The 57,671-nt window shown below is 71.5% G+C and carries 43 protein-coding genes (2 of these 43 running past the window's edge); 21 read left to right on the forward strand and 22 right to left on the reverse strand.

The genetic code is table 11. The features are described from left to right. The 4 genes from AC0T5L_RS13900 to ddaH form a co-directional block, all read left to right on the forward strand. Window positions 1-47, forward strand: partial view of a YciI family protein gene (locus tag AC0T5L_RS13900; RefSeq protein WP_476166013.1) — the final stretch only. 361 nt of this gene lie to the left of the window's left edge; 47 of the gene's 408 nt are visible here — the last part of the coding sequence; its start codon lies off the left edge, out of view; the stop codon is at window positions 45-47. Between the two features lie 6 nt (window positions 48-53). After that, on the forward strand, window positions 54-1,199 hold the full coding sequence (locus tag AC0T5L_RS13905) for an RNA polymerase sigma factor (RefSeq protein ID WP_476165874.1): 1,146 nt from the start codon (window positions 54-56) through the stop codon (window positions 1,197-1,199). 367 nt (window positions 1,200-1,566) lie between these two features. Continuing rightward, window positions 1,567-2,523 carry an extracellular catalytic domain type 1 short-chain-length polyhydroxyalkanoate depolymerase gene (locus tag AC0T5L_RS13910; RefSeq protein WP_476165875.1) on the forward strand — a complete coding sequence of 319 codons (957 nt, stop codon included), beginning with the start codon at window positions 1,567-1,569 and terminating at the stop codon, window positions 2,521-2,523. Between the two features lie 554 nt (window positions 2,524-3,077). Next, on the forward strand, window positions 3,078-3,908 hold the full coding sequence (gene ddaH, locus AC0T5L_RS13915) for a dimethylargininase (protein ID WP_476165876.1): 831 nt from the start codon (window positions 3,078-3,080) through the stop codon (window positions 3,906-3,908). 92 nt (window positions 3,909-4,000) lie between these two features. Here ddaH and AC0T5L_RS13920 read toward each other — a convergent pair whose 3' ends face one another. The 5 genes from AC0T5L_RS13920 to AC0T5L_RS13940 form a co-directional block, all read right to left on the reverse strand. Further along, window positions 4,001-5,443 carry an aminobutyraldehyde dehydrogenase gene (locus AC0T5L_RS13920; RefSeq protein WP_476165877.1) on the reverse strand — a complete coding sequence of 481 codons (1,443 nt, stop codon included), beginning with the start codon at window positions 5,441-5,443 and terminating at the stop codon, window positions 4,001-4,003. Between the two features lie 40 nt (window positions 5,444-5,483). Further along, a complete protein-coding gene (locus tag AC0T5L_RS13925) occupies window positions 5,484-6,986 on the reverse strand; it encodes a purine-cytosine permease family protein (protein WP_476165878.1) in 1,503 nt (500 codons plus the stop codon). A gap of 188 nt (window positions 6,987-7,174) precedes the next feature. Continuing rightward, a complete protein-coding gene (locus AC0T5L_RS13930) occupies window positions 7,175-8,800 on the reverse strand; it encodes a thiamine pyrophosphate-binding protein (RefSeq protein ID WP_476165879.1) in 1,626 nt (541 codons plus the stop codon). A 4-nt stretch (window positions 8,801-8,804) separates the two neighbouring features. Beyond that, window positions 8,805-9,758, reverse strand: a complete 954-nt coding sequence (speB, locus tag AC0T5L_RS13935) for an agmatinase (protein WP_476165880.1) — start codon at window positions 9,756-9,758, stop codon at window positions 8,805-8,807. Window positions 9,759-9,838: 80 nt separating this feature from the next. After that, a complete protein-coding gene (locus AC0T5L_RS13940; RefSeq protein WP_476165881.1) occupies window positions 9,839-11,317 on the reverse strand; it encodes a sodium:solute symporter family protein in 1,479 nt (492 codons plus the stop codon). Window positions 11,318-11,580: 263 nt separating this feature from the next. Between AC0T5L_RS13940 and AC0T5L_RS13945 the strand changes: the two genes are divergently transcribed. The 4 genes from AC0T5L_RS13945 to AC0T5L_RS13960 all read left to right on the forward strand — a co-directional run bounded on the left by AC0T5L_RS13945 (window position 11,581) and on the right by AC0T5L_RS13960 (window position 18,008). Continuing rightward, window positions 11,581-13,128 (forward strand): PucR family transcriptional regulator, encoded by a 1,548-nt coding sequence (locus tag AC0T5L_RS13945; protein WP_476165882.1) that lies wholly within the window; start codon window positions 11,581-11,583, stop codon window positions 13,126-13,128. 434 nt (window positions 13,129-13,562) lie between these two features. Next, window positions 13,563-14,861 carry a GAF domain-containing protein gene (locus tag AC0T5L_RS13950; protein WP_476165883.1) on the forward strand — a complete coding sequence of 433 codons (1,299 nt, stop codon included), beginning with the start codon at window positions 13,563-13,565 and terminating at the stop codon, window positions 14,859-14,861. A gap of 907 nt (window positions 14,862-15,768) precedes the next feature. Further along, window positions 15,769-17,001 carry an aminotransferase-like domain-containing protein gene (locus AC0T5L_RS13955; RefSeq protein WP_476166014.1) on the forward strand — a complete coding sequence of 411 codons (1,233 nt, stop codon included), beginning with the start codon at window positions 15,769-15,771 and terminating at the stop codon, window positions 16,999-17,001. Between the two features lie 56 nt (window positions 17,002-17,057). After that, window positions 17,058-18,008: a D-alanine--D-alanine ligase family protein gene (locus AC0T5L_RS13960; protein ID WP_476165884.1), complete on the forward strand. Its 951-nt coding sequence runs from the start codon at window positions 17,058-17,060 to the stop codon at window positions 18,006-18,008. 514 nt (window positions 18,009-18,522) lie between these two features. Here the strand turns inward: AC0T5L_RS13960 and AC0T5L_RS13965 are convergent. The 9 genes from AC0T5L_RS13965 to AC0T5L_RS14005 all read right to left on the reverse strand — a co-directional run bounded on the left by AC0T5L_RS13965 (window position 18,523) and on the right by AC0T5L_RS14005 (window position 32,039). Beyond that, complete coding sequence (locus AC0T5L_RS13965) at window positions 18,523-19,749, reverse strand: MFS transporter (RefSeq protein WP_476165885.1); 1,227 nt, start codon at window positions 19,747-19,749, stop codon at window positions 18,523-18,525. Between the two features lie 702 nt (window positions 19,750-20,451). Beyond that, window positions 20,452-20,790 carry a hypothetical protein gene (locus AC0T5L_RS13970; RefSeq protein WP_476165886.1) on the reverse strand — a complete coding sequence of 113 codons (339 nt, stop codon included), beginning with the start codon at window positions 20,788-20,790 and terminating at the stop codon, window positions 20,452-20,454. Between the two features lie 533 nt (window positions 20,791-21,323). After that, window positions 21,324-22,310: an FAD binding domain-containing protein gene (locus AC0T5L_RS13975; protein WP_476165887.1), complete on the reverse strand. Its 987-nt coding sequence runs from the start codon at window positions 22,308-22,310 to the stop codon at window positions 21,324-21,326. Continuing rightward, window positions 22,307-24,955: a molybdopterin-dependent oxidoreductase gene (locus AC0T5L_RS13980; protein ID WP_476165888.1), complete on the reverse strand. Its 2,649-nt coding sequence runs from the start codon at window positions 24,953-24,955 to the stop codon at window positions 22,307-22,309. Before AC0T5L_RS13980 ends, AC0T5L_RS13975 begins: the two co-directional genes overlap by 4 nt. 268 nt (window positions 24,956-25,223) lie before the next feature. Next, window positions 25,224-26,666 (reverse strand): NCS2 family permease, encoded by a 1,443-nt coding sequence (locus AC0T5L_RS13985; protein WP_476165889.1) that lies wholly within the window; start codon window positions 26,664-26,666, stop codon window positions 25,224-25,226. Window positions 26,667-26,852: 186 nt separating this feature from the next. Further along, window positions 26,853-29,285 carry a xanthine dehydrogenase subunit D gene (gene pucD, locus AC0T5L_RS13990; RefSeq protein ID WP_476165890.1) on the reverse strand — a complete coding sequence of 811 codons (2,433 nt, stop codon included), beginning with the start codon at window positions 29,283-29,285 and terminating at the stop codon, window positions 26,853-26,855. Continuing rightward, window positions 29,285-30,667, reverse strand: coding sequence for an 8-oxoguanine deaminase (locus AC0T5L_RS13995; protein WP_476165891.1), 1,383 nt, complete (start codon window positions 30,665-30,667; stop codon window positions 29,285-29,287). The genes pucD and AC0T5L_RS13995 overlap by 1 nt, the downstream gene beginning before the upstream one ends. Beyond that, complete coding sequence (locus AC0T5L_RS14000; RefSeq protein ID WP_476165892.1) at window positions 30,664-31,179, reverse strand: (2Fe-2S)-binding protein; 516 nt, start codon at window positions 31,177-31,179, stop codon at window positions 30,664-30,666. Before AC0T5L_RS14000 ends, AC0T5L_RS13995 begins: the two co-directional genes overlap by 4 nt. Then, on the reverse strand, window positions 31,170-32,039 hold the full coding sequence (locus AC0T5L_RS14005; RefSeq protein ID WP_476165893.1) for an FAD binding domain-containing protein: 870 nt from the start codon (window positions 32,037-32,039) through the stop codon (window positions 31,170-31,172). Before AC0T5L_RS14005 ends, AC0T5L_RS14000 begins: the two co-directional genes overlap by 10 nt. Before the next feature lie 259 nt (window positions 32,040-32,298). Here AC0T5L_RS14005 and AC0T5L_RS14010 point away from each other — a divergent pair, with 259 nt between their 5' ends. After that, a complete protein-coding gene (locus AC0T5L_RS14010; protein WP_476165894.1) occupies window positions 32,299-33,870 on the forward strand; it encodes a PucR family transcriptional regulator in 1,572 nt (523 codons plus the stop codon). A gap of 84 nt (window positions 33,871-33,954) precedes the next feature. Then, window positions 33,955-34,656: a pentapeptide repeat-containing protein gene (locus AC0T5L_RS14015; RefSeq protein WP_476165895.1), complete on the forward strand. Its 702-nt coding sequence runs from the start codon at window positions 33,955-33,957 to the stop codon at window positions 34,654-34,656. 155 nt (window positions 34,657-34,811) lie between these two features. Here AC0T5L_RS14015 and AC0T5L_RS14020 read toward each other — a convergent pair whose 3' ends face one another. Continuing rightward, complete coding sequence (locus tag AC0T5L_RS14020) at window positions 34,812-35,666, reverse strand: NAD(P)H-binding protein (RefSeq protein WP_476165896.1); 855 nt, start codon at window positions 35,664-35,666, stop codon at window positions 34,812-34,814. Between the two features lie 82 nt (window positions 35,667-35,748). On the opposite strand from AC0T5L_RS14020, the gene AC0T5L_RS14025 reads away from it, so the two are divergent. After that, the gene (locus tag AC0T5L_RS14025; protein ID WP_476165897.1) at window positions 35,749-36,750 is read left to right on the forward strand and encodes an AraC family transcriptional regulator; all 1,002 of its coding nucleotides are present in this window, start codon (window positions 35,749-35,751) and stop codon (window positions 36,748-36,750) included. Here the strand turns inward: AC0T5L_RS14025 and AC0T5L_RS14030 are convergent. The 5 genes from AC0T5L_RS14030 to AC0T5L_RS14050 all read right to left on the reverse strand — a co-directional run bounded on the left by AC0T5L_RS14030 (window position 36,692) and on the right by AC0T5L_RS14050 (window position 44,524). Next, a complete protein-coding gene (locus AC0T5L_RS14030) occupies window positions 36,692-37,660 on the reverse strand; it encodes an alpha/beta hydrolase (RefSeq protein ID WP_476165898.1) in 969 nt (322 codons plus the stop codon). The genes AC0T5L_RS14025 and AC0T5L_RS14030 overlap by 59 nt on opposite strands. Before the next feature lie 171 nt (window positions 37,661-37,831). Next, window positions 37,832-38,761: an aminoglycoside phosphotransferase family protein gene (locus AC0T5L_RS14035; RefSeq protein WP_476165899.1), complete on the reverse strand. Its 930-nt coding sequence runs from the start codon at window positions 38,759-38,761 to the stop codon at window positions 37,832-37,834. A 108-nt stretch (window positions 38,762-38,869) separates the two neighbouring features. Beyond that, window positions 38,870-40,078 carry an endo-1,4-beta-xylanase gene (locus AC0T5L_RS14040; RefSeq protein WP_476165900.1) on the reverse strand — a complete coding sequence of 403 codons (1,209 nt, stop codon included), beginning with the start codon at window positions 40,076-40,078 and terminating at the stop codon, window positions 38,870-38,872. Between the two features lie 17 nt (window positions 40,079-40,095). Next, entirely contained in the window at window positions 40,096-41,349 is a 1,254-nt protein-coding gene (locus AC0T5L_RS14045) for a cytochrome P450 (protein ID WP_476165901.1), read from the reverse strand. A gap of 145 nt (window positions 41,350-41,494) precedes the next feature. Further along, window positions 41,495-44,524: a glycosyl hydrolase gene (locus AC0T5L_RS14050; RefSeq protein WP_476165902.1), complete on the reverse strand. Its 3,030-nt coding sequence runs from the start codon at window positions 44,522-44,524 to the stop codon at window positions 41,495-41,497. 470 nt (window positions 44,525-44,994) lie between these two features. Between AC0T5L_RS14050 and AC0T5L_RS14055 the strand changes: the two genes are divergently transcribed. Both AC0T5L_RS14055 and AC0T5L_RS14060 read left to right on the forward strand, forming a co-directional pair. After that, window positions 44,995-46,770: a serine/threonine protein kinase gene (locus AC0T5L_RS14055; RefSeq protein ID WP_476165903.1), complete on the forward strand. Its 1,776-nt coding sequence runs from the start codon at window positions 44,995-44,997 to the stop codon at window positions 46,768-46,770. Window positions 46,771-46,870: 100 nt separating this feature from the next. Next, window positions 46,871-47,263 carry a VOC family protein gene (locus AC0T5L_RS14060; RefSeq protein ID WP_476165904.1) on the forward strand — a complete coding sequence of 131 codons (393 nt, stop codon included), beginning with the start codon at window positions 46,871-46,873 and terminating at the stop codon, window positions 47,261-47,263. 9 nt (window positions 47,264-47,272) lie between these two features. On the opposite strand, the gene AC0T5L_RS14065 is transcribed toward AC0T5L_RS14060, so the two are convergent. Next, window positions 47,273-48,220, reverse strand: coding sequence for a sucrase ferredoxin (locus AC0T5L_RS14065; RefSeq protein ID WP_476165905.1), 948 nt, complete (start codon window positions 48,218-48,220; stop codon window positions 47,273-47,275). A 537-nt stretch (window positions 48,221-48,757) separates the two neighbouring features. Between AC0T5L_RS14065 and AC0T5L_RS14070 the strand changes: the two genes are divergently transcribed. From AC0T5L_RS14070 to AC0T5L_RS14095, 6 genes are all read left to right on the forward strand, one after another. Next, window positions 48,758-49,714, forward strand: a complete 957-nt coding sequence (locus tag AC0T5L_RS14070; protein ID WP_476165906.1) for an ABC transporter substrate-binding protein — start codon at window positions 48,758-48,760, stop codon at window positions 49,712-49,714. Window positions 49,715-49,758: 44 nt separating this feature from the next. Then, window positions 49,759-49,896 (forward strand): hypothetical protein, encoded by a 138-nt coding sequence (locus AC0T5L_RS14075; RefSeq protein ID WP_476165907.1) that lies wholly within the window; start codon window positions 49,759-49,761, stop codon window positions 49,894-49,896. Beyond that, the gene (locus AC0T5L_RS14080) at window positions 49,893-50,753 is read left to right on the forward strand and encodes an ABC transporter permease (RefSeq protein WP_476165908.1); all 861 of its coding nucleotides are present in this window, start codon (window positions 49,893-49,895) and stop codon (window positions 50,751-50,753) included. Before AC0T5L_RS14075 ends, AC0T5L_RS14080 begins: the two co-directional genes overlap by 4 nt. Continuing rightward, window positions 50,750-51,577, forward strand: coding sequence for an ABC transporter permease (locus AC0T5L_RS14085; RefSeq protein WP_476165909.1), 828 nt, complete (start codon window positions 50,750-50,752; stop codon window positions 51,575-51,577). The genes AC0T5L_RS14080 and AC0T5L_RS14085 overlap by 4 nt, the downstream gene beginning before the upstream one ends. Before the next feature lie 122 nt (window positions 51,578-51,699). Beyond that, window positions 51,700-52,494, forward strand: coding sequence for an ABC transporter ATP-binding protein (locus AC0T5L_RS14090; protein ID WP_476165910.1), 795 nt, complete (start codon window positions 51,700-51,702; stop codon window positions 52,492-52,494). Between the two features lie 134 nt (window positions 52,495-52,628). Then, a complete protein-coding gene (locus tag AC0T5L_RS14095) occupies window positions 52,629-54,089 on the forward strand; it encodes a benzaldehyde dehydrogenase (RefSeq protein WP_476165911.1) in 1,461 nt (486 codons plus the stop codon). 129 nt (window positions 54,090-54,218) lie between these two features. Here the strand turns inward: AC0T5L_RS14095 and AC0T5L_RS14100 are convergent, their stop codons facing one another. Further along, entirely contained in the window at window positions 54,219-55,223 is a 1,005-nt protein-coding gene (locus AC0T5L_RS14100) for a LysR family transcriptional regulator (RefSeq protein WP_476166015.1), read from the reverse strand. Window positions 55,224-55,325: 102 nt separating this feature from the next. Here AC0T5L_RS14100 and AC0T5L_RS14105 point away from each other — a divergent pair, with 102 nt between their 5' ends. Both AC0T5L_RS14105 and AC0T5L_RS14110 read left to right on the forward strand, forming a co-directional pair. After that, window positions 55,326-56,612: an MFS transporter gene (locus AC0T5L_RS14105; RefSeq protein WP_476165912.1), complete on the forward strand. Its 1,287-nt coding sequence runs from the start codon at window positions 55,326-55,328 to the stop codon at window positions 56,610-56,612. A gap of 182 nt (window positions 56,613-56,794) precedes the next feature. Beyond that, window positions 56,795-57,671, forward strand: partial view of a ring-cleaving dioxygenase gene (locus tag AC0T5L_RS14110; RefSeq protein ID WP_476166016.1) — the 5' portion only. 74 nt of this gene lie beyond the right edge of the window; the window shows 877 of its 951 coding nt (coding positions 1-877); its start codon is at window positions 56,795-56,797; its stop codon lies off the right edge, out of view.

The following is a 57,671-nucleotide window of genomic DNA, read 5'->3' on the forward strand; positions in this document are numbered from 1 at the left end:
TCGAGGTGCGCCCGTTCCTGGCCGCGCCACCGACCATCACGGAGTGACGCACGGTGGATGAGGCCTTGCTGCGGACCCTCACACCCGCGGTGATCGGCGTCCTCGTCCGTCGCGGAGCCGATTTCGCGGCGGCCGAGGACGCGGTGCAGGACGCCCTGGTCGAGGCCGTGCGCGTGTGGCCGGACGACCCGCCGCGGTCCCCCAAGGGCTGGCTGGTCACCGTGGCCTGGCGTAAGTTCCTCGACGCCGCCCGCTCCGACGCCTTCCGGCGGCAGCGCGAGGTACGCGTCGAGGACGAGCCCGTGCCCGGCCCGGGCGAGGCGGCGGACGACACGCTCCAGCTGTACTTCCTGTGCGCGCACCCGTCCCTGACACCGGCCTCGGCCGTCGCGCTCACGCTGCGCGCGGTCGGCGGCCTGACCACGCGTCAGATCGCGCGGGCCTACCTCGTGCCGGAGGCGACCATGGCCCAGCGCATCAGCCGGGCCAAGCGGGCCGTCTCGGGCGTCCGGTTCGACCAGCCCGGTGACGTCGCCACCGTGCTGCGCGTGCTCTACCTGGTCTTCAACGAGGGCTACTCCGGCGACGTCGACCTCGCCGGCGAGGCGATCCGGCTCACTCGCCAGCTGGCGGGCAGGACCAACCATGAGGAGGCCGCGGGCCTGCTCGCGCTCATGCTGCTCCACCACGCACGGCGCCCGGCACGGACCGGCCCCGACGGCAGGCTCGTGCCCCTCGCCGAGCAGGACCGCGGCCTGTGGGACACCCGCCTGATCGCCGAGGGCGTCGACGTGCTCCAGACAGCCCTCACCCGCGACGGCCTGGGCGAGTTCCAGGCCCAGGCCGCCATCGCCGCGCTCCACGCCGACGCCCGGACGGTGGGGGAGACCGACTGGGTGCAGATCGTCGAGTGGTACGACGAACTGGTGCGGCTCACCGACAGCCCGGTGGCCCGCCTCAACCGGGCCGTCGCGGTCGGAGAGGCCGACGGCCCGCGGGCCGGCCTGTCGGCCCTGGCGGGGCTGGACCCCTCCATGCCCCGCCACACCGCCGCCGCGGCGTACCTGTACGAGCGTGACGGCGACCCGGCCACCGCGGCGCGGCTCTACGCCGAAGCCGCCCGATCAGCGCCCAACCTCCCCGAACGCGGCCACCTCACGCGACAGGCCGCACGGCTCAACGCGCGGCTGCGCGGTTGAGCGTCCGTTCGAAGGGCGGCAGGGTGTCACCGGCCCGACAGGGACGGTCCCGCTCACCCCGTTGGCCGGTCGGACCGCCTCGGGCAGCCCCGAGCCGTACCTTCGGGAGAACCGGGCCCACCCCGGACGCACACCGGATCAGTCCCACAGGGACGGTTGACGGATCCTCTCGTTGCGCCGATATTGCTTGGGAGCGCTCCCAAAATCACCGACGACTGCTGCCCCCGCGAAAGCACCCCCGCCCCTCGGCGGCCGGCCGATCCCTTCGGCCCAGAGGGGACGCGCCCGTCGTGAGTCCATCCGCCACCGCGGCTGGCCACGGCAGGCACAGCAGTGGTCCCCACCCCCCGTCGGGAAGGCCAGGAACGTGACCAACGAACGCACGAACACCGTCGCCAGGGCGACAGGCACACTCGCCGCAGTCGTCCTGCCCATGCTGGCAACACTCCTGTTCACCGCGCCCGCGGCCTCGGCCGCCACGCTGACCGAGGTCACCGACTTCGGCCCCAACCCCAGCGGCCTGGACATGTACCTCTACGTGCCGGACAGCGTCACCGAGGAGCCGCCGGTCCTGGTGGCGCAGCACTGGTGCACCGGAACCGGACCCCTCTTCCACTCCGACACCGAGTTCGCCTCCCTGGCGGACCAGTACGGCTTCATCGTCATCTACCCATCCGTCACGCGGGACAGCCAGTGCTTCGACGTGTCCTCACCCGAGGCGCTGAGCCGCGGCGGTGGCAGCGACCCTGTGGGAATCCGCTCGATGATCGACTACGTCACCCGTACCCACGACGCCGACACCGAGCGCGTGTTCGTCACCGGTGTCTCCTCCGGAGCCATGATGACCAACGTCATGCTCGCCAACTACCCCGACGTGTTCGCCGCCGGCGCGGCGTTCAGCGGCGTGCCGTTCGGCTGCTTCGCCACCACCGACGGCTCCGGATGGAACAACGCCTGCTCCACCGGCACGATCAGCCGCACCCCGCAGGAGTGGGGTGATCTGGTCCGCGCCTCCTACCCGGACTACACCGGCTCCCGGCCACGCATGCAGTTGTGGCACGGGACCGAGGACGACACCCTGGACTACGTGAACTTCGGCGAGGAGGTCAAGCAGTGGACCAACGTCCACGGCCTCAGCCAGACACCGGTCAGCACCGACCATCCCCGGCCCGGCTGGACCCGCACCCGCTACGGCGCCACCGGCGACCAGGCTCCCGTGGAGGCCGTCAGTCTGCGGGGCACCGGCCACAACCTGTTCGAGAGCGGCATGGCCGCGCGCGCGATCACCTTCTTCGGCCTCGATGCGAGAGTGCTTGGGCGTTGACGCCGGGGGGTGAATCGCCTCTGGTTTTTACTCTTTGGATGGATGTCAGTACTGTGTGTAATGTCCGGTGGCGATGACCAAGTCCCGGGTGATCGTCGCCGAGGGATGACCGGAGACGCTAAACGCCTGTGGAGGCATGGTAAGACCGGAGACGTCGTCTTCGGCGCGGGCCTGTGAAGCAGGAACCGGCGGGTGCCGCGAGGCGCGTAGCGCCACCGGTCCGCAGGGGCCGGTCGCAATCCCCGGGGTCCACTCCGGGGAGGACATCAACAGGCCACCCACGCCGGTGACCCGGGCCAGCCGACCGCCTTCGCCCTCAACGGATCGGCCTGCTCCGCGGCCTGACCCCCGGGCGGTTCCGCCGCTCCGTGGCGCCGGCCTTCCGCGGCCGGCGGCACGGACCCGGGGCCGGCGTGGAGAACCCCGTGGGGAACCTTCTGTTGACCGGTCCCGGAAGTCGGGTATCCCCTCTTCGTCCGCGCGGAGACCACGATGTGGTAAATGCATGTACCACCGAGGGCTGTCCAGCGTTCCGCGCGGCCACGGGAGGTTCCATGGCTCGACCGGCCGGTTCGGCACCGTTTCCACGTCACTACCTCATGTGCAGGCCCACCTACTTCGCGGTCGAGTACGCGATCAACCCCTGGATGGACCCCTCAGCGGGCGTGGACCGCGCGCGGGCCATCCGACAGTGGGAGGGGCTGCGCGGCCTCCACCTCGCCCTGGGGCACCGGGTCAGCGAGATCGCCCCCGTCGACGGCCTGCCCGACATGGTCTTCGCGGCCAACGGCGCCCTGGTCGTGGACGGCAGGGTCTACGGCGCGCGCTTCGCCAGCGCGGAACGCACCCCCGAGGGCCCCGCCTACCTGGACTGGTTCCGCAAGGCGGGCTACACCGAGACCCGCGAGCCCAAGCACGTCAACGAGGGCGAGGGCGACTTCATCACCATGGACGACGTGGTCCTGGCCGCCACGGGTTTTCGCACCGAGGCGGCCGCGCACCAGGAGGCCGAGCGCTTCCTCGGCCGCCCCGTCGTCACCCTCCAGCTGGTCGACCCGCGCTTCTACCACCTGGACACCGCGCTGTTCGCCCTCTCCGGAGAGCAGATCGCCTACTACCCCGGTGCCTTCTCCGCCGGGAGCCGGCGGGTGCTGCGCTCCCTCTACCCCGACGCGCTCCTGGCCACCGAGGAGGACGCCGCGGTACTCGGCCTCAACGCCGTGTGCGACGGCCGCGACGTCGTCATCGCCGCCGAGGCCACCGCCCTGGCGGACCGGTTGGACGCGCTCGGCTACACCGTGCACCCGGTGGAGATGGACGAACTGCGCAAGGCCGGGGGCGGAGCCAAGTGCTGCACTCTGGAGCTGCGCGACGTGCCCCTCTGACACGAGGCGGACTGGCTTACGCGCGCCCCCGCGCGGAAGCCGGCCGCCAGGCCGGAACGGGCGCGGGGCCGCTGGCACCGCCCCCGCACGGATCAGCGCAGGGCGCTCATCACATGCTTGACCCGGGTGTAGTCCTCCAAGCTGTAGGCCGACAGGTCCTTGCCGTACCCGGAGTGCCTGAACCCGCCGTGCGGCATCTCCGAAGCCAGCTCGCCGTGGCTGTTGATCCACACCGCGCCGAAGTCCAGCTCGGCGCTGACCCGCATGGCGCGGGCATGGTCGGCCGTCCACACCGAGGAGGCCAGCCCCTGCTCGACCCCGTTGGCCAGCTCGACGGCCTCCTCCTCGCTGGAGAACCGCTGCACGGTGACCACGGGGCCGAAGACCTCCTCACGCACGATCTCGTCGTCGGCACGCAGTCCCGACACCACGGTGGGCTCCAGGAAGAAGCCCTCCTCACCCACCCGGTGCCCGCCGGCCTCCACCACCGCGTGTGCGGGCAGGCGCTCCAGCAGCCCCGTGACGCGGGCGAACTGGTCGGCGTTGTTGAGCGGTCCGAAGTCGCTGGCCTCCCCGGAGGGCCTGCCCGTGACCTGCGCGGCGGCCTGCCGGGACAGTTCGGCCACGAACGCGTCGTGGATCCGCTCGTGCACGAGCACGCGGGTGGCGGCGGTGCAGTCCTGGCCCGCGTTGAGGAAGGCGCCGGCCACCACGCCGGAGGCGGTCCGGGCCGGGTCGGCGTCGTCGAGGACCAGTACCGGGGCGTTGCCGCCCAGCTCGAGATGCAACTGCTTGAGGTCGGCCGACGCGGACTGGGCCACCTGTACACCCGCACGGGTGGATCCGGTCAGCGACACCAGCCGCGCCGCCGGGTGCTCCACCACCAGGCGGCCGGTGTCGCGGTCGCCCACCACCGTGTTGAGCACGCCCGCGGGCAGCACCTCGGCGGCGATCTCGGCGAGCATGACCGTGGTGGTCGGGGTGGTCTCGGCGGGCTTGAGCACCACCGTGTTCCCGGCGGCCAGGGCCGGGCCGATCTTCCACGTCGCCATCATCAGCGGGTAGTTCCACGGGGTGATCCCCACACACACGCCCACCGGCTCGCGGCGGACCCACGAGGTGTGCCCCTCCAGGTACTCGGCGGCGGCGCGCCCCTCCAGGTGGCGCGCGGCGCCGGCGAAGAAGCGCAGGGTGTCCACGCAGAAGGGGATCTCCTCCTCCAGCACGGACGCGCGCGGCTTGCCGGTCTCGCGGCACTCGGCGTCGGCGAACTCCTCGGCGCGTGCGTTCAGGGCGTCGGCCAGCGCCAGCAGGGCGTCCTGGCGCCGGGCCGGGGTGCCCTGCCGGCGCCACTCGCGAAAGGCCCGGGCGGAGGAGGCCATGGCTTCCTCCACCTCGGCGGGGCCGCTGATCCCGGCCAGGCCGACGACCCGCCCGGTCACCGGGTCGACCAGGTCCAGGGCACGGTCGTCCTCGGGCGGGAGCGGTTTTCCATCGACGAAACTGGGCAGCGTGTCGAACGCGTGGATGCGCATGTGGTCCTCGTGTCGGTTGCGATGGGTGTGTGCGTGCGGTTCAGGAAGCCGCAGGGGCGGTGCCGGGCTCGTCCTGCCGCTCCTCCGGGGCACCGGGGGTGTCGGAGGCCTGCGGATCGTCCGGTGCGGAGGGGACCAGGCGCGGACCCTGCGGCCCGAACACCGAGCGCGGCTCGGGGAAGGCGGTCACGGCGATCGGATAGACGATCGCCGCCGTCACCAGCGCCGCGGGCAGGCTCAGGTCGATCCCACCCGCCAGGTTCCCCAGCGGTCCGACCAGCATCGGGGTGTTGGCGGACAGCAGGCCGACCAGGGCGGCCAGTGCCCACGCTGCCACGGCCCGCCAGTTCACGCCTCGGTGGAACCAGTAGGCGCCGCCCTTGCGGCCCTCGTTGAACACCTGTAGGTCGTCCACCAGGTAGAAGCCGCGTCGGAACAGGTAGCCGAGCATGAGGATGACCATCCACGGCGAGGTGAGCAGCACGATGAGGATGGCGAAGGCGTTGATGGTGTCGACGATGCTGAACAGGAAGGTGCCCACGAAGATCAGCACCAGTGCCAGGCAGCCCACCACCACGGTGCCCTGCACCCGGTTCAGCTTCGGCACCAGGGAGGAGAAGTCCAGACCTGTGCCGTACAGGGCGGTGGTACCGGTGGACAGGCCACCGATCAGCGCCACCAGCAGCAGCGGCAGGGCGTACCAGAGCGGGGAGGCCACGGCCAGCCCCGCCACGTAGTCGCTCGGATCAGCGACCAGGGTGGCGGTGGCCAGCCCGAAGCCGAACGGCAGCAGGGTCGCGGCCTGGGCCAGGAACGGCGCGGCCAGCAGCGAGCGGGTGGAGCGCTTGGCGGGGATGTAGCGCGCCCAGTCGCCCAGGAACCCGCCGAAGGAGACCGGGTTGGCCATGATGGTCAGCACCGCCAGCACCCAGGTCGGCCAGAACCCGCCGAGCGCGTAGTCGCCGGTTCCGGCGTAGGAGGGGTCGAAGGCCCCGCCGTAGGCCACGATGCCCAGCAGCATCAGCGCGCTGCCCGCCACCACCGCGATCTTGTTAATGAGGAGCATGAACTGGTAGCCGAACACGCACACGGCGAACACCGCGACGGCGATGACCCCGTAGGAGACCGCGCGCAGCCAGTCCCCGCCGTCGTAGCCAAAACGTGCGGCCGCGCCCACGATCGCGTCACCGCTGACCCACACCGAGATGGAGAAGAAGGTGACGGCGGTCAGCAGTGACAGCAGGGAGCCCAGGGAGCGGCCCACCACGCCGAAGTGCGCGCCGGAGGACACTGCGTTGTTGGTGCGGGTGCGCGGGCCGAACAGCGCCATCGGTGACAGGACCAGCGCGCCCGCCACCACGCCGACCACGGTCGCCGCCGCCGAGGCGGCGAATCCCAGTCCGTAGGCGATGGGCAGGGTGCCCAGGATGATGGTGGCGAAGGTGTTGGCGCCGCCGAAGGCGAGGCGGAACAGGTCGAAGGGACGCGAGGTCTGCGCGCGCACCGGGATCGGCGCGACGCCGAAGCTCTCGACCTCGGTCACTTTCTGTGGTGCGTCCGGCGCCGCTGGTGCTGGTCTGTGGGATGTGGACACGGCTTACTCCAGGGGAGGAGTCCTCCCGTGGTCGCCCACGGGGAACTGCTGTCAGGGGATGGGGTTCGGGGCCGCGCGGCGCCGTTGACACGCGGCCCCGCACGGGAGCCCTCGGGCCCCGTGCGGGACGGGGCGGGTCATCCGTCCAGGTGCGTGGGGGCGAACAGCCCCAGCACCATGGGCAGAACGACCACGCTGGGTCCGGGCTCGGCCAGGGCCGCCGCCAGGTCCTCACGCAGCCGCTCGGGACCGCTCAGCGTGGCGGGTACCCCGAACGCGGCGGCCAGCGCCACGAAGTCGGGGCGGGCCAGCTCGGTGTGGGTGGCCTCCCCGAAGGAGGCCTCCATGTACTCGCGCAGGACGCCGTAGCCGCCGTCGTCGACGACGAGCCACGTCACGTCCAGGTCGTGTTGGCGGGCGGTGGCCAGCTCGGCGATCGAGTACATGGCGCCTCCGTCTCCGGAGACCGCCAGCACCGGGCCGCTTCCGGCCGCCGCCGCGCCCATGGCCGCGGGCAGCCCGTATCCCAGGCCGCCCGAGCCCTGCGCCGAGTGCGCCTGGCCGCCGCGCGGATCCCACGCGGACCACGCCCAGTAGGCCAGCATGGTCATGTCCCAGAAGCTGGGCGCGCCCTCGGGCAGGGCCTCACGCACCGCCGCCAGCACCGCCCGCTCCGCGGCGAGGTCCTGGGAGTCCAGTCGGGCGGACACGTCGGCCTTCACCCTCGCCACCCCGGCGGCGGTGTCCGGGTCGGCGGGGCGGCGCCCCACCCTCCGGGCCAGGGCTGCCAGGGTCAGCGCGGCGTCGCCGTGCACACCCAGCGCCGGGTGGTTGGACTCCAGCTTGCCGAGGTCGGCCTCCACCTGCACCACGCGTCCCTTCGGCGCGAGGGTGTGGTAGTTGCTGGACAGCTCGCCCAGACCCGAACCCACCACCAGGAGCACGTCGGCGCTCTCCAGGTAGTCGGTGGTGTACCGGTCCTCGAGCCAGGACTGGAGCGAGAGCGGGTGGTCCCAGGGGAAGGCGTCCTTGCCTCCGAAGGTGGTGGCCACCGGCGCCTGGAGCGCTTCGGCCAGCTCCAGCAGTTCCGCCTGTCCGCACGAGCGGCTCACACCTCCGCCCGCCAGGACGACCGGGCGCCGGGCCTCCTCCAACAGGCGTGCGGCCTCGGCCACGACCTCGGCCCGGGGCGTCAGCGGCTCCGGGGCCGGGTCCACGTCCACCACCGGCGGTACCGAGGTCGCCTCCAACAGCACGTCCTGCGGGATCTCCACCAGCACCGGGCCCGCGGGCGCGTGGGCGGCCGTGCGCCAGGCCTCGGCCAGCGCAGACGGGATCTGCGAGGCGTGCCGCACCGTGAACACCGACTTGGTGACGCCCGCGAAGCTGGCGGACTGCTCGGGCAGCTCGTGCAGGTACCCGTGGCGCCCGCCGCCCAGCCCCGCGCGCGGGATCTGGCTGCTGATCACCAGTACCGGTGCGCTGGCCGCCCTGGACTCCTGGAGAGAGGCCAGGGTGAGCAGTGCGCCCGGCCCGGTGGAGACCAGCAGAGGCGCCACCTCGCCGGTGCGGCGGGCGTATCCGTCGGCGGCGAAGGCGGCGTTGTTCTCCACCCGGCTGGAGACCAACCGCAGCCGGGGCGCCCGGCGCAGCGCGTCGAACAACCCCAGGGCATGCTGCCCGGGGATGCCGAAGGCCACCCGTGCGCCCAGGGCCGTCAGGGTCTCGGTGACCAGGTCACCGCCGTTGCGCTGCGCGTCCACGGGCTCATCCCCTCGTCGTGTGGTTCAGCGCCAGGACACTGACCAGGTCGTAGGCCACGTGCGAGGCGGCGGTGGCCGTGATCTGGGCGTGGTCGTAGGCCGGTGCGACCTCCACCACGTCGGCTCCCACCAGGTTGCAGGCGGACAGCCCGCGCAGGATCTCCAGCAGTTCGCGGCTGCTCAGGCCGCCCGCCTCCGGGGTGCCGGTGCCGGGCGCGTGCGCGGGGTCGAGCACGTCGATGTCCACCGACACGTACAGCGGGCGGTTACCGATGCGCTGGCGCAGTGCGTCGGCGATCTCGTCCACGCCCTTGCGCATGACATCGGCGGCGGTGACGATGCCGAACCCGAACCGGCGGTCGTCCTCCAGGTCCCTCTTGCCGTACAGCGGGCCGCGGGTACCCACGTGGCAGATGGCCTCGGTGTCGAGGACGCCCTCCTCCACGGCCCGGCGGAACGGGGTGCCGTGGGTGTAGGGCTCGCCGAAGTAGGTGTCCCAGGTGTCCAGGTGGGCGTCGAAGTGCAGCATGGCGATCGGCCCGTGCTGGCGGTACAGCGAGCGCAGCAGCGGCAGCGCGATGGTGTGGTCGCCGCCCAGGGTGACCAGGCGGGTGCCCGCCTGTACGAACTGGGAGGAAGCCTCGTCCAGGGTCTCCACGGCGTCGCCGACGGAGTAGGGGTTGACCGCGATGTCGCCGCCGTCGACCACCTGCGCGCTGGCGAACGGGGACACGTCCAGCCCCGGGTGGTAGGGGCGCAGCAGACGGCTGGCCTCACGGATGGCCGAGGGGCCGAACCGGGCGCCGGGGCGGTAGGAGACGCCGGTGTCGAAGGGAACGCCGACCACGGCGATGTCAGTCCGCTCCACCTGGTCGATACGGGGCAGTCTGGCGAAGGTCGCCGGTCCGGCGAAGCGCGGCACGAGGCTGGAGTCGGTGGGTCCGATCGGTGCGTTCATCTGGTGGTGGTGTCCCTCTCTCGTCGGTGCTGTCGATGGTGTTGTCCGGTCGGTTCCGGTCCGTGGACGGGTGCCCCCGGTCAGTCGGCGGTGCCCGCGGGCTCGGCGACCGGCTCCTTGCTGGCGTCCCCTCCCCGCAGGCGGTCCTGCCAGGTGGCGAGCACGGCCGGGTCGGTGGGCGGGGTCAGCAGGCTCACGACCACGTAGACCACCAGGGCGGTACCCAGGCCCACGTAGATCGGCTCGTTGGCGAGCAGACCGGTCAGGGCCATCGTGACGATGACGGACACCGAACCGGCGAACATGGAGGCGAGCGCGCCCGCTCGGGTGCCGCGCTTCCACACCAGTCCGCCGAGGATGGCGATGAGCAGGCCACCCACGAGCAGGTTGTAGGCCAGGGTCAGCGCGGCGACCACGTCGTCCACCACCAGGGCCACGCCGATGGCGGCGATGCCCAGGACCAGGGTGAAGATCCGGTTGGCGGCGACCTCGTCGCGCTTGTCGCCGGTAGTCTCGGCGGTGCGGCCGAACAGGCGGCGCACCTGCGGCCACAGGTCGGTGGAGGTCACCGTGGAGCAGGCGATGAGGGCACCGCTGGCGGTGGACATCACCGCGGACAGGGCGGCCGCGATCACCAGGCCCGCCACGCCCACGGGCAGGGTGGCGTCGACCATGAGCGTGAACGCGTCGTCGGGGTTGGCCAGGTTCGGGAAGAGCGCGGCCGCGGCGGTGCCGATGAGTGCGCCGCACACGCCGTAGACCAGGCAGTACACGCCCGCGCCGATGCCCCCGGCCCGGGCCACCTTGTCGTTGCGTCCGGTGAAGACGCGCTGCCAGATGTCCTGGCCGATGAGCAGTCCCAGGGAGTAGATGACGAAGTAGGTCAGGATCGTCTCGCCGCCGATGGCGGTGGGGCTGAAGTAGGAGGGGTCCAGCGACTCGCGCATCCCGGAGAAGCCTCCCGCCGACCAGACCGCGAGCGGGGTCAGGATGAGTACGAGCCCGACGGTCTTGACGGCGAACTGGGCCATGTCGGTCATGGTCACCGACCACATGCCGCCCATCGTGGAGTAGAGCACCACGATGGCGCCGCCCAGGATGATCGCCACCGTGCGCGGCAGGTCGAACAGGCCGCTGAAGATGGTGGAGAAGGCCAGGGTGGAGGGCACCGTCAGCATGAAGGTGTAGCCCCACATGACCAGGCCCGAGACCACCCGGGAGTTGCCGCCGTAGCGCAGGTCCAGCATTTCGGAGACGGTGTAGACCCGCAGCCGGGAGATGCGCTTGGCGAAGAACAGATGCAGCGTGAGGATACCGACGCCGATGGCCACGACCAGCCAGGCGCCGGAGAGACCGTAGGTGTAGCCCAGACCGATGCCGCCGACGGTGGAGGCGCCGCCCAGCACGACCGCGGCCATGGTGCCCGCGTACATCAGCGGGCCCAGACGGCGCCCGGCCACCAGGTAGTCGGACCTGTCGCGCGTACGGCGCATGCCCCACCAGCCCAGGGCAACCATGCCCAGCAGGTAGGCGGCGATCACCGCGAGGTCGATGTGCATGGTGCTCCTGATCGAACGAGGGGTATGCGAGGGAGTGATCGGCGGCGACATTGGCGCAGGTCACACAAGCTCCGGTCAGGTTAGGCAGGCGCCGGAGCGCACTCCAGTGGACGAACCGCACAACTCGGTGTGCTTATCTGGATGAGGTATCTAGGCCGTGCGGTCAGCGCATTCCTGTGCGAAGACTCCGGGGCGTGTCGACCGAGCCCCCGCCCGGCTTTTTCGGGCGGCGGGGGACCGCAGGCCACACGAGGGGGGAAGCCATGGGCGGGGCCGCGACCCGGGCGGACGGCCGCACGGTGCCGCTGAGTACCGTCGTGGGCCGCCGCGACCTGGGGTTGAGCACCGTCGTGGCGGCGGGCGACCCCGGAATCGGCTGGGCGGTGGTCAGCGAGCTGGTCGATCCGGCCGCCTATCTGCGCGGTGGCGAACTGATGCTCACCGCGGGCGTCAACCTGCCGGAGACCCATGCCGGACTGCGCGACTACGTGGACTCCCTGGCCACGGCCGGAGTCAGCGCGGTCGGGTTCGGCGTTACCCCGGTGCATGACACCATCCCCGCCGGGCTGGTCGAACAGTGCCGCGTACGAGGCCTGCCCCTGGTGGAGGTGCCCCGTCCCACGCCCTTCACCGCCGTCAGCCAGGCGGTCGGCGCCGAACTGGAGGAACTGCACTTGCGCGACCTGCGCCGCCTCGGTGAGGCGCACCAGGCCCTGGCGCTCGCAGTCACCGACGACGCCCCGGTGGACCGGATCCTGCGCGTGCTGGCCGAGGCCCTTCACGGCTGGGCGGTCCTGGCACGCTCCTCCGCTTCCATGCCGGGCGGTGCCCACCGCACACCGGGCGCGCCGCCGGAGCCGGCCCTCGAGCTGCGCGAACTCACGGGCCGGCTCACCCGGCCCCGGGGGCCTCGCAGCGCCAAGGCCCAGGCGGACGGAGACGAGGTCTTCCTGCACACGGTGGGCACGCCCCCGGAGGAGCACGGTGTGGTCCTGGTCGGCCGCCCCGCACCGCTGGGCATCACCGACCGCGCCGTTCTGCGTACCGCGACCGCCCTGCTGGAGCTGCTCGCACGCACATCCCAGCGGGACACCCCACCCGTCCCGGGAAGCCTGCTCGCCAGCCTGCTCCTGGAAGGCGGGCTCACCGAGGAGGCCGCACCGTTGCTGGCCGGCCTCACCAGTCCCGAGGACGAAGGCTCCGCGACCGCCGGAACCGAAGGCCCCGGCGCCTACCGGGTCCTGCACGCCCGTCCGGTCGGCCGGAGGCGCCACACCTCCCCCGCCACGCTGCCCCTGGGCACCCGGTTGACGGAGGCCGGTCCCGGGTGGCTGCGCGCCGTCCTCGCCGACCGGGGCGATGCCGTCCACCGCGACCACCTGGACCGACTCCTCACCCATGGATGGATCGGCGCCCTGAGCGGACCGGTGCCCCCGGCGGAGCTGACCGGAGCGGACCGCAGGGCCGCGGCCCTGCTCGCACGTGCCCGCGTGGTCGGCGGGCCGCTGCTGGAGGAGGGCGCCGACCCCTTCGAGGCCCTTATGGGCCCGGCCGCCGACGATCTGGCCCGCGGTGTCCTGGGCCCGCTGGCCGAGGAGAGCGACTCCGCCCGCGTTCTGCGCCGCACCCTGCGGGCCTGGCTCACTCGGCACGGCAACTGGGACCGGGCCGCCGCCGACCTGGGCGCCCACCGCAACAGTGTCCGCTACCGGATCGGCAGGATCGAACGCGACCTGGGTGTGGACCTGGCCGACGCCGAGCAGCGTATGCGCCTGTGGTTCGCACTGACCCGCTGGCGTTTCGACGGTTGAACCGGGCGTCGGGTTCGCTGGCGCCCGATGGGAATGTTCCTGTGTGCTTATGCGTATTTTGTCCAATGACGCCGCCTTTGCTTCTGGCGGGTGGAAATGATCGACCGTTACCGGCCAATTGCACGGTTCCGGTAACGCTGTGTCCGGTTTTCGTGGCCGTGATGGCGGCGGACGTTCTCCTGCCTTGGGCCCTGTTTCGGGAGCGCGACGTGCATCCCGTGTCGAGGCGGGAGGCCTTCGCGGCCCATGTCGGCCCTCAAGGTCGTAATCACCGTCGGAGGCGCGGATGTGGTGGGGCATAATCCGGTGGAGGAGTGGAATCAGTGATGTTCTCCACTTCCGAAAACATGGGTATGTCCCCATTTCCCTCACTCTGCCGAACCCGAAGCGGGAGACTGGTGAACGCCGTTGTGAACCTGAGGTCAGGGGGCCACATGCCGTTTTCTCCACTGGACACGGCCCTGCCCACCGGGGTCGATGCCCGCGAGCACGCGCACCTGCTCCGGCGGGTGCACGAAGCCGCGCTCGCCGGAGACCCGTCGCCCGCCCCGCTGCGCCCGGTCATCGAGGACTCCTGGGGGCGCACGCGCCGCTTCGGAATCGACCCCGACAACGCGCCGCCGCCCCGGATGGCGCGCCTGGACGAACTCCAGCGCCACCGCGACGCCTCCCCGATCGCCGAGGTCCTGCCGTTGATCCGCCGCTCACTCGTCTCGGTCGCCGACGAGGCCGACCACATCATGCTGGTCACCGACGCCTCCGGCCAGGTCCTGTGGCGTGACGGGTCCCGCCGCATCCGCACCGTCGGCGACCGCCTGGGACTCGTGGAGGGCGCCTTCTGGAACGAGGGCAGCACCGGCACCAACGCCATCGGCACCGCCCTGGCCGTGGGCCGGCCCGTGCAGGTCTACTCCGCCGAGCACTTCGTCCGGAGCCTGCACATCCTCACCTGCGCCTGCGCCCCCATCCACGATCCCCGCGACGGGCGCCTGCTCGGTGCCGTCGACGTCACCGGCCCGGTGTCCACCGTGCACCCCTCCACCCTGGCACTGGTCAACGCGGTGGCCCGGCTGGCCGAGGCACACTTGCAGAGCATCCACCACACACACCTGGAACGGTTGCGCTCGGTGGCCGCGCCCCTGGTGGCCGGGATGAACGAGCGCGCGCTGGTGGTGGACGACGCCGGGTGGACCGCGGCCGCGGTCCACACGGAGCCGGTCAGGCGGGTGCTGCTGCCCAAGCACGGGGACACGGGCACGGCCTGGCTGCCCGCGCTGGGGGAGTGCGCCCTGGAACCCCTGCCCGGCGGCTGGCTGGTCCGGCCCCGGCCGGTGGAGCGGTCCGCGCCCTCCACGGTCACCCTGGACCTGGTCGGTTCCTCACCGACCATGGTGGTGTCCGGAACCAGCGGGGAGTGGTCGCACCGGCTCACCCCGCGTCACGCGGAGCTGCTGTTGCTGCTGGCCGTGCACCGGGAGGGCCGTACGGGCGCGCAGCTGTCCCGGGACGTGTTCGGTGCGAACGGACACATGGTGACGGTGCGTGCCGAGCTCTCACGTGTGCGCCGCCACCTGGGCGGCATCATCGAGAGCCGCCCCTACCGGTTCAGCGAGGAGGTACGGGTCCGGGTGTCGGGTCCCGAACATCCGGAGGACCTGCTGCCCGGTTCGGTGGCTCCGGGGGTACACGCTCTGCGTGAGGCACTCCGCGGCGGAACCACGCCATGGCTCTAGGCGACAGTGTCGCAACCTAGTGCAACCATTGCCGTCCAGGCGTCCATGCGGTGGACTGTGCGTGCGCGGCCCGGACCGGCGATGATCATCGGGCAAGAGAGGGCACGACGGATCGGCCGCCGGTGGATATGTGGCATGTTCACGGCCTTCGGACCTTGAGGGGGGTTCCGAAGGAGACACGGAAAGAAGTGTCATCGGGCTGGGAATGGCCGCCCACGGGGATTCGGGGGAGCCCCGCGGCCATCGCGCTGACGGTGTGTCCCAGAGGAGTCCCTCCTCTGGGACGCATCGCGTGGTACGGGCGGGGACCGGATCCGCGCCACGTCACCCGTGTCTCCCACGGCCTCCATTCCGAAGCCGCCTCCGGGACGGACGCCTGTTCCAGGGTTCGCGGCGAACGCCCCGCGACGCACGGGAGCCCACCCTGTACGGGCGCCTGAGTACGTCCCGCGCCCGCGCCGCCCCGGAAAGAGCGGCCATGTTCTGGCCTCGTCGCGTGAGTCGCGTGAGTCGCGTGCTGAGATGGGTACCCACAAGGGGAAACGGGGCGAAGGAGACAGATGTGGTCGGTGTGCTGAACAGTGTGCAAAGGGCGTCCCCCGTGTTCGTACCCGGACGCTGGGCTAGACTCTGTGCATTTACTGAGCCGCCTTCACCCGCGGCTCGGCCAGACCGACCGCCCCAGGCCCCGCAGTCCGGCCGCGGGCGGAAGCACCGCGTGAACTACGGGGACGACAAGGGCGTCGAACCCGGGACCGGAAGCTCCCGGCCGACATCCCGTTGACCCCACAGACCGTCCTTCCTTCGGAGGTGGACCGTGTCCGCTGACCACCGAGAGCAGCAGCCCGGCCAACAGGGCTCGCGTATTGACCCGCACGTCGGCCGCTACGCACGCCGAGCACAGGGCATGGTCGCATCGGAGGTTCGGGCCCTCTTCGCGGTGGCCTCCCGCCCTGAGGTGGTCTCCCTCGCCGGAGGCATGCCCAACGTCGCGGCGCTGCCGCTCGACCAGCTCGGCGAGCTGGTCAAGGACGTCGTCTCCGAGGAGGGCGCGGCCGCGCTGCAATACGGGTCCGCCCAGGGAGACCCCGTCCTGCGCGAACAGCTCTGCGACTACATGACGCTGGAGGGCATCACCGCCAGCCCTGACGACGTCATCGTCACCGTCGGCTCCCAGCAGGCGCTGGACCTCATCACACGCGTCTTCGTCGACCCCGATGACATCGTCCTGACCGAGGCACCCACCTACGTCACCGCGATCAACACCTTCTCCGCCTTCCAGGCCGACATCCGCCACGTGGGCATGGACGAGCAGGGCGTGATCCCCGAGGAACTGGAGGAGGCGCTGGTCCGCGCCGAACTGGACGGGCGGCCGGTGAAGTTCTTCTACACCGTCCCCAACTTCCAGAATCCGGCGGGGATCACCATGTCGACCGAGCGGCGTGCCAGCGTGGTCGAAACCTGCGAGCGCCACGACGTGCTCATCGTCGAGGACAACCCCTACGGCCTGCTGCGCTACGACGGTGACCCCGAGCCCACCCTCTACTCCCAGAGCGAGGGCAACGTCGTCTACCTGGGATCGTTGTCCAAGACGCTCTCCCCGGGCCTGCGTATCGGCTGGGCGCTCGCACCGGCCGCCGTGCGCGCCAAGCTCGTCCTGGCCGCCGAGTCGGCGATGCTCAGCCACTCCACCTTCAACCAGCTGGTGGTACGCCGCTACCTCAACACCTTCCCCTGGCGTGAGCAGATCAAGACGTTCAACACCATGTACGGCGAGCGCCGCGACGCGATGCTCAGCGCGCTGACGGCGATGATGCCGGACGGCTGCACCTGGACCCGCCCCGAGGGCGGGTTCTTCGTCTGGGCCACCCTGCCCGAGGGCATCGACGCCAAGGCCATGCTGCCCCGCGCCGTCACCGAGCGGGTCGCCTACGTCCCCGGTACCGGCTTCTACGCTGACGAGCGCGGCCGCGCCAACATGCGTCTGAGCTTTTGCTACCCCACACCCGAGCAGATCCGCGAGGGTGTGCGCCGCCTGGTCGGAGCCATCGAGGGAGAGGTCGACCTGCGTGATACGTTCGGCACCACCCTGGCCCCGAACTCCGGGGGCACGCAGACCCCCGCTCCCGACCTGCCCTGACACCCCCGCGCGAGGGCGCAAGAATCATGACAGCAGCACAGAAGGAGGTCCGCGCCGTGGCAGACCTTGACCGGGTTCTCGTTCTCGCCGGGGGCCTGTCCCCCGAACACGAGGTGAGCGTCCACTCCGGACGCAGTGTCGCCGAGGCGCTGCGCCGCCTGGGCGTGGAGGTCCAGGTCGCCGATGTCGACTCCGGCCTGCTGGACCGACTCTCCCAGGACCCGTCGCAGGTGGTCTTCCCCGTCCTGCACGGGTCGGCGGGCGAGGACGGCGCCATCCGGGAGATCCTGGAACTGGTCGGTGCGCCCTACGTGGGCGCCCGCCCCAGTGCCTGCCGCCTGGCCTACTCCAAGCCCGCCGCCAAGGCGCTGCTGGCTGACAAGGGCGTGCGGGTGCCGAACGGCGCCGTGCTGCCCAAGTCGGCCTTCCACGACCTGGGCGCCCCGGCGCTGCTGGAGCGGCTGGCCGACCGGCTGGGCCTTCCGCTGTTCGTCAAGCCCGACCGGGGCGGTTCCGCGTTCGGCGCCGCCCCGGTCGACTCGGTGCAGGACCTGTCGGCCGCACTGGTGTCCTGCTTCGCCTACAGCGACTCGGCCCTGGTCGAGGAGCAGGTGCAGGGCACCGAGCTGGCCGTGGGCGTCCTGGACACCGGTGACGGGCCGGTGGCGCTGCCGCCGGTGGAGATCGTGCCCGACGGCGGGGTGTACGACTACGCCGCCCGCTACACCGCGGGACGTACCGAGTTCTTCTGCCCGGCGCGCCTGGACACCGACGCCATCGCCGCCGCCACCGAGGTGGCGCTGACCGCGCACCGCACCCTGGGTCTGCGGGACTTCTCCCGCACCGACGTCATCGTGGGCGACGACGGTGAGGTCACCTTCCTGGAGGTCAACGTGGCCCCGGGCCTGACCGAGACCTCCACGTTCCCGATGGCGGCGTCCGCCGCCAGACTGGACTTCGCGGTCGTGTGCCGGGAACTGGCCCACCAGGCACTGCTGCGCGGTTAGAGGGTCGGCCGGAAGCGTCGCCGAGGACACCTGGCCTGCTCGGCCCGACGCACTCCGCTAAACCGGGCCCCGCCGGATGCTTCCGACGCTGTTGGTTGGTTCGGAGCCCTGGCCACTTCGCCCCGTCGAGTTGTTGCTCGGCGGGGCGAAGTCGTGCGAAGCGGCGGGTGCGGGTACGGGCTCGTGGTGTGTCGAAGAGGTGGGCCTCGGTACGGGCGAGGTTGATCGCGGCACTGGTGGGCTGATGCTGAAGCTTGGTCTTGGCCAGACCCCGCCGTCCGGCATCCGCCGGGACCTGGCCTGGTTCCTTCGGCCGTATCGACATCGGCACCCATCCCCTACGACGACGCCGGCCTCCACGGCCAAGGATCGTGGAGACCGGCGTCAGGCGGGGTCAGGACCTCGAATTAACCAACAGCGTCGGATTCCTTCGGGGCCTTCCCCGGGCGCCCGTCGAAGCCGACGCGGGCCCCGGACCCTCGCGTACGGCAGAGGACGCCGGCGCGAGGATCCGTCAGGGGCAGTGCGAGGCGGGTACCGGTCGCGGACGCGCCGCGCCCGTGCCCAGGGCGAGCACGCAGACGAGGAGCACGGGCAGCAGGAGGCCGCTCTGTACTCCGCCCTGTGCGGCCAGTACCCCGATCACCGGGGCACCCGCCAAGGGGCCGAGATAACCGATCGCGGCGACCGTGCCCAGGTTCCTGCCGACGTGACGGGGGTCGATCTCGGCGACCGCGTTGAAGAGCTGCGGCACCATGCAGGAGAGCCCGAGCCCGACCAGGGCGAATCCCACCAGCAAGGACGGTGGGGAAGGGATACCCAGGGCCACGGAGAAACCGCAGAGCACCACCGCGGCGCCCGACCGGAGCAGGTTCACACGTCCGAACCACAAGGCGAGCCGGTCCCCCATGAGGCGGCCGAGCGTCATGGTGAACGTGAACACTGCGAAGACGGACGCCGCGAACGCACCGGAGGCGTTCACGCTCTCCTGCGCATAGAGACCGCTCCAGTCCTGGATCGCGCTCTCGGTGAGCATGGCCGCCAACGAGAGGACGCCCAGCGCCAGAAGCAGAGGCGAGAACGCCGTGCGTCGCGGGTTCCCGCCCTCCCGGCGGAGGCGGGCGGGGGGCGGCGTCCCGTAGCGGAACAACCCGATCGCGAGGCCCACGGACGCCAGGGCCAGGGAACCCCCCATGATCTGGAAGGTGGCCAGAGGGCCGAAGCCCGCGTGGGCGGTCACGACACCGCACAGAGCGCCGAAGCATCCTCCTAGTGAGACGAAGGCGTGGAAGGACGACAGCAGCGAACGCCCCAGGGGCTGCTGGAGAAGCGCGGCCTGCGTGTTGACGCTGACGTTGAGCAGGGAATGGGCGGCGCCCAGTACGAACAGCGCCGCGGCCAACTGGGAGGGGTCCGTGGCAGTTCCGGGCAGGAGCAGGCAGAGCGAGGCGACCACGGCGGCCGGGACGACGACGAAGCGGGGAGTGCACCGGTCGATCAGCGCGCCGCCCACCCGGGCGACGGCCATCGCACCGACACCCATGCACAGGAGAGCGAATCCGAATTGGTCCGCCTCGGCGCCGCTCTGTTCCTTGACCGCAGGGATGTGGGACGCCCATATGGGCAGGATCGCCCCGGTCAGGAAGAAATACCCGGTCAGGAAGGCGCGGGCGTAGAGGGCTTTCGTGCGGCCGGTATTACGCCCTGGGCCGCGGTGTGTGGCGTCGGGTCTCACGGACACTCTCCACGTTCTATGGGTCAGTGAAATCGGTCCTGCCGTCGGCGGAAAAAGGCGAACCGACAGCGGAGATGAGAGGCGCGCGCACGCCTGGAGAGGCTGGGCGCGTACATCCTGTTCGGCGCATGGATGGCCGAAGTCAGGAGATTACAAGGCACGCCTCCTCAAAAGAAGCCTTTTGGTGAGGGTTTTGGGCATGCAGAAAAGGTGAGAAAGTATCGAGTCGTAAATGTGGACAGAACACTAGTTTTGTCCGTCGTGCTAACCATGGTCAATAATCAGGAGGATTGTCTGACAGAATTAAAATGACCATCACATCCCGGCTATCCGCCAGCCCGTGCGGCGTTTCGGCGCATCCTTGTGTGTGTGCGTATGCCGCAGGTAAAAATTTCTTTCCGCTTTTTCGTGTTCAATGGGAAAGATCTTTTTCGGATCCGGGGGATTTCGGGAGGAAAATGTGATGCGAAACACCCGGATCCAGTTATCACCTGGAACTCCAGGTGTCGGTCGGACGCGTTGCGCATTTTCGTGCGTGTGTGATCTCCCGTGCGCTGGGAGGCGCTCCTCGCGGGCGAGCGGCGACGTCGCGTTCCGCGTCCGCGGCCGACGACGGCTCCACCCGGTGGGACACCGGTGTGGGAACTGCCCGCGATGATCCGCCCTGCCCGGTGAGCGGGGGCCTGCCGGGGCGCGGACGGGTGCGTATCAGCGCGGTACCGCGTGCGGCCCTACTTCCAGTCGCCCCGCCTCCGCCAGCGGCCACTCCGCTGAGCTGCGCTGAGCCGACGGCGGGGTCCCGCTGCACGTGGTGGAGCCGGGCGCGCGATCCACTGCGCGCGCATGTCGCGCAGCGCCCACATCAGCCGAGGGCCGGGAACCAGGCAGCCCGCCCACCCCGGGGTGGGAGAGGACGTCGTACACGCGCTCGGCGACCGACCCAAGTTCGTCGTCGGTGGGAGCCCTGTCCTCCGGTGGCGTCGGCGGCAGGATCACGTTGTCCTGGCAGACCCGCTGGTAGTGGCGGACGAAGGCGCCGTGCTCCATGGCCGCTTCTCCTCCGGGGACGCGCCGGTCCCGTGCCGGAACTGCTGGCGTATCGCGGGCAGGTCCGCCTTGCGGACCCGGGGCGGGAGCACGTAGCAGAGGGTGTCGGGCAGCGCCTCGGTGTGCTCGGCGTGCGTGGCCAGCGCCATCGGCGCGGGTCTCGGACGTGGCCACTCCAGGTCCAGGAACCGTGGACGAGGACGAAGATGACCACGGCCCTCGCCCTCTTCGTGCGTGGCGGGACCATCGGTACGGGAGTGGCGAGCGGTCCGGCCGGGGTGTCCACCACGGACGGGTGGGATCCGACGCTCTCGCCGAACACCGTGCGCTCCATGTGCGTGGACTTGAGCTTGCGGCGCGCTGAGTCCGGTGCCGTCCGGACCGATGGTGGCCTGCCCTTGGGTACAGGGATCCTCCTCGCGCTCGCTGTGCCCGGGTGCCCCGTGCCGGGCGGCTGACCCGCGCGGGCCCTGGGCCCTCGGTGAGGGCCGGTCCCCGGGGGCGCGGGAGCCCGGGGACCGGCCCAGCCGGTGTCAGCGTCCCGGCGCGTCCAGAGCCCGCTCGACCACGTCGCGCACGGTGGCGCGCAGCAGGTCCACCTTGTATCCGGTCGCGGGCAGCGGGGAGCACAGGCCGGCCAGGTCCTCCAGCGCCCCCTCCACGTCCGCGTCCAGCGGGCTTCCCGGACGCGCGCCCACAAGGGCGGCCTCCACCCCGGGCAGGCGCAGCGGGGTACGCGCGACCCCGCCCACGGCCACCGCCGCCGAACCCACCGGGCCGTTCCCGTCCGTCGGGGACAGCCGGGCCACCGCCTCCACCAGCGGCCACTCCGCCCGGGAACGGCCGGTCGCCCTGCGGTAGGCGGCCCGCTCGCCCGGCACCGGAGCCGGCAGTACCACCGAAACCAGGACCCGCCCCGGTTCCAGCACGTGGTCGCGGGTCGGGTCGGAGGCCTCGTACAGGTCCGCCACCGCCATCTCGCTCCGCTGCCCACCTGCGACCAGCACCGACGCGTCGTGGGCCGTCAGCGCCACCGCCAGCGACGACGGGTGCGGCGCCGCGCACGGCCCCTGGTCCACGACCACCCCGTACAGGTGATCGCCCCCGCGTGCCGGACAGGAGTCCCCGCCCGTCTGGAAGCAGTCGAAGGCCGGGTTGCGCAGGTACCAGCACCGGTTGCGCTGGAGCAGGTTGCCGCCCAGGGTCGCGGCGTTGCGCACCTGCGGGGTGGCCAGTTCCCGGGCCGTGTCGGTCAGCGCCGGATAGGCGTCGGCCAGCCGCGGGTCCCCGGCCAGACCGCCCACGCTGGTCAGCGCGCCCACCCGGGCCGAGCCGTCGGGGCGCCACTCCACCCCGTGCAGCTCACCCACCCCGGACAGGTCCACCACGGGTGCGGGAGCGAGCACGCCGGTGGCCAGGCACGCGGTCAGGTCGGTGCCCCCGGCGCGTGGGCGGGCACCCGTTCCGTTCAGCCGGGCCAGGGCCCGGTCCAGGTCCTCAGGTCGTGTGGTGGCGGTCAACGCAGTCCCCTGATCAGTCGGTCCGGACGGATGGGCAGGTCGTGGGGGCGCCAGCCGGTGGCGTCGTGCACGGCGTTGGCCACGGCCGCGGCCACGCCCACCACCGACACCTCGCCCAGGCCGACCCCGGCACCCGCGGCGTGTTCGAACCCCTCCTGGTGGAAGTACACCTCGGTCTCGGGAACATCGCCCATACCCGGAAGCCGGTAGTCCTCCAGGTTGTCGGTGAGCACCACCCCGGTGGCCGGGTCGTGACGGCGCTCCTCGAAGAGCGCGTACCCCACGCCCTGCACCACGGCGCCCTCGCACTGGTTGCGTGCCAGGCGTTCGGAGTACACGCGTCCGACGGCCATCCCCGCCCAGCACCGGGTGGGGCGCACCCGGCCCAGCAGGGTGTCCACCTCCACCTCCATCACGTGCACGGCGCCGCTCATGCCCCGGCCCACGGCGAGGTCGCCCATGTCGGGGGTCAGCGCGCCCCGGCGGTCCCGGCCGCGCTCGCCGACCACCCGCAGGCCTTCGGCGGCGGTCAGCGCGTCCTTGAAGGCGTGCTCGGGGATCGGTCCGGACTCCGGGACCCTTGGCTCGTGTTCACGCAGAGCGGCGCGCAACCGGTCGGCCGCCTCGGCCGCGGCCGGTCCCATGGACGTGGTGGTGCGGCTGCCGAAGGAACCGGTGCCGTGCACCGAGGAGCTGTCACCGATCTCCACGCGCAGGTCGGACGCGGATACCCCCAGACGGTCGGCGACCACCTCGCCCAGGACCGTGCGGATGCCGGTACCGATGTCCTGGGTGGACGAGCGCACCACCACCTCACCGCCCCGCACCGACAGCTCCACCTGTGCCCTGGGGCCCATCAGGTAGAGCCAGTTGGAGGAGGCGATACCGACCCCGCGCCGGAACCGGCCGGTGCGCGGACCGCGCGGGCGCTCCCGCCACAGGTCCAGGGCCGCGACCCTCTCGTACAGCGCCTGTCGTTTGGGATTGCCGTCCCAGCGCCGGCGCAGTGACAGCGGGTCCTCGCCCAGCCGGTCCGCCATGGTGTCCACGGCCTGCTCCAGGGCCCAGGCCAGCGGCGCGCCGCCGGGCGCGCGCATGGGCTGGCCCGGCGGGCGGTGGGTGACCACGTCGAAGTCCCGGGCCCTGCGCGGTGAGCGCCCGTACACCAAGAGTCCGAGCGTGGCAGTGGTGGAGCCCACGGCGACACCGCCGTCGCCGTGGGAGTCCACGGTCATCGCCGCCAGGTCCCCGCCGGCGTCGGCCAGCAGCGCCACCCGGGTACGGGTGGCGGCGCGGTGTCCGGCGTCGGTCAGCTCCTCGGCGCGGTCGAAGGACACGCGCACCGGTGCGTGGGCGAGCCGGGACAGCTCCGCCGCTGCCACCACGTCCGCGGACAGGCCGTTCTTGGCGCCGAAGCCGCCGCCGACGTACTCGCTGACCACGTGCACCTTCTCCGGTGGTAGCTCCCAGCGCTCGGCGGCCTTCTGGGCGACCTTGGCCACCGTCTGGGTGGACACGCGCAGGGTCAGTGCCCCGGCGCGGTCCCAGGAGGCCACGCACACGTGGGGCTCCAGCGGACTGTGCAGCTGGACGGCGGTGCTGTACTCCTGGGCCACCAGGCGCGGGTCGTCGCGTTCGGCGGCCCTGCGCAGGCGCCGCAAGGCGGTGGTGCCGCGCCAACTGGCGACGGCCGGGCCGTGCACGTTGCCCCGCCACGGGGCCGGGGGAGTGGGAGCCTCACCGTAGGAGGGCGCGGCCCGACGCTGGGCACGCGTGGTGTACACCTGCGGGGCGCCCTCAGCCCGGGCCTCGTCCGTGTCCACCACGGCGGGCAGGGGATCGTAGTCCACCCGTACGGCCTTGGCGGCGGCGCGGGCCAGGGCCGGGGTGGGGGCGGCGACGGCGGCGATCGGCTGGCCGACGTAGCGCACCAGGCGCTCCTCGCCCAACAGGTCGACGAACACCGGCTGCTCGTCCGCGTTCTGGCCCGGGACGGGGAGGCGCGTGGCATCGCTCCGCGCCCCGCCGGGGCCGACGGAGCGCACTCGTGCATGGGCGTGTGCGGAGCGTACGACCACCCCTTCCCAACTGCCCTCGGGCACCATGTCGGTACTGAAGCGTGCGCGACCGGTGACCTTGTCCAGAGCGTCCGCGCGAGGCGGGTCGCGGTCCGGCTCAGCGTCGAACTCACCGGCGCAGGCGGCGGACACGGCGGCGAAGATCCCCTCGTAGGCACCGCAGCGGCACAGGTGCCCGGCCAGGGCGTCGGCCACGCTCTCGCGGCCGGGCCGGGTGTCGCCGTACTCGGCGCGCCAGGCGTCGACGAAGGCGGACGCCCCCACCACGAACCCCGGTGTGCAGTAACCGCACTGGAGCGCGTCGTGGGCGGCGAAGGCGCGCTGGACGGGGTGGTCGCCGCCCAGCCCCTCCACGGTGGAGACGGTGCTGCCGGCCAGGCGGTCGGCGGGCAGCAGGCATGAGGCGGTGGGTGCGCCGTCCACCAGGACGGTGCAGGCACCACAGACCCCGGTACCGCAGGCGACCTTGGTGCCGGTCAGGCCGAGCCGGTCGCGGATGTGCTCGGCCGCGGTGGTTTCGGGGGAGTCGGGGGCGGGGGATGAGGAGCCGTTCACCTGAACGTTCATGGGCGCTTTCCTCGATCGAAGTTGTCACTGACAACTTATGCATGTCCTCTGTGGACTGTCAACGAGTTTTGCGCACGGCGCGCGGCTCCGGAAGCGGAGCCAGCCACCGGTGGACGTCAGGTGCGGTGCCCGTCCGGGGTGGGCGGAGCGCCGAACGCGCTCACGGGCAGAGGCGTGTACGAGGAGTGTCCCGACAGCCCCGGGACGAACGAGGGGGCCGGGCCGCCTTCGGCGACCCGGCCCCCTCATGGCCCCAGGGGCTCGGGCGCTAGAGGCCCAGGGCGTGCATCGAGAAGTGGAACACGAACACGGCCGAGAGCGCCCACATCAGCCAGCCCACCTCGCGCAGGTGTCCCTGCGCGGACTTGACCACCGTGTAGGCGATGATGCCGATACCGATGCCGCTGGCGATGTCGAAGGTGAACGGCATCATCGCGATGGTCAGGAAGGCCGGGATCGCGACAGAGATGTCCGACCACTCGATCTCCCTGATGTGCATCATCATCATGGCGCCCACCAGTACCATCGCCACGGAGGCGGCCTGCGCCGGAACGACGCCGAAGACCGGCGCGAAGAAGATCGCCGTGAGGAAGAGCAGGCCCGTCACCACGCTTGCCAGACCGGTCCTGGCCCCCTCGCTCACCCCGGCCGTGGACTCGACGAACACCAGGGTGGCGGAGGAGCTGGTCAGGCCGCCGGTCACGGCACCGGCCCCGTCGGTCACCAGGATCTGGTTGACACGCGGCATCTGTCCATTGGCGTCGGCGATGTCGGCCTTGGTGCCGATGGCCAGGATGGTGCCCAGGGCGTCGAAGAAGCCGGCCAGCACTAGGGTGAACAGGATGACCCCGGCGGTGGTCGGACCGGCGGTGGTCCAGGCGCCGAACATGTCGACCTGGAGCAGCAGGCCGAAGTCGGGGACCGCGAACGGGTTGCTGGGCAGTTGGGGGCTGGCATCGCCCCAGGCCCCGCTGTCCAGCCCGGCCGCGTAGTGGACGATGATCGCGAGCACGGTGGCGCCGACGATGCCGTAGAAGATCGCGCCGGGCACCCCGCGCGCCAGCAGCACGCCGGCCAGGACCAGGCCGCACACGAAGACCAGGATCGGCCAGCCGTTGAGGTGGCCGCCGCCTTCGGCGGTACCGATCTGGAGCAGGCTGCCGCCCTCGCCGGCGCTGACGAACCCGGCGTTGGCCAGGCCGATGAGGGCCACGAACATGCCGATGCCCACGCCGATGGCCAACTTGAGGTTGTGCGGCAGCGCGTTCATCACGGCGGTCCGTACGCCGGTGACCACCATGAGGATGATAGCGACGCCCTGCCACACGACCAGGCCCATCACCTCGGGCCAGGCCATCACGGGCGCCGCCTGGTAGGCCACGACCGCCATCACGCCGAGCGCGGCGGCGCAGGCGATCGGCGCGCGTCCGACCACCCCCATCATGATCGTGACCAGTCCCGCCGCCAGCGCGGTCATGGTGGTCAGCTGACCGGGGGAGAGGAAGTCGCCGTTGGCGTCGGGCACGCTGCTGAGGATGATCGGATTCAGGACGATGATGTAGGCCATCGCCATGAAGGTGGTGAGCCCGCCTCGGAGCTCTCGCCCGAGGGTGGAACCGCGCTCACCGATGAAGAAGAAGCGGTCGAGCCAGGATCGATCCGTGGGGAACCGGTCCCCGGAACGGGGGCCGGTCTCCTTGAGCTGGGTCATGTCCCCTCCTGGAGGGAGATGAGCATGGCGATCACCGCCATGGGTAAGGGGGCTGTTACTCTTTGTGTTCGATTGGGGGCGTGCGGGACCACGCTGTCCCGAGGGGGACACCCGCCCCGGTGCCGAGGGCGCCGGCGGATCCGGGGCGGGCGGTTCATGGCGGGGCGGACCGGGTCCGCCCCGCGGCTACGGCTCGATACCCACGATGTCCTCCGGGCGCACCGGCGCGTGCGTCAGCGTCCTCCCCGTCGCAGCGCGCACCGCGGCCACGATCGCCGGGGTCGACGACAGCGTCGGGGGCTCACCCGCGCCCCGCAGCCCGTAGGGAGAGTGCGGGTCCGGGTGCTCCAGCACCTCGATCCGCATCGGCGGGGTGTCAAGAATCGTTGGGATCAGGTAGTCGGTGAAGGACGGGTTGCGGATCTGACCCTCACTGACCTGGACCTCCTCCATCAGCGCCAGGCCCAGCCCCTGGGTGGAGCCGCCCTGGATCTGCCCGGCCAGCTGTTGGGGGTGCATCACCTTGCCCACGTCCTGCACCGCGTCCAGCGCTACCACCTTCACCAGGCCCAGCTCCACGTCCACATCCACCACGGCCCGGTGCACGCACATCCCGAACTGGGTGTGTGAGGTGCCCTGGCCCAGCTCCGGGTCCAGCATCTCGGTGGGCCGGTGGTGGTACTCCCGTGTCCGCTCGACCGCGGTGCCGCCCTGCGCCGACTCGCCCAGCAGGTCCGCCAGCGACACCAGTGCACCGGTCGTGGCCGACACCAGCTTGCCGCCGTCCAGCGAAAGGTCGGTGTCGGGCAGGTCCGCGGGCACGATCCCGCGCTCGCGCGCCAGCGCGAACACCTCCGCGCGCACTGACGCGCACGCCGCCCGCACCGCACCGCCGGTCATGTACGACTGGCGCGACGCCGACGAGGAACCCGCCGAACCCACCTGGGTGTCGGAGGGGGCGATGACCACCTTCTCCACACCCAACTCGGTCCGGGCGATCTGACCCTTGACGGTCACCAGTCCCTGTCCGACCTCGGCTGCGGCGGTGTGCACCAGCACCACCGGCTCTCCGCCGAGCACCTCCATCCGCACCCGCGCGGTGGAGTAGTCGTCGAACCCCTCCGAGAAGCACAGGTTCTTCAGACCCAGTCCGTAGCCCACACCGCGCACCACGCCCTCGCCGTGCGTGGTGCCCGCCACCCCGCCCGGCAGGGTGCGCAGGTCGGAGGGGTCGGACAGCTCGCCGCGCTCGGGCGGCATCGGCAGGTCGCGGCAGCGCTCCAGCATCTCCGCCATGGGCAGCGGCATGTCGATCTCCTGGCCCGTGATGATCCGCGAGCCCTGCGACATGGCGTTCTTGACCCGCAGGTCGACCGGGTGCATGCCCAGTTTCTCGGCGAGCCGGTCCATCTGCGACTCGTAGGCGAAGCAGGCCTGTACCGCGCCGAAGCCACGCATCGCCCCGCACGGCGGGTTGTTGGTGTACACCCCGTAGGCGTCCACCAGCGCGTTCGGCACCTCGTAGGGGCCGATGCCCAAGGAGGAGGCCACACCCACCACCGCCGGGGTCGCCGACGCGTACGCGCCGCCGTCCACGATGATCTCCGCCGTGGCGTACAGCAGCGTGCCGTCCGCGCGCGCACCGTGCTCGTAGCGCATCTTGGCCGGGTGCCGGTGCACGTGCCCGTAGAAGGACTCCTCGCGGTTGTACACGAACTTGACCGGTCTCCCGGTGCGCAGCGCCAGCAGGCAGGCGTGGACCTGCATCGACAGGTCCTCGCGGGCACCGAACGCCCCGCCCACACCGGCCAGGGTCAGGCGCACCTTGTCCTGGGGCAGACCCAGCGCCGGGGCGATCTGGCGCTGGTCCACGTGCAGCCACTGCGTGGCCACGTACAGATCCACGCCGCCGTCCTCGGCGGGGACGGCCATACCCGACTCCGGGCCCAGGAAGGCCTGGTCCTGCATGCCGACCTCGTACTCGGAGGTCACCACCGCGTCGGCCTCGGCGCGCAGCCGCTCCAGGACCCCGTCCTCACGCTCGGCGGACCCGGCCGCCCCGGCGAAGGCGCCCGTGCGGACCGGCTGGTAGCGCAGCCGGTTGCCGCGCTGGTTGTATTCGGGGTGCTCGGGGATCGTGCCCGGCTCGTGCACCAGCGGGCAGTCGGGATCCAGCGCCGCCTTGCGGGAGTCGCTGACCGGTTCCAGCACCCGGTAGTCCACCCGGATACGCTCCATCGCCCGCCGGGCCGTCTCGGGGTGGTCGGCGGCCACCACGGCCACCGCCTCGCCCTTGTAGCGCACCTTGTCGAAGGCCAGCACCGGCTGGTCCTGGTGCTCCAGCCCGTAACGCTTGTCGCCGGGCACGTCCTCGTGGGTGAGTACCGCGTGCACCCCCGGCACCTTCAGTGCCTCGGTGATGTCGATGCCGTGGATCTCGGCGTGCGGGTGGGGGCTGCGCAGGGTGGCCCCCCACAGCATGTCCTCCATCCACATGTCCGAGGAGTAGGCGAACTCGCCGGTGACCTTCAGATTTCCGTCGGGACGGCGCGGACTGGCGCCCACCCCGTCCTTGGTGGTGCTGGACAGGTCCGTCACGGTACGGGTCGTCGCCGCCATCAGCGGCTCACCTCCTGCGTCAGGGTTCGGTGTGCCGCACGGCCGCGCGCGGTGGCGGCCTCGGCGGACAGGGTGCGCAGCTCCCCTCGGTCGACGACGGTGTTCCCGCCGACCCAGAGCCGCTCCAGGGGCGGTGTGGGGCCGAAGACCGCCGCCACCACCGGGTCCTCGATCACGTCGTAGCCGAACCCGTCCACCCGCCACAAGGCGATGTCGGCCAGCTTGCCGACCGTCAGGGAACCCAGTTCGGTGTCGCGGCCAAGCGCCCGGGCGCCGCCCAGGGTGGCCATCTCCAGCGCCTGGCGGGCGGTGAGCCCCTTGGGGCCCTTGCGGGCACGGGCCATCAGCAGTGCCTGGTGCATCTCACCGGACAGCGGGGTCAGCTCGCTGGAGGCCGGGCCGTCCACGCCCAGCCCCACGCTCACACCCGCGTCCAGCAGTTCGGTGACCCGGCAGATTCCCGCGCCCAGACGGGCGTTGGAGGTGGGGCAGTGCGCCACCCCGGTGCCCGTGGCCGCGATCCGCCCGATCGCCGCGTCGGACAGGTGCACCGCGTGCGCGAACCACACGTCCTCGCCCAGCCAGCCCAGCTTCTCGGCGTATTCCACGGGGGTGCACCCGAACTCGGCCAGGCACTGTTCCTCCTCGTCGAGGGTCTCGGCCAGGTGGGTGTGCAGCCGTACACCCTTGTCCCGGGCCAGCGCCGCCGCCTCCACCATCAGCCCGCGCGAGACCGAGAACGGTGAGCACGGCGCCACCGCCACCCGCGTCATGGCGTCGAATGAGGGGTCGTGGTGGTCCTCGATCGCCGATGCCGTGCCAGCCAGGGCCTGCTCCAGCGACTCCACGACGGCGTCCGGAGGCAGCCCGCCCTGGCTCTGGCCCCGGTCCATCGACCCTCGGGCCAGGTCCAGGCGTACGCCCACCTCACGGGCGGCCTCCACCTCCGCGGTCACGATGTCTCCCCGGCCGGAGGGGTAGACGTAGTGGTGGTCGGAGGCGGTCGTGCACCCGGACAGGGCGAGGTGGGCCAGCCCGGCCGAGGTGGTCCCCGAGACCACGTCGGCGTTCAGGCGGCCCCAGATCTCGTAGGAGCCCACCAACCACTCGAAGAGCGTGCCGTCGGCGAAGAGCCCCTGTGTCGCCCACTGGTAGAGGTGGTGGTGGGTGTTGACCAGACCCGGGGTGACCAGGCACCCGCGTCCGTCAACGCGCGTGGCGTCGGCGGCACCGGGGGCCGGGCCGGCGCCCACGGCGGCGATCCGGCCGTCGCGAACCACCACGTGCCCGTCGGCGTACTCGGCACCGTCCACGGTGACCACGTGAGCGCCCTCGACGGCGAAGGCCCCGCCGGCTCCGGGGGTGGTACTGGAAGCGCTCATGCGTCGCTCCCGGCCTCGGCGCGGCGCTCAGCGGCCAAGTGCACCGCGTCGATGATCTTCTCGTACCCGGTGCACCGGCACAGGTTGCCCGCCAGGGCCTCCCGGATCTCGGCGTCGCCCGGCGCGGAGTGCCCCGCGCCCACCGTGCGCTCCAGCAGGTCGTCGGTCTGCACGAGCAGGCCCGGGGTGCAGAAGCCGCACTGGACCGCGCCCGCCTCCACGAAGGCCTCCTGCACCGTGCCGAGCTCGCGCTCGGTGCCCTTGCCCGTGCCCTCGGCCAGGCCCTCGACGGTGCGTACCCGCCGCCCCTGCGCCTGTCCGGCGGCGATCATGCACGAACACGCCGTCACATCGTCGAAGTAGACCGTGCAGGAACCGCATTCACCCTGTTCACAGGCGTTTTTGCTGCCCGGCAGCCCCAGCCGCTCGCGCAGCACGTACAACAGGCTCTCGCCCGGCCACACATCGTCGGCGGTCACGTCCTCGCCGTTGACGTTGAAACTCACGCGCATCGCGTGACTCCCTTCCGGTAGTCGGTGACCGACCAGCTCAGCGCGCGGCGCGCCATCACGGCCAGAGCGTGCCTGCGGTACTCGGCGCTGCCCCGCTGGTCGTCGATGGGGCGGGCCGCGGCGGCCACCAGTTCACCGAACCGGCGCACAGTGGCCTCCGAGGGCGAGCGGCCGTCCTCCCAGTCGAACTCTCCGGCCAGGAACTCCTCGGCCGTCTCCGCGCGCAGTGGTGTGGGACCGGCCGAGCCCAGCCCCGTGCCCACGGTTCGGCGCTCGCCGTCCAGGGCCATGGAGAAGGAGGTCACCGCGATGACCATCGCGTTGCGCGTGCCGATCTTGGCGAACTGCTGGGGGCCCGAGGGCTCCGGCAGCAGCACCGCGGTGATCAGCTCGTCCTCGCTCATGGCCGTCTTGCGCAGCGACAGGAAGAACTCGCGCACGGGCACCCGGCGCCTGCCGCGCACCGACGCCAACTCCACGGCCGCGTCGGTGGCCAGCAGCGACGGGTGGGCGTCACCGGCGGGCGAGGCACCGCCCAGGTTGCCGCCCACGGTGCCCCGGTTGCGGATCTGCGGGGAGGCCACCGACCGGGAGGCCTTCGCCAGGGCCGGGGCCGTTTCCGACAGGTGCTCGATCACCTTGGTGTAGGGCACGCCCGCGCCCAGGCGGGTACGGCCGCCGTCGGGCCCGTGCTCCGCCAGCTCCGGGATCCGGGTCAGATCGACCAGGGTGGTCGGGCGCCTCTTGTCGAAGTTGAGCTCCACCATCACGTCCGTGCCGCCCATGATGGGCACCGCATCGGGATGGGCGCTCTTCGCCTCGAGTGCCTCCTCCAGTGTGGAGGGGGTCAGGAACTCCATGCTCGTCCTCTTGTCGCCGCGTTCTCGCCACCGCTCGCCCGCGGTCGGCGCGTCCTTCGTCAGTCGCGTTGTCCCTGGTTGGTTGGGTGATGCTGTGAAGTACACCACTGGGAACGTGGTCCTTACCAGAAAGTGAAGACATGAAGTGTTCGCGGAACGAACGGTTATGGTTGGGCGTTTCCTACAAGCGGCGTTCCCGGGGAGGCGACAGCCATCACCGTCACCGCCGCGCACCACACGAGTGACAAGAGGGACGTTCATGCGGATCAGTGAGCTGCTCGCGGTCAAGCGGTTGCACCTGAGGTTTCTGGCGGGAGCGGAGCACGCGCATCGCACTCTGAGGTGGGCCTACACCACCGATCTGCTCGAACCCGCCCGCTACCTGCGTGGCGGCGAGTTCGTCCTCACCGGCATGATGTGGCGTACCCGTCCCGAGGACTCCGAGACCTTCGTGTCCTCCATCGCCGGTGCCGGAGCGGTCGCACTCGGCGCGGGGACCGCTCTGGGAGAGGTCCCGGCCGACCTGATGGAGGCCTGCCGCGCCCATGACCTGCCCCTGGTGGAGGTCCCACCGGAGACCTCCTTCGGCGCGGTCACCGAGGAGGTGCTGCGCTCCCTGACCCGGCACCGCTTCAGCTCCATCGCCGAGACACGTGACCGCCACCGCCGCCTCATGGCCGAGGTCGCCTCGGGGGCCGAACTGCCCCGGGCCTTCGCCGAGGCCGCCGAGCAGGCCGGTCGGACCGCATGGGTCCTCTCCTCCACCGGACGCCACGTCGCCGCCTCCGGTGGACCCCTGCCCGAGGGCGACCGCGAGTGGATCGCCGCACGGGCCCTGACCCGCCAGTCCTTCCCGCACACCGTCCGCCTGCCCGAGGACGGCGGACGCGCGCTGACGATCCTGCCCGTACAGACCAAGGAGTCCCACCCCCTGGCCACCTGGCTGCTGGTCTGCGAGGGAGACCACGCCGTCTGGACCGACGAGGAGCACGAATCGGTGGCCGAGCTGGTGTCCATCGCCGTGCTCGCCCGCAGCCGCGTCGAGGAGCGTGCCCTGACCGACGCACGCCACCTGGAGGGGCTCCCCCGCCTGCTGGCCGCCCAGCGCTTCGACGAGGTCACCGAGCTCATGCGCGGCATCGGCCCGGCCAGCGGCGGGGAGGGCGGCCACGTCGTGGTCAGCGCCGTGATGCTGCCCGAGCCCCGCGTGCCCGACCTGGCCCGCCGTGTGGTCACCGAGCTGGTCGCCGACCATCCCGGAGCCGTCGTCACCGGGGACGACGACACGCTGGCCGTCGTCCCCGTGGGCGGTCCGGGGACCGGTGCCCGCGCCCGGGCCGAGGAGGTCCGCGCCGAACTGCTCCAGTGCGCCCGTGTCCTGGAGAGCGGCCTGCTCGACCACCGGCTCGCCATCGGCCTCAGTTCGGCGGTGCGGGACGTGCCCGAGCTGCGCGGCGCCGCGGTGGAGGCCCGTCACGCCCGCCGTCTGGCCGAACTGCGGGGCGGCCGCTCCCGGGTGATCGCCGGGGCCGAGATCGACTCGCACGAGCTGCTGCTGGCCTCGGTTCCCGAGGAGGTGCAGTCCTCCTACCGGGAGCGGCTGCTGGGGCCGCTGCTGGCCTACGACCGCGACCACCGCTCGGAGCTGGTGCAGACCCTGGAGCAGTTTCTGGCCCATTCGGGATCGTGGCAGCGCTGTGCCGCCACCATGCACGTGCACGTCAACACGCTGCGGTACCGGATCGGCCGGGTGGAGGAACTGACCGGGCGCAACCTGAGCAGCCTGGAGCACCGGGTGGACCTCTTCCTGGCGCTCAAGCTCCGCGACTGAGGATCGGGCGTACCGCCGGGGGAGGGACCCGGGCGCGGCCGTGCCGGACGGGAAGTGTCACCGGTCTCCGCTAGAGTCCGCACGATGAGCACTGACCTTTCCTCCCCCGAGGCCGCGGGCGCCGGCCTGTCCGGCGCCGACCTGCGTGACCTCCTGTCCGCCCCCCTGGACAAGCCGCGCGTGTTCACCCGCTGCGACCTGACCGAGGCGGACCTGTCCGGCGCCGAACTGAGCGACGCCGTTTTCCGGGACTGCCGCCTGGACGGAGCCCGCCTGGAGCGGGCCGTGCTGGAAGGGGCGGTGTTCACCGGCGGCAGCGCGGCGGGGGCCGTGTTCGCGCACACCGAGTGCACCGACACCCGTTTCGAGCGGGTGGACCTGGCCAACACCCGCTGGCAGGGCGCGCTGCTCACCGACACCGTCTTCAGCGGCTGCCGGATGACCGGGGCGGGTCTGACCTCCTTGCGGGGGATCGGCTACAGCTTCTCCCAGTGCAATCTCATGCTGGCCCGCTGCAAGGGCATCACGCTGCGCGGTCAGACCCTGGAGGGGCTGCGCATGGACGAGGCCGACCTGGCCAGCGCCGACCTGCGCGACACGGTGTGGGTGGAGTCGCGGCTGCGTGGAGCCAACCTGGTCAACGTCCGGCTCGCGGGGGCCGACCTGCGCGGCGCCGACCTGGGGGAGCCCGCCCTGGAGCAGGCCGGATACCTGCGCGGGGCCAGTATCGGCCCCGCGCAGGCGGGCGCGATCCTGGGCGCCCTGGGCATCACGGTGGTGGACTAGGCGCCGAGGCCGACCAGGCCCGGAAGCCGTGAGCGGGCACCAGGCGGGGTGCCCCCGTGCGGTGACGCCCCGGTCCGGCCCCGGCCGGGGCGGCCGCAATTACGAATCTACGTCGTAAAGGCGAGGTATTGGTTCACCAGCATCAGGTCCCAACCTCAGACCTCCTTCCACGACGGGCGGGAGAAAGTCCCGGCGACGTAGCCCGAGAAGTCACGCGGTTCGCGCCCCAGTGCCTCGCGAACGCCGGGGGAGACCCTCGACTCCACACCGCGGCGGATGGCCGAGAAGGCCGCGACCATCTCCTGGGCGCCCTCCTTGAGCCATCCCGCCCCCAGGAGTTCGTTCACGTACTCCTCCGCCGACACCGGCTCGTAGCGGACCGGGCGGCCCAGGGCCCGGGAGACCTCCGCCGCGGCCTCCGCCAGGGTCAGCGCCCGGGGGCCGCTCAGCTCGTAGGTCCGCCCGTGGTGACCCCTTTCGGTCAGGGCCGCCACGGCCACCTCGGCGATGTCCTCGGCGTCGATCCAGGCGGCCGCGCCGTCCCCGGCGGGCAGGCGCAGCACTCCGGAGCGCACCTCGTCCGCCAGCAACCCCTCACCGAAGTTCTGCGCGAACCAGCCAGGACGCAGAACGGTCCACTCCAGTCCGCTGGCCTGCACCGCCTCCTCACCCCGCAGGTGCGAGGAGGCGCCCTCCGCATTCTCGAAGTAGCTCGGCAGGTCGACCCCGCGAGCCGAGAGCTGCACGATCCGCTCCACCCCGTGGGCCACCGCGCGCCCCACGAACGCCGGGGTCCGCGGGTCGGAGTCGTTCTGCACCAGGTACACCGAATCAGCGCCCTCCAGCACCGTGTCCCAGGTAGCCGGTTCGGCCCAGTCGAACCTCCACTCGGAGGAACGGGAGGCCGCCCGTACCGGCACCCCTCGTTCGCGCAGCCGCGCCAGGACCCGGCTGCCCGTCATTCCCGTCGCGCCGGTCACCAGGACCGGCCGTGTCGTGTTCTCTGTCATGGCTCCGAGTCAACCGCATGGACCTGAGACGATCCATGGCCCATAAGCTCACCTTGATGTCTGAACGTCTATGCTTGCGGATATGGACGCACTCGCCGACCTCCTGGACGGGGTCCGCGCCCGAGGGGCGCTCTTCAGCCGGTCCATCATGTCCCCGCCCTGGGCGCTGCGCTTCGCCCACGGCTCACCCCTGACCCTGGTCACCATGGTGCGGGGCAGGGCCTGGCTTGTTCCCGAACACGGCGCCCCCGCGCCCCTGGCCGCGGGGGACACGGTGATCCTGCGTGCCCCCGGCCCCCACACCGTCGCCAACCCAGCCGAGGCCCCCGTCAGCTGCACGGTCCTGGACGGGAACCGGTGCCTGGGTCCGGACGGCGACCCCCTGCAGGAGGAGGCGGCCCTGGGCCTGCGCACCTACGGTGACTCCCTGGACGCCCCCGACCTGCTTCTGAGCGGCTCCTACGAGGTCACCGGCGACCTCAGCCGACGCCTGTTCGCCGCCCTGCCCCCGACCCTGGTCGTCCCGGCCGACGAGTGCCACGACCGGCTGGGGGCGATGATCGAGGCCGAGACCGGCTGCGCCGCCCCCGGCCAGCAGCTGGTCCTGGACCGCTTGCTGGACCTGGCCCTGATCACCAAACTGCGCGCCTGGTTCTCCCTGCCGGGCGCGGAGCCGCCCGCCTGGTACACCGCCATGGCCGACCCGGTGGTGGGTCGGTCCCTGCGGCTGCTGCACAACCAGCCCACCCGCCCCTGGACCGTGGCATCGCTGGCCGAACAGTGCGGGGTCTCCCGTGCGACCCTGGCACGCGACTTCCGCGCACTGGTGGGGGCCCCGCCCATGTCCTACCTGGCCGACTGGCGGGTCAGCCTCGCCGTCGACCTGCTCCGCGACACCGACACCACCGTCGAGGCCATCGCCCGCCGGGTCGGCTACGCCAACGCGTTCGCCCTGAGCACCGCCTTCAAACGCCTGCGCGGCACCACGCCGACCGGGCACCGGCGTGCGACGGCCACGGCCGGGCTCAGCCCGCCAGGGTCCGGCGCAGCCACGGAAGACGCTGCTCCCGCGCGGACCGGCTGAGCGCGGCCTGGGGAGCCAGGCCGTCGAAGCCGTGGAACCCGCCCGGCCACACGTGCAGTTCGGCCGCGCCTCCCGCCCTCCAGATCCGCGAGGCGTAGTCCACGACCTCGTCGCGGAAGGTCTCCGCCGAGCCCACGTCCAGGAAGGCCGGGGGTAGCCCGGACAGGTCCTGCGCGCGTGCGGGAGCGGCGTAGGCGGACACGTCGGGTCCGCCCGCCGCCCCGCCGAGCAGTGCGCCCCAGCCGGTGGCGTTGGCGACCTTGTCCCACACGCCCGCGCCGGCCATCTGCTCGGCCGAGACCGAGTCGTTGCGGTCGTCGAGCATGGGGCAGAGGAGCAGCTGTCCCCGCAGCTCCGGGCCGCCCCGGTCGCGGGCCAGTAGGGCGGTGGCGGCGGCCAGCCCGCCTCCCGCGCTCACTCCGCCCACCACCAGGTGCCGGGGGTCGACGCCCAGGTCGGCGGAGTTCTCGGCGGCCCAGGCCAAGCCCGCGTAGCAGTCCTCCACCGGGGCGGGGTGGGGGTGCTCGGGGGCGAGGCGGTAGTCCACGGACACCAGGGCCAGGCCCAGTTCGTGTGCGGTTCGCAGCAGTCCGGGGATCTCCGGTCCCCGGTGGGTGCCCACGACCATGCCGCCGCCGTGGATCCAGTACAGGGCGCCCACGGGTTCGGTGGTCCCGGTGGGCCTCCACACCAGCAGGGGTACGTCGGCGCCGTCGTGGCCGGGCGCGTGGTGCTCGGCCTCGGTGTAGGCGCCGTCCAGGGTCAGGTCGGCCTCCGGGTCGAAGACCTGCTGGGCCTGGCGTTCACGCATGGCCGGGATCATGTCGGGGGTGATCTGGGCGGGGACCTCCTCACGGAAGGCGGCCAGGGCCGCGGCCAGTTCGGGGTCGAAGGGGGGAGGAGCGGGCACGTGAGCCTCCGGGTGGAGTAGGAAACGGGTGGTGCGTCACCATTGTGGCCGGGCGGTGGCCGGCGTGGCAGCGCGGTGCGGCGGATGCGCGCCGCCACACGGCGGGGACGCCATGCGGACCGGACCCGTCGGGAAACGGAGTCCGGGCGCCTGTCCGGGCCCGGCTCCCGCTCAGCCCGCCACGGCCTCGCCGATCACCACCTGGGGACGGGGAGCCTCGAAGCAACCGTCCTCCAGGCGCCACACGCAGTCCTCCAGTACCCGGACCAGTGTCCAGGCTCGGGCCCGCTCGCGGTCGATCCCGGCGGCCTCGGCCAGCAGGTCGAACCTGCGGCGAACCGACCGGAGCTCCTCGCCGGGAGCGGCCTCCTCCGCGAACCGGTTGCGCAGCGCGGGCAGTAGTTCGTACCCGGGATCGCCGACCAGCGGTTTGGGGTCGATGGCCACCCACGGTCCCCGTCCCGTTCCCGGCAGCGGAGCCAGCACGTTCTGGAAGTGCAGGTCCCAGTGCAGGAGCCGGTCGCCCGGTTGGGCCGCCATCTCCCGTGCGATCGCCGTCCACCGGGCCAGCAGCCGCCGGAACCGGTGGTCGACGCGCTCGTGGGCCAGGAAGGGCCGGGCACGTTCGGCCAGGGACCGCGTGATCGGGCCCAGGGTGCGTGTTCCGGGCGGACCGGGGTGCTTGTTCAGGCGTGCGAGCAGGCCGCCGAGCACGGCCAGGGCCTCGGCCATCTCCACGTCGTCCAGGGACCGGGCCGGGTCCAGGGCCTCCAGGAGCAGCGCTCCGCTGCCGGGATCGTGTGCGATCAGGCGTACGGCGCCGTCGCCCGCCCACGTGCGCAGCGCGTCGGGTTCGCCCCGGCTCTCCTCGTCCACGGGCAGCACCTTGAGTACGGCGGGGGTCCCGTCGGCGCGTCGCACCGGTACCACCAGGGACACCGCTCCGTACAGGGGACGGCCACCGGTGGGACGCAGCTCCCACAGGTCGCACTGCTGGGCGGCCATCCGGGGCAGGCGGTCCACCCACTCCTGGCCGAAGAAGCCGCTGACCGATGCGGCCAGCTCCTCGGGCATGCTGATCGGGGGCGTGTTCTCGTGCATGTTCGTCGTCTCCTTCGTCGTCGGGTCTGGCCGAAGGAGTGACGGGAGGGCCGCGGATCTAACGCATGCTGAACACCTCACAGGTCCTGGCGGTCGGGCACCACGGCCTCATCCCGTGGTCGCGCGTGCCGCACCTGGTCCGGTCTGCCTGTGCGTTCGCGCCGTGGACTTGGGACGTCGCCGTGCCGGGCGGTGGACGCGGGGTCGTGCCCGGCGTCCGGAGGGGCGCCGGGAGAGTGCCTCGGCCATACCCTCCAGGGCGGGTTTCGGCGTGTATCCTTCGTCGAAGGGCAGCGCGTCGGTGTACCCGGGGAACCACTCGGGGATCCAGGAGTGCTGGTCGCTGACCCCCCATACCGACAGGTTCACGCACCGGGGCACGTCCAGGCACGCCTGGACCACGTGTTGGTACTCCTGGGCCTGTTCCTCCCTGACGCGCCCCTCCAGCGGTTCCGGGACGCGCACGTCCAGTTCGCTGAGGCTGACCTCCAGCCCCAGGTCGGAGAAGCGGCGCATGTGCTCGGCCAGGTCCTCGGGGACGTTGCCGTGTACGAAGTGCCCCTGGAAGCCGATGCCGTGCAGGGGCACCCCGCGTTCGAGCAGGTCGGTCACCAGCGAGTACATGGCGTCGGTTTTGGCGCCGCCGCCCTCGATGCCGAATTCGTTGATGTACAGCTTGGCCCCGGGGTCGATCTCGTGTGCCATGGACAGCGCCTCGGCGATGTAGTCCTCGCCCAGGACCTGGTACCACAGGTTCTCGCGCACGCGGGGCCCGGTGTCCTCGAAGGGTTCGTTGATCACGTCCCAGGAGGTGATGCGTCCCTGGTAGCGCCCCAGTAGCGCCTCCATGTGCTCGCGCAGTACCTGGCGCAGTTCGTCCTCGTCCCAGGAGCCCTGGGCCAGCCAGGAGGGCTGTTGGTTGTGCCACAGCAGGGTGTGTCCGCGCACGTTGAGGTCGTTGCGTTCGGCGAAGTCCATCACCGCGTCCGGTCCGCTCCAGTCGAACCGGCCGCGCTCGGGCTGTACGTGCTGCCACTTCATGGTGTTCTCGGCGGTCACCGAGGTGTAGTTGTCGGTGATCACGGACCGGTACTCGGCGTCGTTCGCCAGTGGGCTGACCGCCACCGCGACCCCCAGCTCGATTCCGTGGGAGTGGGCCAGCCGTGGCAGTTCGCCCTCGGGCTGCTCCTGCTGGGGCAGGGCGATCGCGAGGACCGCGGTGACCACGAAGATCACCACGCACAGGACCCCCGCCGTCAGCAGGACCCCGCGTCCCCGGGTGAGCTCACGTCGTCCGGTGGAGACCGCGTCGCGCATCTTGTCAGCCTCCACTCCTACCGGTGACTCGTGGTGACGGGGAACGCCGACAGGGCGCGCAGGGCGCTGGTGCGGCGGTGCGTGGGCCGTGCGATGGGCCGTAGGCCGGGGACGCGTTCGGCCAGGGCGCGCAGCGCGATGCGGCCCTCCAGCCGGGCCAGCGGGGCGCCCAGACAGTAGTGGGCGCCGCTGGAGAAGGACAGGTGGTCGGAGGCGTCGGGACGGGTGATGTCGAACCGGTCGGGGTCGGTGAAGCGCTCGGGGTCACGGTTGGCCGAGCCGATCAGGCACAGGGTGTGGTCGCCCTCGCGCAGCCGCTGTCCTTGGACGGTGGTGTCGGCTTGGGCCCACCGGGTGGTCATCTGCACCGGGGAGTCGAAGCGCAGCACCTCCTCCACGGCGCCCCCGACCAGGTCGGGTTCCTCCACCAGGTGCTGCCACTGCTGACGGTGACGCAGCAGAGCCATCACCCCGTTTCCGATCAGGTTCACTGTGGTCTCGAATCCCGCGACCAGCAGCAGGCGGCACATCGTGCGTAGTTCGGCCGCGGTGAGTCGGCCGTCGTCGGCCTCGGCCACCAGGGTGGAGACCACGTCACCGCGGGGGTTGGCACGTCGCTGGGCCACCAACCGCTCGAACAGTGCGTCCAATTGTGCCGTGGCGTGCTGGATCCGGCGCAGGTGACTCGCCGACCGGGCGCCGTCCAGTGCGCCGCCGACGGTGTAGCCGATGCGCACGAACTCGGCGTCTTCGGACGCGGGGATACCCAGCAGACGGCTGATCACCGCGATCGGCAGCGGTTGCGCGAAGTCGCGCATGAGGTCGAAGTCGCGGCGGGCGATCGCCGCGTCCAGCAGCTCGTGGGTGATCTTTTCGATCTCGCTCTGGTACTCGGCCATCCGGCGCGGGCTGAACGCGGGCCGCGCGAGTTTGCGTAGCCGGGTGTGCTCGGGCGGGTCCAGCATCAGGAAGGACAGGTCCAGGACGTCGAACTGTTCGGGGAGCGCTCCTGGGGCGGGTTGCTCCACACCGAACTCCCGGCCGCGCAGCAGCGCGCCCACCGACTCGTGGGTGTGCGCGGTGCGAAAGCCCAGGCGGCCGGTGACGAAGGGCCCCTGTGCGCGCAGGCGCCGGTAGGTGGGGTAGGGGTTGTCGCGCCAGGGGTAGTGCAGCAGCCTGCTGGGGTGGTCCTGGACCTGCGCGGACAGCCACGACAGTCCGTGGGCGGTACGCAGCTGGGCGTCGGTACGGAGGGCGTCGAGAATCTGCATGGCTGTTGGTCCTCTCCTACGTACCAACGACCCTAGGCGCGCGGCCTCGCCGCGGGCATGCGAGATTTCGACTTGGCCACTGGCGGCCAGCGGGGAACTGCCCGGCGGCCCGGGACGTTGCATACGCGTTCCGGGCCGCCTGTCCTTACAGTTCGGCCTGGCCGTAGGGCAGGAGGCGCACGGGGCCCAGCAGACCGTACTCCTGGGGCTGTGCGTCCTGGTAGACCTCGGGTCGGAAGGCCCGCATCCGGTTGATGAGGGTGGTGGCGACCTCGACCTCGACGGTGTTCGTCCCGTGTTGGAGCCAGGGGCCGACGTCGACCACGGGGGAGAGCTGGTCGCAGGGCGGCAGCTCCGTGCCGTTGACCGTGACCCGGTAGGTGTCGGTCACCTTTCCCAGGTCGAGGTGGGCGCCGTGTCCGCCGGTCCAGGCCTTGCCCAGTTCGACGGTCGCGGTGTAGCGGCCTATGCCGGAGACCTCGCCGAGCCCGTCGATGTCGGTCCACGGCACGAGTGCGTCGAGGGAGTACTCATGGACGCGGACGTCGGTTTCGGTGGCCGATCCTCCTGGGCGCCAGTCCTCGACCTCCACCTCCCAGCCGGTGAGCTCGATCTGGGGGCCGACCGTGTCGATGACGGTGGTCGCGGTGCGCCCATCGGCGTAGGTGCTGGTGTAGGTGCCGGGTTCGGCCGCCCGGACCACGGTCTTGCCGTCGGTTAGCCGTACGGTGTCGGCGTCGGTCTGGCTGATGCGCAGTTTCTTCAGCTGGCCCGGGGGCGTCTGGGCGTCGGCGCCGGCGAAGCGGGTGGTCCACTGCGGTGTGGCCAGGGCCAGGACGGTGGAGGTGCCCGGGGCCAGGCGGACGCGGACGCTGACGCGGTCTTCTTCCGCGCGGTGCAGGGGCAGCGGCTCGATGTGCCCGGTCCACAGGTTCAGGGCGAAGGGGTAGGCGTCGCGGACCCTGGTGGTGAGGGTGACCTCGTGGTCGACGGGGTCGGTGTCGGAGCCGTTGGTGAAGTAGTACAGCTCCAGGTCCTTGTCCCGGCGCCTGGTGTGCAACAGCGGTGAGTCCCGCGTGTAGGTCACCTCGGGGGTGGCGTCGAGCGCGTCCAGGCCCTGGGGGATCTCCTCGCGTGTGCGGACCTGGCGCACGGTGGGCTGGTCGAGCAGTTTCCGCATGGTGGTGGTGAGTTCTTCGGCGTCATCCTGGTCGATGCCGGGCTCTTGCGGTGCGCTCCAGTCGCCCACCACGAGGATGCGCAGTCCGGCCTCGGCGTAGCCGAGGAGCCTGTGGGCGGTCCGGGTGGGCAGGGTGGTGACACGTCCGTTGAACGCGTCGCCCTCGAAGACGAGGAGGCCGTAGGCCGGTCCGTCGGGGGCGAGCCTGCCTCCCTCCACGTGCGGGTCGGTGATCTCCAGCAGCCGGGGGCTGAGGAACTGGTGTGTCCAGCCGGTACGCACCCCTTCCTTGCTGAAGTGTGCGGCGCCGAAGCCTGAGCCCGCGTAGCCCTTCTGCCGGAGGAAGGCGACGTCGACCGAGGGGGTGCCCCACTGGAGGGTGTGCTGGGCGCGGGCGAGGAATCCGGCGACGTCGGGCGCGTGCTGCCAGGTGGGGTGGCGGGGTCCCCAGGACTCGCCGTATCCGATGCCGCCGTCGTAGGGGGTGAAGGCGGCGAATCCGGGCCACTGGGCACCGGGGGCGTCGGAGTAGGAGAAGCCGTGCAGGACCGCCTGGTTGACTCCCGCGGCGTATTCGCGCGCGACGGTGCGCACCGTCTGCTCCCACGTGGTGCTGTAAGCGCCGCCATGGGCCGCTCCGGCCTCGCTGGAGAGCACCTTCTTGCCCGCGAGGTCGCGGCCCCCGGCCAGGGACCGGAAGTCGTCGAGGTTGTTGAATCCCAGCGATTCGCCCTCGGCGGTGTCCGCGAGGGCGGATTTGGCGACGGCGTCGGTCTGGAGGCCGTAGGGCTGGATCCGGTACGTCATCCCGAGTCCGTGGGCCCAGTCCCGCAGCGGTGTGAGGTGGTGGTCGATGTAGAGCTGGGAGAGGAGGTCGTTGTAGTCGTCCAGGGCCCGGCGGTCGGTGGTGGAGTCGAAGGTGAAGACCTTGTCCTCGTCGGCGCGGACCAGGACCGGCAGGTAGGGCATCGGGTCGTATCCGTGGTGCTGTTCGAACTCGGCGGGCAGGTCGTGTGTCCACAGCGTGGCTTCGGTCTCCATCTCGATGGAGTCCTCGAAGATCGCTCCGCCCGCGGGCCCCTCCAGGAGGGCGCGGATCCGCGGGGTGAGGATCCGCTCCTGCCAGAAGTCGATCACCGCCTGGGTGCCGGCTCGGCCGAAGTGGTCGACCACGTAGGAGACGGGGTCGGTGTGCGGGCCGCGTTCGGGGCGCTGTCCGCAGCCGCGCTCCCAGTAGGCGACGAGTGCCCAGGTGGCGTCGCCGTCCTGGCCGGGCGCGGTCCAGGTCAGTTCCTCGCCTTGAACGAGAGGGGTGAGGTCTTCGAGGGTGGCGGGGTCCAGGGCGCAGGGCAGGTCCTGCGTGGAGGCGCCCTCGGCCAGGCGCAGGGCCTGTACGGCCAGGAGGGTGCGTTCGCTGACCCCGTCGGCGGGGGAGACCTCGGGTTCGGGCAGCGAACCGGTGAACTCCTCGCCCGCTTCCAGGAAGTGCACGCCGTGGGCGAGTTCGCGCATGGCCGCGGTGTCCTGCGGGGTGAGGGTGGGCAGGGCCGCGGGCCATGCGGGGCCGATGGTGATGTCGACGGTGACCTCGCGCTCCTGGGCGCGGGCGAGGGCGGCCTCCAGCGCGTCGCGCCAGGCGTCGGTGCCCCAGCCGTGGCCTTGGGGGTCGAGAGGTTCGGTGGAGCTGTGGTGGACGTCGGCGACTTCGACGCCGCCGAAGCCGGCGTCCGCCACCTGGTCGATCTCGCGTTTGATCTCCTTGGTGTCGACGAGGCCGTGCGGCCACCACCAGCGGAACCTGGCCTGGGCGGCGCGGGCGGGTGCGGTGAAGGCCGCGGCGAATGCGCCGTCGGAGGGCGTGGCGTAGGCGGCCGGGAGGCCCAGAGCGGGCTGGAGGGCGGCTGTCGTGCCGACCGCGGCTCCCAGTCCGATGAAGGAGCGGCGGGAGGGGCTGAAGCCGGAGCGCTCGGAGGCGGCGCTCGTGGTCTCGCGCATGGTTCTTCCTTCCCGCGCCGTGGGGGCACGGCGCTGAAGAGGGGGATGGGGGCGGGGCGCGCTCCCGGGTATTGGCGGGCGTTTGGGGCCCACGGTTTTAAAACGTTTCAGCGAAGTTACCAATGAGGACGTTGGTTGATCAATGCTTCTGCGGAAAGCTGGCGATTTTTTCTGGTTCGGACGCTCCGAACAGGGACAAGACTCTTGATCGTGGAGCGTGTGTGGTGGGTGACTGAATAAGAACGTTTCATTTCTTTGTGTGACGGCCGTGGGTGCGAGGCCCGGACCGGCGGCGGGGCCGCGGGCCCGTGGCGACCGCCTCCGTGGGGCCGGCCACCCCCTAGACTGGGCTCCTCCGAAGCGGACGCGGCGGTTTTTCGCACCGCCGTTCGGGGCGGCGGATCCCCCTTCCGCCGGTCGGCGCCGCTCACGGGGTTCCTGGGTGGAAGAGCAACGCGCAGAGTCGGAGGATGAGGACGTTGGGTCCCTTGGAGAGCGTTGACCCCGAACGCGTCGGCCGGTACCGGCTGATCAGCCGCCTGGGTTCCGGCGGCATGGGTCAGGTCTTCTTCGGCCGCTCGGCGGGAGGACGTGCGGTGGCGATCAAGCGCATCCACCCGCACATGGCCGACGACACCTCCTTCCGCCAGCGCTTCGCCCGCGAGGTCACCGCCGCCCGCCAGGTCAGCGGTGCCTTCACCGCACCGGTCATCGACGCCGACCCCGACGATGAGGTGCCCTGGCTGGTCACCTCCTACGTGCCCTCGCTACCTCTGGACGAGGTGGTGCAGACGCACGGACCGCTGCCCGAGGCCAGCGTGCGTGTACTGGCCGCCGGCCTGGCCGAGGCGCTGGCCGAGATCCACCGGGTCGGCCTCATCCATCGCGACTTCAAGCCCGGAAACGTGCTGCTGGCAGAGGACGGCCCCCGGGTGATCGACTTCGGTATCGCCCGTGCCACCGACGGAACCGCCGCCACGCAGTCGATCATCGGCACCCCCGGTTTCATGAGCCCGGAGCAGGTGCAGGGCGAGACCCTCACCCCCGCCAGCGACCTGTTCGCCTACGGCGCCGTGCTGGCCTACGCATCCACGGGCACCGGACCCTTCGGCGAGGGCGGCATGCCCACCATGGTGATGCGCATCATCAGCCACGAGCCGGACCTGTCGACCGTTCCCGAGTCGCTGCGCCACCTGGTCGCCGCATGCCTGTCCAAGGACCCGCGGGGGCGTCCCGGGCCGGGTGAGATCCTGGACTACCTGGGCGATGTGCACATGGGGCCGGCCTGGCTGCCCCCGGCCGTGATGATGGGAGTACAGGAGCAGGTCGCCAAGGTCAACAAGGCACTGGCCACCTCAGCCGGTGACACGCAGGCCGCCGACGGGCACCAGCGCACCGAGGTCCTGGGCCGGGGCGGTACCGCCGCCCCGGGCGGCGCGGCGGGGGCGGCCGCCGGCGCCGCCGCGGCGGGCGCACTGGGCGACGACCAGGACACTCGGGTCGCGGGCGAGGCGCGGGGGGCCGACAACGGCGCCACCTCGGTTCTGGGAGAGCAGGCCCACCAACAGGGCTACCAGCCCACGGCCCGGTTCCCGGGTGCCCAGCAGGTACCGCCCACCGCCCAGTACGGTCAGGGCGCCACCGCGTACGGGGCCGCTTCCCCACACCAGCAGCAGGGTCGGCCGGGCGGGGAGGACCCCTACGCCGACCTGTACGGCACACGGCGCGACTCACGCTCCGGGGCCGCCGTGGACCCGCGGCACCAGCAGGAACAGCGCCAGCGCCACCAGCAGGAGCAGCACCGGCGCATGGAGGAGCAGCGTCGCCAGCAGGAGGCCGAGCGCGCCCACCGCGACCGTGTGCGCGCCGAGCAGGAGGCAGCCCGCCGGGCGCAGTCGCAGGCGCGCCGCGCCGACCAGCCGGGCCTGTGGGGGTTCGTCAAGCTGCTGCCGCTACTGATCCTGCCGTTCATCCAGATCCCGTTGGGCTACGGTGCGGCGCTGGCGTGGTCGTGGTTCACCACCGAGACCGACGTGTGGACCGGGGCGGCCTACGCCTTCGAGCCGCTGGCCATGGACTCCTTCTGGCACGCGACCATGCTGGGCTACTTCGTCCTCAACAACCTGGTGTCGTTGGAGTACCTGTTGCGGTCGCTGCGCACCTCGTTCGTCACCGGGGCTGTGTTGGCGCTGGGCACGATCGCGGCGACCAACGGGCTGCTGTACAGCTTCGGTTTCTGGGGCTGAGCGCAGCCCCGCGAAAACGGGGTGCGCCCCGCCCCGCCGGGGTGGGAGCATGCCCGGCGGGCCCGGAGGCGCCGGGCCCGCCGACGACGGGAGCGCCCCTGTGCCGACCTACATCAGGCACGTCACTTTTGACTGCGCCGACCCTCACACGCTGGCGTCCTTCTGGGCGCGGGCGCTTGAGGGGCGGGTGGACCCCCAGGCCCGGCCGGGCGATGAGGAGGTACTCGTGCGGATGCCTCAGGGCCCCGGCCTGCTCTTCCTGCGGGTGCCCGAGGGCAAGACGGTCAAGAACCGTGTGCACCTGGACCTGGGCGCGGCGGTGCGGCGCGACGAGGACGTGGAGCGGCTGACCGGGATCGGCGCCACGCGGTTGGCCGACTTTCGCACCGAGGACGGGTACGGGTTCGTCCTCCTCGCCGACCCCGAGGGCAACGAGTTCTGCGTGGAGCGCAGCGACCAGGAACAGGAGGCCATGGGCCCGCGCCAGTCCTGAGAAGACGTGTCAGCCGTGGGAGGGGGCGTCCGACCGGCTCTGGCGTATCTCGGTCACCCGGTGGTGCACCGGGCGGCTGGGGGAGAGCGCCGAGCACGTGGTCGGGCACTCCGATCCCTCCACCACGGCCACCGACACCGTGTACAGGCCGCCTTCGTGGCCCAGGGTGATGCGGACCCCGTCGGCGGTCTCCTCCTCGTCCAGGTGCGTCAGCGCGTCCACGCCCACCATGCCCAGGCGGGCACGCAGCGCGGCATCGGCGGCCTGCGCGGCCGAGGAGTCGCTGCACCGTCCCCGGTAGTTCTCGGGTAGGACCAGGCCGCGCTCGAAGGCGGCGACCGTGTGCCGCGCCGCCTCCGGTTCCAGGCGGCCGAAGTAGACCCCTTGGGGCAGGGCCACCAGGTTGGCGGCGAACCGGTCGCCGCCCACGTGCGTGGTCTCCCACACCTGTGCCCGTTCCCCGGCCAGCGCGGCGGCCACCGGGCGGCCCAGTACCGCACAGCACGGATCCTTCTTGGCGTGCGTGCACACCAGGTACAGGGTGTGGTCCACGACGGTGCCGAACGAGGGCGGTTCCGGCCGCTCCACGGCGGTGACGTCGTACTCCAGCAGTTCGGCCAGGTCGGTGAAGTCCACCCGGCGCACCCACGGGTCCGTACGGCTGACGTGTACGAAGTAGGCGCGTCTGGTGCCTTGCCCGGTCCCGACGCGGCCGGTGTCGCCGGGACGCTTGATCAGTTGGGGTTTGATGTCCCTGCCCGCGATGCGTCCGGCCAGCTGTGAGACCACGGCCCTGTCCAGGCCGGGGCTGGTGAAGGCGGGGTGGCGCCAGGGGCCGGAATGCTCGATCAGGAGCCAGCCGGTGGTGCGACCGGCCGTTCCGGAGATCTGCTCACCGGTGTAGCGGGCCAGGGCCGAACAGCCCCGGTTGCCGTCCGGGGCGGTGGGAAGCCGCACGGGACACGTCCAATCGGGTGGCGGGTACACGGCGCCCGTGGAAGCAGGGCACGGGAGGCCGCGAAATGGATCGCGATGGTTAGGTTAGCCTACCCATTCCGTGAGTGCACCGTTCGGTCGGGGTGGTCCGTCTGGAACTCCTGTCGGCGCCAAGGCGGGCGGGGCGGGGGCGTCGAGCCGCCCCTGGCGGATGCGGCAAGCGGGCTCTGGAGAGGGCGCCTTCGACGGCACCGGCGTGCGTGGGGCCCAGGCGTCCTCGACGGCCACACTCAGCCGCACGCGATGTTCGCTATGCGAATATCTATGCGTATACCGCACGCGCTGTGGGTCCAGTGAAGTCCCGCCACGCGGCCGTGTGGCCCCGAAAGCGCCCTGACCAGGCATGGTCATCCCATCACCGGCTGTTCACGAGTCCGAAATGTGCCCGCAGCATGCCTTGACCTAGTGGGGTGGATCACTTATGTTCGCAAAAAGAACATGTGTTCGCTAAACGTACAACTATGGGCGGTAGAGCCCCTGATCCGGCTGGAGTCCCTGATGCGCCGAACGTTGGCCGCCCTCACCACGGGTGCGGCACTACTGGCCGCCACCGCGTGCGGTTCCCAAGAGGCCGACTCCGGGGAACTGACCACGGTCACCGCGGGTGTCATCCCCATCGTCGACGTCGCTCCCGTCTACCTCGGTGTGGACCAGGGATTCTTCGAGGAGCGGGGCATCGACCTGCAACTGGAGTCCGGCTCCGGCGGCGCCGCCATCGTGCCCGGCGTCGTCAGCGACGAGTTCGACCTGGCCTTCAGCAACGTCGTGTCCCTCATCGTCGCCCGCGAACAGGGACTGCCCCTGGTCACCCTCACCAACGGCGTCACCACCACCGGCGAGCAGGGCGAGGACTTCAGCGGCGTCTTCGTCCTGGAGGACAGCCCCGTGGAGGACGTCACCGACCTGGAGGGGCTCACCGTGGCCAGCAACAACCTCCAGAACATCGGCGACACCACCGTGCGCCAGTCCGTGCGAGCGGCAGGGGGAGACCCCGCCGAGGTCGAGTTCGTGGAACTGCCCTTCCCCGACATGCCCGCCGCTTTGGAGACCGGCCAGATCGACGCCGTCTGGGCCGTGGAGCCCTTCGCCTCGATCATCCGCCAGGACGGGCACCGCGAGCTCGCCTCCAACTTCGTCGACACCCACCCCGAGCTGTCGGTGGCCGCCTACTTCGCCTCCCAGGAGCGCGTGGCCAAGGACCCCGAACTCTTCGCCGACATCACCGCGGGACTGGAGGAGTCCTTCGCCTACGCCGAGGACAACCCCGACGAGGTCCGCCGCATCATCTCCACCTACACCGAGATCGACCAGAGCGTCATCGACGAGATGGTCCTGCCCCGCTTCCCCGCCCAGATCAACCGCGACTCCGTGCAGACCCTGGCCGAGCTGATGGTCACCGACGGCCTGGTCGACTCCGAGCCGGACCTGGACGCCCTCTACGGATCCGAACAGTAGAGACCTGGAGCCGCAGGTCCGGGCACACCGCGTCCGGACCTGCGGTGGCGACGCCGGCGACAAGCCGCGCTGGCCGCCCCTCACCCGAGATCGACCGTGACGCCCTGGAGACCATCGCCGGACTCATGGTCACCGACGGTCTGATCGACTCCGAACCCGACCTGGACACGTTCATCCGATGACCGAAACCACCGCCCAAGGCCCCGCGCGTGAGCGCACCGCGGCCCCAGCGGGCGCCAGCGGGCGCCGGCGGGGAGACGCCCGCACAGGCCCCAACAGACCACTCCTCGGTGCCGTGGGCATCGCGGCCGCCCTGGGGCTGTGGGAGGCCGTGCCCCACACGGGCCTGGTCTCCGACCGCCACCTGCCCCCGGCCTCGGAGGTCTTGTCCTCCCTGGCCCTGCGCGCCACCACACCCGCCTTCTGGGCCGCGGTCGGCGACACCCTCATCGGGTGGGCCCTGGGCCTGGCCATCGCCTTCGTCGCCGCCGTCCTGCTCGGCTTCGCCATGGGCGCCCTGCCGCGGATGCGCGCCTTCACCACCTCCACGGTGGACTTCCTGCGCCCCATCCCGTCGGTGGCGCTCATCCCGTTGGCCGTACTGATGTACGGCACCGACATCCGCTCCACCCTGCTGCTGGTGATCTACGCCTGCTTCTGGCTCATCTACATCCAGGTGCTCTACGGCGTGGCCGACGTGGACCCGGTCGCCGAGCAGACCGCCCGCTCCTACGGGCTGGGCCGCCTGGCCCGGATCCGCTACGTGGTCTGGCCCACCACCCTGCCCTACCTGATGACCGGGGTGCGCCTGGCCGCCGCGGTCGCCCTCATCCTGTCCATCACCGCCCAACTGATCATCGGCTCCCCGGGCATCGGCCGAGAGATCGCCGTCGCCCAGTCCAGCGGCGCCGTCTCCTCGGTCTACGCGCTCATCGTCGCCACCGGCGCCCTGGGCGTGCTGATCAACATCGGAGTGCGTGCCATGGAACGCCGCGTCCTGCGCTGGCACACGTCCGTCCGCGGGGAGGCCACCGCATGAGCAGCCAGTCCACCACTCACAGCACGGGGTCCAAGGTCACGGCTTCCGCGCGGCGCGCGGGCACCAAGGTCCTGCACGTACTGCTGCTGCCCGCGCTGCTCATCGGCGTCTACGCCTACGCCAGCGCCAACTCCGACAGCTACTACACTCCCACCCCCGACCTCATCGCCGCGGCGTTCACCGAACTGTGGTTCTCCGAGCGCTTCTTCGTGGACGTGCTGCCGAGCCTGACACGCCTGGCCGTCGGTTTCACCATCGCCACGGTGTTGGGCGTGGGCCTGGGCATGCTGCTGGGGCTGTCCACCAGGGTGCGCGCCCTCGTCGAACCGGTCCTGGAGTTCCTGCGGGCCATCCCGCCGCCCGTCCTGGTGCCGCTGATGATCCTGCTCGCAGGCATCGACGACTCCATGAAGGTGCTGGTCATCGTCTCCGGATGCGTGTGGCCCATCCTGCTCAACACCGTTGAGGGCGTGCGCGCGGTGGACCCCGTCCTGGCCGACACCGCCCGCTGCTACGGGATCGGAGGCATCACACGGCTGCGCGTGCTCGTGCTGCGCTCGGCCAGCCCCCAGATCATGGCCGGGCTGCGCCTGGCGCTGGCACTGGCCATCATCCTGATGGTCATCAGCGAGATGTTCGCCAGCTCCAGCGGTCTGGGCTTTGCCATCGTGCAGTTCCAGCGCAGCTTCGCCATCCCCGAGATGTGGGCGGGCATGGTGCTGCTGGGCCTGGTCGGCTTCGTCCTGTCGACCCTGTTCGAACTCGCCGAGGATCGCGTCCTGGGCTGGTACCGCGGCCTGCGCGCCGTCAACCGGGGGGAGTGAGCCGGATGAATGCCAACAGCGGTACCGACGCGGGCGACGTCGCCGGGAACCCCGCGGAGGCGCCCGCGTGGGCCCGAGGCCAAGAGAGTGCCACGACGAACCACCAAGGAGAACGTCCCACCATGCTCAAGGTCACCGGCCTACAGAAGGTCTACAACGGGGGAGCCAGTGCCGTCGAGGCCGTACGCGACCTGACCTTCGAACTCGGGGAGGGCGAACTCGTCTGCCTCGTAGGCCCCTCCGGTTGTGGCAAGACCACCCTGCTCAAGTGCATCGCCGGACTCATGCCGCCCACCAACGGCACCGTCGAGCTCGCCGGGCAGAGCATCACCGCGCCACCGCCGGACATGGCCGTGGTCTTCCAGGAGTACGGACGCAGCCTCTTCGCCTGGATGAGCGTGCGCGCCAACGTCGAGCTGCCGCTGAAGGAGAAGAAGGTCCCCCGGGAGCGGCGCACCCGGCTGGTCAACGAATCCCTGGAGGCGGTGGGGCTGACCAGCTTCGCCGACGCCTACCCCTGGCAGCTCTCGGGTGGTATGCAGCAGCGCGTGTCCATCGCCCGGGCCATCGCCTACGAGCCCAAGGTCCTGTTGATGGATGAGCCCTTCGCCGCCGTCGACGCCCAGACCCGCGCCGACCTGGAGGACCTCATCCGCCAGATCTGGCAGCGCATGGGGGTGACCGTACTGTTCGTCACCCACGACATCGACGAGGCCGTCTACCTGGGGGAGAGGGTGGTGGTGCTGTCCTCGTCGCCGACCGTGGTGCAGGACGACATCACCGTGGACCTTCCGGCGGAGCGCGACCAGCTCACCACCCGCCAGGACGAGCGCTTCACCGAGTTGCGCGCCCGCGTCTACGCCGAGATCCAACAGGCCAAGAACAGCGCCGGGAAGAGCCAACCCGCCGCTCACTAGGCGGCGTTCTCCATGGGCCCCGCCCCGCCCCGTGCCAGGTGACCTGGAAGGGGGCGGATAGGCGTTCACCACACAGGTCCCCACCCCGCACCGCCCGTACCGGTACATCCACCCAACCCGCAAAAGGAGACACAATGGCCTTGATCGCCTCCGAGGACTACACCTCCGCCCTCTTCACCGGGTCCTGGACACCGGCCAAGGGCGGCGACGCCCCCGTGGTCTCGCCCTCCACGGGCACCGTGCTGGGCCGCACCGGCATCGCCAACGCCGAGGACGTGCGCGAGGCCGCGACCCGGGCAGCCCGGGCCCAGCGCGAGTGGGCGGCCGCCTCCTTCGAGGATCGCGCCGCCGTGCTGCGCCGTGCCGGTGACCTGTTGGAGGCCAACACCGAGGAGATCATGGGCTGGCTGCGCCGTGAGGGCGGTGCGGCGGCCGGGATGGCGGGCTTCCAGGTACACGTGGCGGCGGGGGAGTGCTTCGAGGCGGCGGCCCTGGCCTCCCAGCCGCACGGCGAGATCCTGCGCACCGGCAAGCCGAGGCTGAGCTTCTCCCGCCAGGTGCCGGCCGGGGTGGTCGGGGTGATCGCCCCCTTCAACGTGCCCCTGATCCTGGGCATCCGCTCGGTGGCACCGGCACTGGCCGTGGGCAACGCGGTCATCCTCAAGCCCGACCCGCGCACGGCCGTGTGCGGCGGCGCGGTCATGGCCGAGGTGTTCCGTCGGGCGGGTGTGCCCGAGGGCGTGTTCCAGGTGCTGCCGGGCGGGGCGGAGGCCGGAGAGGCACTGGTCGCCGCCCCGCCCGTGCGCGTGATCTCCTTCACCGGTTCCACGCAGGCCGGGCGCAAGGTCGGCGAGGCGGCCGGGCGCCACCTCAAGCGCGCCCACCTGGAACTGGGCGGAAACTCGCCGTTGGTGGTCCTGGACGACGTGGACATGGACTCGGCTTCCTCGATCGGCGCGTGGGGATCGTTCCTGCACCAGGGGCAGATCTGTATGACCACCGGCCGCCACCTGGTACACGAGGCCGTCGCGGACGAGTACGTGGAGCGCTTGGCCTCCAGGGCCGAGGCGCTGACCGTGGGCAGTACCGAGGACGAGGGCGCCGCCCTGGGCCCGGTGATCGACGCCGGACAGCGCGACAAGATCCACGCGCTGGTCACCGGAAGCGTGGACGCTGGCGCGCGGCTGCGTGCGGGCGGCACCTACGAGGGCCTGTTCTACCGGCCCACGGTCCTGGACAGGGTGGAGGCACAGACCCCGGCCTACACCGAGGAGGTGTTCGGCCCCGTCGCTCCGGTGGTGCGCTTCTCCTCGATCGACGAGCTGGTGGAGCTGGCCAACTCCACCGAGTACGGACTGTCCCTGGGCGTGCTCACCAACAACCCGATGCGGGGGATGGAGATCGCCGACCGGGTGCCCAGCGGCATCGTGCACATCAACGACCAGACCGTGGACGATGAGGCCGTCGCCCCGTTCGGCGGGGTGGGCGACTCGGGCACGGGATCGCGGTTCGGCGGTACCCGCGCCAACCTGGAGGCGTTCACCGAGACCCAGTGGGTGACCATGCAGGCCGACCCGGCGCGTTACCCGTTCTAGGCCCGCTTTTGAAGCGCCGCGTGCCCGCGTTCCCCGCTGTGCGCCGCCACGCGAACGCGGCGGCGGCGCACAGCGGGGGCGGGGGACGTTCGGCGTCGCGGCGCGCGGTCCACCCCGTCCCGGCCCGCCTCATCCGGTCAGGTCGGGGAGGACGCTCGGACCCACCCGACACACGTAGTCGCGAAACAGCGCCACCGCCGGGGGCTCGTACCCGCCGCCCGAACCCTGCTCGGGCCAGACCACCCCGACGGGCCGCCTGGCGTCGGCGTCCCGGAGCGTCAGCTCCACCGTTCCGCTCAACGGCCCCTTGGGCCGTGCGGGCAGGACCGACACCCCCAGCCCCGCCGCCACCAGTCCGCGCGCGGTCGCGATGTCGTCGGCTTCGAAGGCCACCCGGGGCGTGAAGCCCGCCCGCTCGTTCAGCCGGTCGGTGAGATGGCGCACGCCCCGACCCGGCTTGAGCAGGATGAACTCCTCGTACGCCGCCGCGTTGACGGACACCTCCGGCACCGCCCGGATCTGCGGGATCCCTGCCACGCCACCGGCCGCCCCTTCTCCCGTGGGCACCTTCTGCCCCCGTGCCTCATCCGTCCCCTGCGCCAACGGGTGCTCCTCGGGTGCCACCAGCCGCAGCATCTGCGTGTGCAGCGTCGCCGCCGCCAACCCCGGGCCCGAGGGCAGCGGCGAGGTCAGCGCCAGGTCCGCACCACCGGAGGCCAACCTGCGCAGTGACTGCGCCCAGGGTTCCTGGGTGAGTGAGAAACGCACCCCCGGGTGTTCGGTGCGAAAGCCCCGCAACAGCGCCGGGACCACCTCCACGCCCAGCGTGGGCAGGAAGGTCAACGCCACCCGCCCTTCCTCGGCACCCGTCAGTTCGGCCAGCCCCTGGCGCAGGTCGTCCAGTGCCCGCTCCAGGTGCGGCAACAACAGCCGCCCGGCCCGGGTCGGGCGCACCCCGCGTCCGGTGCGCTCCACCAGGGCCATTCCCAGCTCCTCCTGTACCCGGGCCAACGCCCGGCTCAGAGTGGGCTGGGGTATCCCCAGCGACTCGGCGGCCTGGGTGATGTGCCCGGTTCCGGCGACCGTCGCCACCATGCGCAGCCTCGGAGCCAGCACCCGTGCCAGCGCGTCCATGTCAGAGCTGTCGAGGTGTTCCACAGATTCCATGCATTTCAGTATGAGGCACCGCGAAATCATGTATTGGACGTATGAATGGGGTCTTTCTAGCGTGGGACCATGAGCCTGACCAGTGCGTCCCCTCCTGACCACGACACCCGGCCCCGCGCGGGCACCAGCGCCTATCGGCGCACGGTCGTCGCGCTGGTGGCCGCCGCCGTGGCGACTTTCGCCCAACTGTGGTCGATCCAGCCGATCCTGCCCGCCATCGCCGGCGGTTTCGGCGCCTCGGCGTCCCAGGCCGCGCTCTCGGTCTCCCTGGCCACCGGCGGCCTGGCCGGTTTCACCCTGGTGTGGAGCGGTGCCGCCGACCGTTTCGGCCGCGCCCGCGTCATCGCCGTCTCCCTGCTGATCGCGACCGTGCTGGGCTGCCTGACCCCCTTCGCGGGGCAACTGTGGCTGCTGTTGGCCCTACGCGCCATGCAGGGTGCCGCCCTGGGCGGTGTCCCCGCGGCAGCCGTCGCATACCTGGCCGAGGAGATCCACCCCTCCGACGCCTCGCGCGCCACGGGCCTGTACATCGCGGGCAACCCGCTGGGCGGCATGGGCGGGCGCCTACTGGCCGGCTTCGCCGCCGACCTGGGCGGCTGGCAGTGGGGGATCGCCGCCAACACCCTGCTGGGGCTGGCCGCGTTGTGCGTGTTCGTCCTGGTCCTGCCCCGCCGGCCCCGTGAACGCGGTCAACACCTTCGTGCCGCCGCGACCGAGGCCGCCGCGGTCACCGGCGACAGCGCGTCCGCGGCCAGCGGCCCCGGTATGGGCGGGCGCCTGCGCGCTGCCCTGACCATACGCGGCCTGCCCGCCCTGTACGCCCAGGCGCTGCTGCTCATGGGCGCCTTCATGACGGTCTACAACCTGTTGGGCTTTCGCCTCATGGCCGAGCCCTTCGGCCTGTCCCAGGCCGCCGCTTCGCTGCTCTTCCTGTCCTACACCGCGGGGATGCTCGGATCGGCGGTCGCCGGGAACGCCACCGCCCGCCTGGGCGGCTACGCCGTACTCGCCACCTCCACCGCGCTGATGGCCGCCGGGCTGGGCGGGCTGTTCAGCACGGCCCTGCCCGGCCTGCTGGCGGCCCTGCTGGTGATGACCTTCGCCTTCTTCTCCGCCCACGCCACCGCGTCTGCCTGGGTGGGCTCGCGTGCGGTGGACGGACGCGCCCAGGCCATGGCGGTCTACACCCTGGCCTACTACCTGGGCTCCAGCCTGTTCGGCTGGTTGGGCGGCCTGGTCTACGACGCCGTGGGCTGGGGCGGCGCGGTGGTCTTCGCGCTGGGCCTGTGCGCGACGGCGGCCCTGGTGGGCCTGCGCCTGCGCCGCCTGCCGAGGGTCGACACCGCCTCCAGCTGACCACGACCGCCATGGTCCGTCGCCCCAGGAGGACCCTGGTGTGGCGGTGCGACACGGGCGGTCCTGCTTGTACCACCGCACGTACCGGGGAAGGGTGGAGGAAGACAACACGGATAGGTTAGTTTAAAATTCAACCACAGTGGTCGGCAGATACACCGGCGACCTTGACGGAGGGTGAGGACATGGACGTGCGCCCCGCGGGAATCCACCATGTGACCGCGATCGCCAGCGATCCCCAGGCCAACGCCGACTTCTATCTCAACGCGTTGGGGATGCGCATGGTCAAGCGCACGGTCAACTTCGACGCGCCCGAGACCTACCACCTCTACTACGGCGACCGGGCGGGAAACCCCGGTACCATCATGACCTTCTTCCCCTGGCCCGACGCACCCAAGGGGCGCATCGGCGCGGGACAGGCCACCACCACGACCTTCTCCGTCCCCGAGGGGTCCCTGGGCTGGTGGGCCGAGCACCTGGCCGCCCTGGGCGTGGAGGCCACCCGCCCCGCCGAGCGTGGCGAGGAGGACGTGCTCACCCTGCGTGACCCCGATGGGCTGATCATCGAGCTCGCCGCCAGCGCCGACTACCACGACACCGACCCCTGGGACGAGGGGAGGGTGCCCACCGAGCACGCCATCCGCGGTATCCGGGCCATCACCCTGACCGAACAGGACGTGGAGGGTACCGCGGAGATGCTGGGAGACCAGCTCGGCTTTCGCCTGGCCAGCGAGGACGGCGACCGGATGCGCTTCCACACCAACGCCTCCGAGCAGGGCGTGGGCACCATCGTCGACGTCCTGGCCCGGCCCCGTGCGCCGCGCGGGCTGGTGGCCGCCGGAACCGTCCACCACGTCGCCTACCGCGCGCCCGACGGCCCCGTCCAGGAGGCCTGGCGCCAGAAGCTGGAAGAGGACGGCGTGGGCGTCACCGAGATTCGCGACCGCTGCTACTTCACCTCCATCTACTTCCGCGAACCCGGCGGGGTCCTACTGGAGATCGCCACCGACGGCCCCGGTTTCGACTACGACGAACCGTTGCTGAAGCTGGGCCGCTCACTCA

The sequence above is a fragment of the Nocardiopsis sp. TRM 82005 genome (assembly GCF_056312425.1).

Excerpts from the sequence above, each read along its gene's own strand:
- ddaH (WP_476165876.1), top strand. The coding sequence starts at position 3,078 with ATGGCTCGACCGGCCGGTTCGGCACCGTTTCCACGTCACTACCTCATG.
- AC0T5L_RS13920 (WP_476165877.1), bottom strand. The coding sequence starts at position 5,443 with ATGCGCATCCACGCGTTCGACACGCTGCCCAGTTTCGTCGATGGAAAA.
- speB (WP_476165880.1), bottom strand. The coding sequence starts at position 9,758 with ATGAACGCACCGATCGGACCCACCGACTCCAGCCTCGTGCCGCGCTTC.
- AC0T5L_RS13940 (WP_476165881.1), bottom strand. The coding sequence starts at position 11,317 with ATGCACATCGACCTCGCGGTGATCGCCGCCTACCTGCTGGGCATGGTT.
- AC0T5L_RS13945 (WP_476165882.1), top strand. The coding sequence starts at position 11,581 with ATGGGCGGGGCCGCGACCCGGGCGGACGGCCGCACGGTGCCGCTGAGT.
- AC0T5L_RS13950 (WP_476165883.1), top strand. The coding sequence starts at position 13,563 with ATGCCGTTTTCTCCACTGGACACGGCCCTGCCCACCGGGGTCGATGCC.
- AC0T5L_RS13955 (WP_476166014.1), top strand. The coding sequence starts at position 15,769 with ATGGTCGCATCGGAGGTTCGGGCCCTCTTCGCGGTGGCCTCCCGCCCT.
- AC0T5L_RS13970 (WP_476165886.1), bottom strand. The coding sequence starts at position 20,790 with ATGGAGCACGGCGCCTTCGTCCGCCACTACCAGCGGGTCTGCCAGGAC.
- AC0T5L_RS13980 (WP_476165888.1), bottom strand. The coding sequence starts at position 24,955 with ATGAACGTTCAGGTGAACGGCTCCTCATCCCCCGCCCCCGACTCCCCC.
- AC0T5L_RS13985 (WP_476165889.1), bottom strand. The coding sequence starts at position 26,666 with ATGACCCAGCTCAAGGAGACCGGCCCCCGTTCCGGGGACCGGTTCCCC.
- pucD (WP_476165890.1), bottom strand. The coding sequence starts at position 29,285 with ATGGCGGCGACGACCCGTACCGTGACGGACCTGTCCAGCACCACCAAG.
- AC0T5L_RS13995 (WP_476165891.1), bottom strand. The coding sequence starts at position 30,667 with ATGAGCGCTTCCAGTACCACCCCCGGAGCCGGCGGGGCCTTCGCCGTC.
- AC0T5L_RS14000 (WP_476165892.1), bottom strand. The coding sequence starts at position 31,179 with ATGCGCGTGAGTTTCAACGTCAACGGCGAGGACGTGACCGCCGACGAT.
- AC0T5L_RS14005 (WP_476165893.1), bottom strand. The coding sequence starts at position 32,039 with ATGGAGTTCCTGACCCCCTCCACACTGGAGGAGGCACTCGAGGCGAAG.
- AC0T5L_RS14010 (WP_476165894.1), top strand. The coding sequence starts at position 32,299 with ATGCGGATCAGTGAGCTGCTCGCGGTCAAGCGGTTGCACCTGAGGTTT.
- AC0T5L_RS14015 (WP_476165895.1), top strand. The coding sequence starts at position 33,955 with ATGAGCACTGACCTTTCCTCCCCCGAGGCCGCGGGCGCCGGCCTGTCC.
- AC0T5L_RS14020 (WP_476165896.1), bottom strand. The coding sequence starts at position 35,666 with ATGACAGAGAACACGACACGGCCGGTCCTGGTGACCGGCGCGACGGGA.
- AC0T5L_RS14025 (WP_476165897.1), top strand. The coding sequence starts at position 35,749 with ATGGACGCACTCGCCGACCTCCTGGACGGGGTCCGCGCCCGAGGGGCG.
- AC0T5L_RS14035 (WP_476165899.1), bottom strand. The coding sequence starts at position 38,761 with ATGCACGAGAACACGCCCCCGATCAGCATGCCCGAGGAGCTGGCCGCA.
- AC0T5L_RS14040 (WP_476165900.1), bottom strand. The coding sequence starts at position 40,078 with ATGCGCGACGCGGTCTCCACCGGACGACGTGAGCTCACCCGGGGACGC.
- AC0T5L_RS14045 (WP_476165901.1), bottom strand. The coding sequence starts at position 41,349 with ATGCAGATTCTCGACGCCCTCCGTACCGACGCCCAGCTGCGTACCGCC.
- AC0T5L_RS14050 (WP_476165902.1), bottom strand. The coding sequence starts at position 44,524 with ATGCGCGAGACCACGAGCGCCGCCTCCGAGCGCTCCGGCTTCAGCCCC.
- AC0T5L_RS14055 (WP_476165903.1), top strand. The coding sequence starts at position 44,995 with ATGAGGACGTTGGGTCCCTTGGAGAGCGTTGACCCCGAACGCGTCGGC.
- AC0T5L_RS14070 (WP_476165906.1), top strand. The coding sequence starts at position 48,758 with ATGCGCCGAACGTTGGCCGCCCTCACCACGGGTGCGGCACTACTGGCC.
- AC0T5L_RS14080 (WP_476165908.1), top strand. The coding sequence starts at position 49,893 with ATGACCGAAACCACCGCCCAAGGCCCCGCGCGTGAGCGCACCGCGGCC.
- AC0T5L_RS14085 (WP_476165909.1), top strand. The coding sequence starts at position 50,750 with ATGAGCAGCCAGTCCACCACTCACAGCACGGGGTCCAAGGTCACGGCT.
- AC0T5L_RS14090 (WP_476165910.1), top strand. The coding sequence starts at position 51,700 with ATGCTCAAGGTCACCGGCCTACAGAAGGTCTACAACGGGGGAGCCAGT.
- AC0T5L_RS14095 (WP_476165911.1), top strand. The coding sequence starts at position 52,629 with ATGGCCTTGATCGCCTCCGAGGACTACACCTCCGCCCTCTTCACCGGG.
- AC0T5L_RS14100 (WP_476166015.1), bottom strand. The coding sequence starts at position 55,223 with ATGGACGCGCTGGCACGGGTGCTGGCTCCGAGGCTGCGCATGGTGGCG.
- AC0T5L_RS14105 (WP_476165912.1), top strand. The coding sequence starts at position 55,326 with ATGAGCCTGACCAGTGCGTCCCCTCCTGACCACGACACCCGGCCCCGC.